Genomic DNA, 57,671 nt, shown 5'->3' with positions numbered 1-57,671 from the left:
GATGCTGACCGCGACGCCAAGCAGTAGTGACTTCAAGGTAAAGCGAAGCAGGAGCCGATCGTGGATGCTGAAGGAACGATACGAGCGGGGCACCCTCGCATGGGAGAAGACGAGACCGGCCGTGGTTATGGGAAGCGCCATCACCATCGCCGACTGCGCCACCGCGCCCATGCTCCCGTAACGCAAAAAGAACAGCGGAAGCAGCAGCACGGCCACAAAGGTGAGCGTCGACCAACGGATCAATGCCACGCGCCCGATACGCAATAGGGACTTCATTTCCTGTCCACTCCTTCGCGACGGAACCAGCTCAACAAAACATAGACAACCAGGAGCACCACAATCGGGACGACCACCACCACAGGGCCGACAGGCGATCGGCTCGCCGTTTCCGCCGGCGACATCACGGTGCCGTTCAGGTTCAGTCCGACGACCCGTAGGGCGTTCGCGACGTAGGGCGTCGCATAGTCGGACAGGTCGCCTGGCAGAAGAACCCATGCATAGCAAAGGATGGCCGAGACGATCCCGGCGACTTCGGGATTGACGGCAATCTCGATCATTGAGTAGATCAGGGAAATCGCAAGGCTCTGCAGCACGACGAAGCACAGGACAGCAGCCAGATTCGGATGCATCCCGGTACCCGTCAGAACCATGATGACGTCGAAGCACAATACGCTCAGCAAGTTCACAGCGGCCAGAATCAGAGCCCGGAATATGGTTCTGAGCGAGCATGGCTTCCATGCGGAATACACGTGGCGGGGCAGACCTCCATAGTGCGCCTTCGCAACCCTGGCATCGCACACGAAGAGCAGCGCAAGACAAATCACCGGCTGGGTGCCGGTGAAGAAGAAGCTGTATCCTCCGGTTATCGGGGTTCCGTTTGCCGCGCTTGAAATCCACGCACCCAGCAGGAGGGACGCCACGGCACCGAACGCCGCGGCGAGGAAATACCATACGTTCCAGTAATAGGCGACCAACGCGCGAACAGGAGAAACGGCGCTCACGACCCTACCTCCCCTGATATAGATCCGCGAGGTTCACCCCGGTCAGATCCGTGACCTGCACGGCCCGGCCATGTCGAATCACGATGCATTCGTCCGGGACTCCCTGGATCTCATGGAGCAGATGCGTGGAGATGACGACGCAGTTGCCCTTGTCCCGATAGGCGCGAAGCGTTTCGGACAGAGAGGCTATGCCATCGGGGTCCAGGCCGTTCTGCGGCTCGTCGAGGACAGGAACCTCGGATGCGGCACGAGGGCGAGACAGAGCTCCAGACGCTCTTTCATGCCCGTCGAGTAGTCCTTCGCCTTCCGCCCATGCGCCGCTTGATTGATACCCACACTGTTCAACGCCGTACCCGGGTCCACGTCCAGACCCCAGAACGCGGAGACCACCTCGACGTTCTCTCTACCACTCAGGTAAGGAAAGAAACTGGGGTGGTCGATCGCCGCGGACATCTCGTTGATATTCGTCCCGGTGTATGTGACCTCCCCGCTCACGGGCCTTATTCGTCCAAGCAGCGTCTTCATCAACGTGGTCTTGCCCGCGCCGTTCGCCCCGAGCAGACAGACGATCCTACCCGTATTCAACCGCAAGTTGATGTCACTGACAATCGGGGAATTCTTGTACCCGATCGAAAGATTGGTCGCTGATATAACTGACATGATCCTCTTTTCAAGAAATGTGTTTCTAGAGGTACAAGCCAAGAGTGCCTTGCCCCGGAACCACGTGTTTCATTTAATCCATTGCTGTTCGGAAGTGCAACATGCTGTCAAGCGATCGCATGACATCAATCTCAATCGCGGAATTCGCTCATGCGCCATACCTTCCTTTTGCGGCACGTCATAGTTGGATGGTGCCGTCGCAGGCGTTGGCGACGTGGTCGGAGTGGGTGGCGATGATGACGACGGCGCCGTTCTCGGCCATGCTGCGCAGGGTGTGGATGACCATGTCGGCGTTGTCGTGGTCGAGGGCGCCGGTGGGTTCGTCGGCGAGGATGACGCCGGGCCGTTTGACGATGAGTCGCGCCAACGCGACGCGTTGCTGTTCGCCGCCGGAGAGCCGGTAGACGGGGTCGTGCTCACGTCCCTTGAGCCCGACGCGGCCCAATGCCCGGCTGATTCGGTTTCGCCTGTCCTGCCGGCTGGCTGTGCCGTGCATTGCCACGTCGAGGTTCTGTTCGATGTCGGCGTTGTCGATCAGCGCGTAGTCCTGGAACAGGTAGCCCAAGGTGCGTTTGCGGAACAGTCTGGCATGACGCGGGTTCATGGCCGTCAGGTCGTCCGGCCCGCATTGCAGGGTTCCGGCGGTGGCGTGGTCGAGCAGGCCAATGATGTTCAGCAACGTCGATTTGCCCGATCCGGACGGTCCGGTCAATGCGATCATCTGTCCCGGTTCGATGCGGAACGTGAGATCGTGCCACAGGGTTCGTGTCCCGAAGGTCTTCCCGAGTCCGGTCGCGATGATGGGCGCGCCGGGCAGGCAGTGGTGGTCGTGCATGGTTTATTCCTCTCTGGAGTGGTTGGCGGCGAGGATACGCGCGTAGCGTGCGGTCGCCAGCAGGTAGACGAGCATGTTCACGACGGTGACGGCGGCGATGAACGCGGGCTGCCATCCGCCCAGCAGGTAGATGTCGGCGACGCTCCGGGCGCCCATAGGGGTTCCGGCGCGCAGTCCGCTTTGGATGACCAGGTATGCCGAGAAGAGGATCGGGGCGAGGGCCAGCATGGTTTCCGCGGTGATCGCGAGCCGGTGGGTGGCCGGGAAGCTCCAGCCGTGCACGTAGCGGGCGAAGATGCGTTGGGCGCCGCCGCGCACATGCGTCTGGGCGGCGGCGATGGCTGAGGCGATGAGGATGGCGATGGCGACGAGCACGTTCATCAGGTGGATGCGCAGGTTCGTTTGGAGTTTCGCGAAGTCCGCGGCCGCTTTTGCGCTGACGCTGCTCACGGCGTAGATGAACGGCTGCAGTCCGGCCTCGCGCAGCGAGACGAGCGCCTGGTCCGGGTCGGTGAGCATGGCATTGCCTCCGGAGGCGTAGGCCGTGTAGTCGTCGGGCGAGAATATTCCGGTGTCGGAATCCACGCCGACGAGCACCGCGTCGTGGAACAGGGTCTTCTGGTTCGGCATGTTCTGCTGCCCGTAGCCGAACAGGGACTGGCCGGACTTGCCCGTCAGCACGGTGATCCGGGGCGTCGCGACGCCATGCATCCGGCCCTGCGAGCCGATGAACGCCCGTACGACGTTCTCGATCCGCTCGCGTTGGTCCTGTTTCGATGCGGGTATCACCACCAGCACCCCCTGGCCCGGCACTTGTGTGATCCGCCGGCCCGAGGCGTCTTGCACCGTCTGCGCGTGCAGATAGTTCGAGTTCACCACCAGCACGTTCCCGGACAGGGCGGACGCGTCGTCCGCGGGCGAGCCCGTCTGGCTTGCAACGGCGGAAAGCTGTTCCAGCGTGTATCCCTCTTCGGCGAGGATCATCCTGCCTTGTCGTTCCTGCGAGATCAGCCATCGGCCCGTCGCGGCCGCATACCGGTCCTGCTCATCTTGGGAGAGCCGGGGGTTGAGTCTGATGGCGCTGGCTTGGCCCGCCGTGGCCCATGCCTGTTGGGCTTCGGCCTGGTCCAGGGCCTGGCTTGCGGCCATCCCCGCGTAAGTGACCGCCCAGACGGCCAGGATCACGGCGGGCACGCGCACGCAGTAGACCAGCCCGGACGCCAAACGCGCCGACAGTCGTCCCTTGAGCGATGCCAGCAGCGGCGAACGGGACGCCACCATAAACCCGATGAGATACGCCACGACGATCACCATGAGGAACACGGCGAACACGCCGGCCGCCAGCGCCAATGCCGCGCCCATATGCGACGCATGGTTGTACAGGGCCAGGAATCCCGTGAACCCCAGCAGCACAGCCAGGGTCGCAGCCAGAGTCTGGCGGATGTTGGCGCGGACGTCACGCGCGATGACGCTCCAGCTGGAGTTGCCCTGCAGACGCTGCACGGCATACCCTTTGACGTTCATCAACGCGAACATGCCCGCCAGCATCGCGCACAGCAGGACCGTCACCGCAAAGCTCACCCCCAGCGGCTGATTGCTCAGCCACTGCGCGTACGAAGCCGTGTAGTCGGTCTTGACATCCACCTCGTACCCGTCCGTGCGGAACCGCTCGGCGAACGCCCGGGTCGCGGCCGGATCACCGTACACGTAGTAGCTGCCGCGCGGGTCCTGACCCGAAAGCCGGGAGAACGACAATACCGTCGTGGTCATCGAACGCGTGAACCCCGGATACCCGTCGGCCAGCCAACCGGCCGGCTCCCCCGACCTGTCCCCGACGGCCACATACAGCGTGCGCGACCCGCCCGGGTCCCTGATATCCTCCACCAATTTGACGATGTCGGTGCCCGTGTCACTAGCCGTCCGTTCGACTCCCGCGATGGTCGACGCACTGGGCGCGGACGGCGTCGACCCAGACACCTGCACCGTGCCCCGCACACCCAACGGCGCCACGGCATCCAACCCGCTAAGCATCACAAACGAACCGACAGCGGCGACCAGCACCGCCACCAGTATCGCAAGCTGAATGGTCCTGCCCCGCATCATGGCCTCCCTGTCATGCCGCGTGGTGTAGTTCCAGCACCCGGTCGCATTGCGCGGCGATGCCGGTGTCATGGGTCACGACGATCAGCGTCTTGCCGTATTCGTGCTGCAGGGCGAGCATCTCGTCCGAGACCAACACCACCGTCAACACACAAACGGCGACCTTCAACAGCCTGTTCATGACGCTTCCCCCTTCCCGCCGCAACCTCGCGGCGAACGCTATGGTCTCATACTCCCTCGAATCGCTGGCATCAGCCATCGGGCGAGGGGATGAACGCGTGCATCATCCGAACGGACGATGCACGCGGTTCTCATCATGTGGTCATCCCGCCAGCTCGGTTTCCCCAAGGCGGAGCCACGATTTCCTCAGATCCGATCCATGCAATCGGCACGCCGGCCAACACCAGATACCACCAGTGCAACGTCGCCCGACGACCACCGGCAATACGCCACTTGACACCCTCGAACCAGACCGCAAGCCTGACCGATACCGTGTGACCATCCATGACGAATTCCCTTCGACAATCTGATACATCGATCCATAGCATCGCCATGCAGGACGGGACAACATGCTGTCAAGCAATCGCATGACAGCTGCATCGCATCATCAATCGTCAGAGTGTGTTTCCATACTTGTAATTTTTGCGGGCATAACTGCCGGCGAAGGTTCTTTATCCGTCTCCCGTTCCTCGTGCTTCGTATCCGCGGGCTTGTTCGATGACGGTGCGCAGCATGCGGCCGCTGACGGTGATGTAGCCCTGTGTGGTGGCGAGGCTTTCGTGGCCGAGCAGTTCCTTGATGGCCATGACGTTGCCGTTGGAGGTGATGTACGCGGCTGTGGCGAACCTGCGGCGCAGGGAGTGCGGCGGGTACCCGGTGGCGTCCTTGACGAGTCGGTATACGGTGTCGCCGCAGATGTGGTCGCAGCCCTTCTCGCCGGGGAACAGCCAGCCCGGTCCGCGGCGGCGGATCTCCCGGGCGAGTTCGTCACTTAGCGGCACGATGCGGTCCTTGCCTCCTTTGCCGTGGACGATCAGGCTCCAGCCGAGTTCGTCGTCGATCAGGTCGTCGCCGCGCACTTGGGCGATTTCGGCGCGGCGTAGGCCGGCGTCGGCGGCGAGCATGATGATCAGCCGGGTGCGCGGGTCGCTGCTGTCGCGGCCGATGAGGACGGCCTGTTCTGGTGCGGCTCGTTTCTTGCGCTGTTCGCGTTTGATGGTCGGCATGCCCTCCACGGGGTTGTCGAGACGCTTCCCGTTGCGCTGCGCCCAGCCGTAGAACATGGAGAACATGCATCGGTCGCCGCGTTTGGCCGCATTGCCCAGTCCCTTACGGCCGAGCCATTTGCGGATGTCGCTGGCCGTGACCTCGCCGGGATGCTTGCCGGTGTGCCGGGCGAACGCGCCGATCTGGTAGCGGCGCAGGTTGATGGTGTTCTCGCTCAGGCTGCGCAGCCGCATGTCCGCGGACCATTCGTCGACCCAGTCGTTCCACGGTTCGGGCATCATGTTCTTCTTGCTCATGGGGTTCTCTCGTCTTGCTTTCCGATACGCCGACGTGGTCAGGGAGAGACGTGCGGGTATCTGGTCGTCGCCGGCGGTGCGGCGCGTATGATGGTTCGTCCTTGAAGCGGGCCGGCCATCGCTGGCCATACTCGTCCCTTTCCGTCAAGCCCGAAGCACAAGACGGTAGCGTAGAACCGCGTTTATGACAACGTTAACAATCATTCCAGCCGCACACCTGCACGGGAAGTTCAGACTGCGTTTACCGTTCATTTACGGTATCGGTAAATCTAATCGTTTAACGAAACAACGGCCCCTCCAAAACCTTTTGGCAGTTTGGAGAGACCGTTTATGCTTACGTTGTCACTCTGTAGTCGGCGTCGTTTCGCCGCCGGTGGACACGACCTGCCCGACGTTCATGCCCTCGCCGTACTGCTTGACGGAGTTGACCACGGAACGCAGGTTGAGCGGGGTGACGGTCACGTAAGCCTGCGTGGTGGCGAGGCTTTCATGGCCGAGCAGCTCCTGCACGGCGCGGATGTCGCCGCCGGAGCTGATGTACGCGGCGGTCGCGAACCGGTGGCGCAGCGTGTGCGGCGAGCAACCGGTCGCGTGCTGTATCCTGCGATACACGGTGTCGCCGCACACCGGCCCCTTGCCACTGACGTGCGGGAACAGCCAGCCCTTGGGCGAGGCGAGGATCGCGTCGGCCAGCTCGTCGGTCAGCGGCACGATCCTGTCCTTCGCGCCCTTGCCGTGCACGATCAGGCTGCGGCCGGACAGATCCTCGGTCACGTCCTCGCGGCGCACGATCGCGATCTCCGCGCGGCGCAGGCCGGCCTCGGCGGCGAGCATGACCATGAGCCGGGTCTGCCGGTCGGCGTCATGCAGCCCCTGACCGACGGCCGTCTCCGGGGCCGGCACCTTGTGACGGGTCTCGCGCTTGATGGACGGCAGATCCTCGGCCGGATTGTCGGCGCGCAGGCCGGCCTTCTTGGCCCAGCCGAAAAAGTTGCGCACCGCGTTCATCGTCGAACGGCGGGCCGCGTTCGACGGCGGGCGCACGATGTACGACTTGAGATCCGCCTGGCCGATCTGCCACGGCGGCTTGTTCGTCAGTCTGGCCAGATCGGTGATCTTGTACCAGTAATATCCGATGCTCCGCTCGCTCAGATTGCGGAAGCGCATGTCCGCGACCCACTGGTCGAGCCACGGTATCCAACTGTCCGGCGGCTGCCGGCGATCCTTGAACTCCATGATCGCGTTCTCCCTTTTGCGACCCCGGCAAACCGCGCCGGACGCGGGGAACGGCACCATGCCGGACCGCCCGGAGAAGGCGCCGCGGCGACCCTCGTCCAATCCGCTTAAATAAAAGCTTAAAAGGACGGGCGTGTCGCCTACGGCCGTATGGGCTTTCGCGGGGCCGGTCAGTCCCGCTGAAACCCCAACGGTTCCAAGTGCTGTACACTGGTCTCACAACATAAGAAAGCCCCTATCGAATGACCGGAATCCGATTCGTTTAATTCGTGGGTTGTGGGTTCGAATCCCACGGGGGGCACCGGTAAACCCTTGGAAATAATGAGTTTTCAAGGGTTTTGCTTTTCCGGCTAATCCGCTTTCGTCCCTGATAGTCCCTGGTGTACTGTCTCGACCCGGTTCCTCTCCAACGCCGCCCACCGCACGCCTACCACTCACCGACACCATCCCCGCACGTGTCCGACATCACGGTCGCATCCCCGGGCGCGACTTGCCCGCCCCCGGCCGCGCTCCTAGAGTAGGGCGACATGTCTTGCACCACTCTGCTTGTAGGAAAGGCCGCCAGCATCGACGGTTCGACCATCATCGCCCGCGACGACGATTCCGGTTCCGGCCGCTACGATCCGAAGCGTCTCGTCACCGTCCATCCCGAGGACCAGCCGCGCCGTTACCGCTCGGTCCTCTCGCACGTCGAAGTCGACCTGGCGGACGCCGGCGACCCGTGCCGGTACACGATCGCGCCGAACGTGCTGCCGAATCGCGGCGTGCTCGCCGAGGCGGGCGCCAGCGAACGCAACGTGGCGATGAGCGCGACGGAGACCATCGCGGTGAACGAGCGAGTGCTCGCCGCGGACCCGCTCGTCGAACTCGTTCCGGCGGAAACCGACGCCGACGGCGTCGAAACCACGCCGGAACGGCCGGGCGGCATCGGCGAGGAGGACATCGTCACGCTCGTCCTGCCGTACGTACACACGGCGCGCGAGGGCGTGGAACGCCTCGGCGCGCTGCTGGAACGCTACGGCACGTACGAATCGAACGGCGTCATCATCTCCGACGTGGACGAGATCTGGTACGTGGAGACGATCGGTGGCCACCATTGGATCGCCCGCCGCGTGCCGGACGACTGCTACGCGACCATCCCGAACCAGCTGGGCATCGACGACTTCGACCTCAAGGACGCGTTCGGCAAGCAGCGCGAGTTCATGTGCAGCGCCGACCTGCGCGAGTTCATGGCGCGGCATCGTCTGGACCGGACGATGCCGGCGCATGCGAGCGCGTTCGGCGACGCACGCGCCGCGGTGGGCTTCGCCTCGGACGGTTCGGTGGAGCAGGCCGACCGGTTCAACCCGCGCGTCGCGTTCGGCACGGCCACGGCGAAGGACCATATCTACAACACGCCGCGCGCCTGGTACATGCAGCGTTGCCTGAACCCGAGCGAGGACTGGGATTCGCCGGCGGCGCGCTTCACGCCCACGTCGGACGACATCCCGTGGTGCCGCGTGCCGGAGAACAAGGTGACGATCGAGGACGTGGACGCGATCCTCTCCTCGCATTTCGAGGGCACGCCGTATGACCCGTACGGCACGCTCGGCACGGCGGAGTCGCGTCACCGCTACCGTCCGATCGGCATCAACCGCACCGGTCACATGGTGGCGGTGCAGTTGCGTCCGTACGTGCCGGAGGCGGCGCGCGCGGTGCTGTGGACGTCGTTCGGTTCCGGCCCGTTCACGAGCGTCGCGCCGTTCTATGCGAACGTGACGGATACGCCCACCTATCTGCGTGACACGACGCCGCAGGTCTCGACCGACAACCTGTATTGGACGAACCGTCTCATCGCGGTGATCGCGGACGCGCACTTCTACGAGACGAACCGTCTGGTGGAGGGGTATGCGGAGGGCGTGCGCGCGTTCGGGCATCGTCTGGTGGAGCGCACCGACGAGGCGGTCGCGGCGATGGCTGCGTCCGGCGTGTCCGATGCGTCCGATGGCGCGACGTCCGATGCGGCGGCGTCCGTTCCGTCCGGTTCCGACGACGTGACGGCGGCGCTCGAGGCGGCCAACGACGAGATGGCCGCCTACCTGCGCAAGCACACGACGACGCTGCTGAACGACGTGCTGTACACGTCGAGCAATCTCATGCACAACAGCTTCGCGATGTCCGACCGCTGGGCGTGACGACCGTGCCGCGTCACCGCGCGCCGCGGCGTGCGGTGACGCATCGTCCATCCGACGCCGTGGCTTACGCCGCGGCGCATCGCCCTGTGAGGCGTATCCCCACCCGTCGAAGGTGACGCGCATGTGACGCGCGTCACCTTCGGTCCATCCGCTTCGCCACGGGCGAGACCGGGGTGGCGCGCCATGGGCACTCACTACTACGCTGTACGGGTATGAGTGGGAATACCAATTGGACCAATCCGTTGCGCGATCCGCGCGACCTGCGCCTGCCGCGCATCGCCGGACCGTGCAGTCTGGTCATCTTCGGCGTCACCGGCGATCTGGCGCAGAAGAAGCTGCTGCCGGCCGTCTACGACCTTGCCAACCGCGGCCTGCTGCCGCCGAGCTTCGGTCTGACCGGCTTCGCGCGCCGCGACTGGACGCAGGAGCATTTCATCGAATTCGTGAAGACCGCCGTCAAGGCGCGCTGCCGCACCCCGTTCAAGGAGTCGACGTGGAAGAACCTCGCGGCCGGCATCCGGTTCGTGCAGGGCACGTTCGACGACCCGGAGGCGTTCGAGCGCCTGAGCGCCACCGTGCAGGAGCTCGACCGCGACCGCGGCACGCGCGGCAACCACGCGTTCTACATGTCGGTGCCGCCGCGCGCGTTCCCGATCGTCGCCAAGCAGCTGGCCGCGTCCGGACTCTCCCGTTCCAGCGAAGGCGCGTGGCGCCGCGTCATCATCGAGAAGCCGTTCGGCCATGACCTCGCCAGCGCGAAGGATCTCGACCGCGTCGTCTCCGAGGTGTTCGATCCGAGCTCAGTGTTCCGCATCGACCATTACCTCGGCAAGGAGACCGTGCAGAACCTGCTCGCGCTGCGCTTCGCCAACGCGATGTACGAGCCGATCTGGAACGCGAACTACGTGGACCACGTGCAGATCACGATGGCCGAGGACATCGGCATCGGCGGCCGCGCCGGCTACTACGACGGCATCGGCGCCGCACGCGACGTCATCCAGAACCACCTGCTGCAGCTCATGGCCCTGACCGCCATGGAGGAGCCGGTGAGCTTCACCGCCAAGGACCTCACGGCCGAAAAGACCAAGGTGCTGTCCGCCGTGCGCCTGCCGAAGGACCTGGCCGCCAACACGGCGCGAGGCCAGTACGCGAAGGGCTGGCAGGGCTCGCACGAGGTCGTCGGCTATCTGGAGGAGAAGGGCATCGACCCGAAGTCCACCACCGAGACGTACGCGGCGATCAAGCTCGACATCGACACCCGCCGTTGGGCCGGCGTGCCGTTCTACCTGCGCTGCGGCAAGCGCCTCGGCAAGCGCGTGACGGAGATCGCCGTCGTGTTCAAGCGCGCGCCGCACCTGCCGTTCGAGCAGACGGCCGTACGCGAGCTCGGCAAGAACGCGATCGTCATCCGCGTGCAGCCCGACGAGGGCGTCACCATGCGCTTCGGCGCGAAGGTGCCCGGCGGCACCACGATGGAGGTCCGCGACGTCAACATGGACTTCAGCTACGGCCGTTCCTTCACCGAGAACTCGCCGGAAGCGTACGAGAAGCTCATCCTCGACGTGCTGCTCGGCGACCCGCCGCTGTTCCCGACCACCGAAGAGGTGAACCTCAGCTGGGAGATCCTCGATCCGATTGAAGACTTCTGGTCCACGCTCGGCCAGCCGCAGCCCTACCGTGCGGGCACGTGGGGTCCGGCCGAGGCCGACGAGATGCTGGCGCGCGAAGGCCGCCACTGGAGGATGCCATGATCATCGATATGCCGGATACGCGCACGCGCGAAATCGCGCACAAAATCGACGAGCTCCACGAGGAGCGCGGCGAATCGGCCACCGGCCGCGTGCTCACGCTGCTCATCGCCACCCAGGACGACGACCTCGAACACGCGCTGGAAGTCGCCAACGCGGCGAGCCGCGAACACCCGTGCCGCGTCATCGCCATCGTGCCGGACACGTCGCGACGCGACGGGGACGCCGACGACGTGAAGGCTATGGAGAAGACCGACAATCCCGCCATCGACCTGACCGACGGCCCCGCGGAATCGAACCTCGACGCGCAGGTGCGCTTCGGTGCGGACGCCGGCGCAGGCGAGATCATCATCCTGCGCCCGCGCAACGGGCTCATCGACCATCCGGACACGCTCGTCATCCCACTGCTCGTGCCGGACGTGCCGGTCGTGGCATGGTGGCCCACCACCCCGCCGTCGAACCCGGCGAAGGACCTCATGGGCGCGATGGCCCGCAGCCGCATCACCGACGCGCTGCGTTCCAACAACCCGGAGGCGACCATCGAACGCCTGCGCCGCAGCTGGACGCCGGAGGACATCGACCTGTCGTGGACGCGCCTGACCGTGTGGCGCGCCATGCTCGCCTCGATGCTCGACCAGCCGCCGCACCTGCCGATCACGGCCGCGAAGGTCACCGGCCCGCGCGACTTCCTGCCGATGGACATGCTGTGCGCGTGGCTGCGGCTCAAGCTCGGCGTGACCGTCGACGTGGAGTACGTGGACGACGCGGAGGCCGTGACCGGCGTGTACCTCACGCGCGAGGACGGCGTCGTGTCGCTGGAACGCCCGCACGAGGACCAGGCGCTGATCTCCATGCCGGGGCAGACCCCGCAGGCGATCTCCGTGCCCGTGCGCACCATCGAGGACTGCCTCACCGAGGAGCTGCGCCGCATCGACCCGGACGAGGTGTACGGCGAAGTCATCAACGAAGGCTGGGACCTCATCCGTCACTGACCAGACATCGGCTGACCAGACATCGGCTGACCAGACATCGACCGACCAGACATCGACCGACCAGACATCGAAGGAGCGCCTCATGGCAAACCGTAGGCTCATCGTCTACCCGGACAAGGATCTGATGATCCAGGCCGGCGCACGCCGCCTCACACTGACACTGCTGGACCTGCTGTCCGAACGCGTGCCCGGCGGCGGCCGTCGTGCACGCGTCGACGTGGCGCTTTCCGGCGGTTCCGCCGCCCAGCCGCTGGGATTGGTGGCCGACGACCCGCTCGCCGCCGACATCGACTGGTCGCGCGTCCACTTCTGGTGGAGCGACGAGCGGTTCGTCCCCGCCGATTCCGCCGACCGCAACGCGCTCGAGGCGCGTCGCCTGCTGCTCGACCGTCTGGTCGCGGACGGCAGGCTGCCGGAGTCGAACATCCACGAAATCGCACCCGACGTGCGCCCGGCCGCGGAGATCGCGAAGGTTACGGCCGACGCGGACAGCGCCGACGAGTTCGTACGTTCGGCCGCCGACGCGGAGAACGGAGATTTGCTCGACAAGGCCGCCCGCGCGTACGAATCCGAGCTGGTTCGGGAGCTCGGACCGGAGCCGGTCATCGACCTGATGATCCTCGGTATGGGACCGGACGGGCACTACGCCTCGCTGTTCCCCGCCAGCTCCGGGCACCACGAGGTGCTGGTCAGCGACCGCTTGGCCGTGGGCGTGGCACACTCCCCCAAGATGCCGCCGCTGCGCGTCTCCCTGACCGCACCGCTCATCGCCCGTTCCCGTCATACATGGTTCTTCGCGGCTGGCGCAGGCAAGGCCGATTCGCTCGCCCACGTGTTCGCGGCGGGCGACAAGGGCGGCGACCCGGAGTACCCGTCGTCGTTCGCCGGCGGTGTGGACGAGTTCGTCTGGTTCTCCACCGACGAGACGGTGACGAAGCTGTAGTCTCGGAGCTTCAAGGCTTCTCTTCGAGCCTCCCCGTCTTTCCAAGCACAATGAATCCCGGAAATAGGCGGCTTCGTCCGGGAATCGTTGTGCTGACCCGAGGTCAGTGCAATGATTCCCGGAAACCACCGCTACACACCGGGAATCATTGCACTACGACGATGGCAGTACAACAAATCCCGGAGAACGACCAATCCCCCGGGAATCATTGCACTGAGACAGTGCCAATACAAGAAATCCCGGAGAACACCGCTGCTCTCCGGGATTTCTTGTGCTGAGATAAGGCCTCAGGCCTCGATTTCCGGCTTCGTTCTATCTTGGCCGGCTATCGCCGGCCCCGAAGAAGGCCGGGAAGCCCACAGGGCTTCCCTCTTCGATCAGCAATTATGGACTCGCCTGACGGCGAGACTCAATACTGGTGCGGCGGCACAGCCGCCGCACACCGAGCCGGTCGGAGAGCCCACAGGGCTCTCCTCAAGCCGGAAGATCAGCTTTGCTGCTCTTCCGGCTTGCCCGGCTCGGCCCACAACGTGTGGAACACACCCGGCTTGTCGACGCGGCCGTACGTGTGTGCGCCGAACAGGTCGCGCTGGCTCTGGGTCAGGGCGGTGGGCAGGCGCTTGGAGCGCAGGCCGTCGTAGTAGGCGAGAGAGCTGGAGAACACCGGGGTGGGGATGCCCGCCTCGATGGCCTTGACGATCACGCGGCGCCACGCGTCCTGCGATTCGCCGATGATCTTCTCGAAGTACGGGTCGAACAGCAGCGAGGCCGGCGGGTTGTCGCCCTTGAACGCCTCGGTGATGCGGTCGAGCAGGAACTGGGCGCGGATGATGCAGCCGCCGCGCCAGATGCGGGCAACCTCGGACAGGTTGATGTCCCAGCCGTACTCCTTCGCGCCGTCCTGGATCTCGTTGAGGCCCTGGGCGTAGGCGACGACCTTGGAGGCGAACAGCGCGCGACGCACGTCCTCGATGAACGCGGCCTTCTCCTCGCCGTCCAGATCGATGGTCTTGTTCGGGCCGGCGAGCTGCTCCTTCTGGGCGGCCTCGCGCAGTTCGCCGTGGCTGGAGAGCGCACGCGCGAACACGGCCTCGCCAATGGCCGGCACGGCCGAACCGAACTCGAGGCCGGTCTGCACGGTCCACGTGCCGGTGCCCTTCATGCCGGCGTGGTCGACGACCACGTCCACGAACGGCTTTCCGGTGGCGGCGTCCTTGTGGTGCAGCACTTCGGCGGTGATTTCGATGAGGTAGGAGTCGAGGTCGCCCTTGTTCCACTCGTCGAACACGTTCGCGATCTCCTCGGCGTCCATGCCCAGGCCACGGCGCAGGATGTCGTACGCCTCGCCGATGACCTGCATGTCCGCGTATTCGATGCCGTTGTGAACCATCTTGACGAAGTGGCCGGCGCCGTCGGTGCCGATGTGGGTCACGCACGGCTCGCCGTTGACCTTCGCAGCGATCGATTCGAGGATCGGGCCGAGGGTCTTCCAGGATTCCGCGGTGCCGCCGGGCATGAGGGACGGGCCGTTGAGCGCGCCCTCCTCGCCGCCGGACACGCCGCAGCCCACGAAGTGGAAGCCCTTCGCGCGCACGGCCTTCTCACGCTTGATGGTGTCCTTGAAGAACGAGTTGCCGCCGTCGACGATGATGTCGCCCGGCTCGAAGACCTCCTCGAGCTGTTCGATGACGGCGTCGGTCGGGGCGCCGGCCTTGACCATGATGATGGCGGTGCGCGGGCGCTTCAGGGACGCGGCGAACTCCTCGAGCGTCTTGGTGGGCACGAACGCGCCTTCGGAGCCGTGCTCCTCCATGAGCTTCTCGGTACGGGAGTAGTGGCGGTTGAACAGGGCCACCGTGTTGCCGTGGTGCGCGAGGTTGCGCGCCAGGTTGGAGCCCATGGCGGCCAGTCCGATGACACCGATGTTTGCCGTAGCTTCGGCCATTTGCTTGCCTTTCAGTCGACGTCGCCCACGTTGCGGCGCGGCCGCCGGTCCCGGCGTCCCGCGTCGCGCCGTGGGCATGTTTTCCCGAGCAGAAGTCTATCCCGGCATGCGCCGGCACGCGAGCATCGGCTCACGATTTCGGCGATGGGGGAATCGCCGTCGGCGGACGGTCCCGCGATGTGACGAAGACGACATTTTCGTGTTGCGACGGTTCCGGCCACGGCCGGACCGTCCGTGCGACCGGCGTGTCCGTTGCGATTGCAACGATTTGCCCGGCACTACATCTAGCGAAAATGCTGACGACACGCCACTACAGATAGCGTTTACTTCGGAACCACCGCCCGGTAATCTGGCGTCCGCACACATCCCCGGACCTCGATCGGAGACCACTATGACCGTCACCGTGTTCACCAAACCACGCTGCCCGCAGTGCGACGCCACCAAGCGTCAGCTCACCAAGCTGGGCGTCCCGTTCGAGACGGTCGATCTGACGGAGAACCCGTCCACGTTGGAACAGCTGCAGCAGGCCGGCTTCCGTCAGGCGCCGGTCGTCATCACACCGGACAACTCCTGGACCGGCTACCGCCCGGACCTGATCCGCGAGCTCGCGAAGAGCACACAGACCGCCGGGCAGACGGTCGCCGCATGAGCGTCACCCCCAAGGTCAGCACCGCCCCGGGAGGCACCGGCCTCGAGCATCTGACCGGCCACGCGCAGTCTGGAACCCGGGCCGGCCGGCACGCACGCACCGTCTCCGGAGCGGCCGACATCGGCGCGCTGACCGGCGCCGCACCCGTCTCACGCAAGCCGAAGGCCGAAACCGAATCCCCCGCCATCGCGGCCCGGCCGGCCTCGGCGTCCCGCACGACGGCCCCGGCCCATCGCAGCGCGCCCATCGCCCTCACCGGCATGGGCGAGGCGCCCGCGCAGGACGCCACGACGCCGAGCGCACCGGAAGCGGCCGCCGGACAAGGCAAGGCGATCGGCGCACTCGTGTACTTCTCGTCAGCCTCGGAGAACACGGCGCGCTTCGTCGCCGGACTGAAACTCGGCGAAGCGGGCATCAACGTGTACCGCATCCCGCTGAAACCGAACGGCCCCACGCTCAACGTGCGCGAACCCTACGTCCTCATGGTGCCCACCTACGGCGGCGGCGACGCACGCAAAGCCGTGCCGCCGCAGGTGAAACGCTTCCTCAACGACGCCGGCAACCGCGCATGGATCCGCGGCGTCATCGCCTCCGGCAACACGAACTTCGGCACCGCCTACGGCGCCGCCGGCGACATCATCGCCGCGAAATGCCGCGTCCCCTACCTGTACCGCTTCGAACTCATGGGCACGCGGGAGGACGCGCGCAAGGTGCGCGAGGGCCTCGTCAAGTTCTTCACGAAATAGCCGACACGGCAACCGATCGAAAGATGCATTCCATGACCACCACCTACGATCCCTCCACCGACTATCACGCGCTCAACGCGATGCTCAACCTGTACGACGAGCACGGCCTCATCCAATTCGACAAGGACAAGGAGGCCGAACGCGCCTACGTCGCGAACGAGATCGAGCCGAACACGAAGCGTTTCGCCACGGCCGGCGAGCGCCTGCGCTGGCTCATCGGCCACGACTACTACGACGGCGACGTGTTCGCCCGATACGACGACGATTTTCTCGAGCGCTTCTACGCGAAGGCCGCCGCGGCCGGCTTCGAGTTCGAGACGTTCCTCGGCGCGTTCAAGTTCTTCCGCTCCTACGCGCTGAAGTCGTTCGACGGCAAGACCTATCTCGAGGACTTCCCGCAGCGTTGCGCCGCGGTGGCGCTCGACCTGGCCGCCGGCGACGAACACGCCGCCACCGCGTACCTCGAGGAGATGCTCTCCGGCCGCTTCCAGCCGGCCACCCCGACGTTCCTCAACCTCGGCAAGGCGCAGCGCGGCGAGCCGGTGAGCTGCTTCCTCGTGCGCATCGAGGACAACATGGAATCGATCTCCCGCGGCATCAACGCGGCCCTGCAGCTCTCCAAGCGCGGCGGCGGCGTGGCGCTGCTGCTCTCGAACCTCAGGGAACTCGGCGCGCCGATCAAGCACATCGAGAACCAGTCGAGCGGCGTCGTGCCGGTCATGAAGCTGCTCGAGGACTCCTTCTCGTACGCGAACCAGCTGGGCGCGCGCCAAGGCGCCGGCGCCGTGTACCTCAACGCGCACCACCCGGACATCATGCGCTTCCTCGACACGAAACGCGAGAACGCGGACGAGAAGATCCGCATCAAATCGCTCGCCCTGGGCGTCGTCGTGCCGGACATCACGTTCGAACTCGCCAAGCGCAAGGAGCGGATGGCCCTCTTCAGCCCGTACGACGTGGAACGCGTGTACGGCAAGCCGTTCGCCGACATCTCCGTCACCAAGAAGTACGACGAGATGCTGGCCGACGACCGCATCAGGAAGACGTACATCGACGCGCGCAAGTTCTTCACCACGCTCGCCGAACTCCAGTTCGAATCCGGCTACCCGTACCTCGTGTTCGAAGACACCGTCAACCGCGCAAACCCGATCGACGGCCGCGTGACCATGTCGAACCTGTGCTCCGAAATCCTGCAGGTGCAGGAAGCGAGCGCATACAACGAAGACCTCACCTACGCGCACGTGGGCCGCGACGTCTCCTGCAACCTCGGCTCGCTCAACATCGCCAAGGCGATGGACGGCGGCCTCGCCGACACCATCGAAACCGCGATCCGCGCGCTGACGGCCGTCGCCGAGCACACGTCCATCGACGCGGTGCCGTCGATCCGCCGCGCCAACGAGGAAGGCCACGCCATCGGCCTCGGCCAGATGAACCTGCACGGCTTCCTCGCGCGCGAAGGCCTCACGTACGGCTCCGACGAAGCGCTCGACTTCACCGACATGTACTTCATGACCGTCGCCTACCACGCCTACCGCGCGTCGCACGACCTCGCGGTCGAGCGCGGGCGCGCGTTCGTCGGGTTCGAACGTTCCGACTACGCCAAGCCGGCCGGCCAGGGCAACTACTTCGACAAGTACACCGACGGCCGCCGCTCCATCGAACCACGCACGGAGCGCGTGCGCGAGCTGTTCGCACGCTACGGCGTCGCGGTGCCGAGCGTCGCCGATTGGGAGACGCTACGCGACGCGATCCTGCGCGACGGACTGTACAACCAGAACCTGCAGGCCGTGCCACCCACCGGATCGATCTCGTACATCAACCACTCCACGTCGTCGATCCACCCGATCGCCTCCAAAATCGAAATCCGCAAGGAAGGCAAGATCGGGCGCATGTACTACCCCGCGCCGTACATGACCAACGACAACCTCGAATACTTCAAGGACGCCTACGAAATCGGATGGCAGGCCATCGTCGACACGTACGCGGCCGCCACCCAGCACGTCGACCAAGGCCTCTCGCTCACGCTGTTCTTCCCGGACACCGCCACCACGCGCGACGTGAACAAAGCCCAGATCTACGCCTGGCGCAAAGGCATCAAGACGCTCTACTACATCCGCATCCGGCAGCAGGCGCTTGAAGGCACCGAAGTGCAGGGCTGCGTCTCCTGCATGCTGTGATGGAGCGTCGTCTGCGTTGCCCCTCGGTCGACGTACCTCCGTACGCCTTCGGTCTCGGACGGCGGTATCCGCACGCATCACACACAACCGACGATCATGAATGGAAGGGGAACATCATGTCGAAGACCGTATACCGGATGATCCTGCGCCTTACGGCACCGGAGGAATTCACCGAACAACGCAACGACAACGACGAAGACAACTGACAAGGAGAGACACCATGGCGCCGATTTCCGTGCCGCGCAAACCGCTGAAGCTCATCGACCGCGTCTCCGCGATCAACTGGAACCGTCTCGAGGACGAGAAGGACCTCGAGGTATGGGACCGTCTGACCGGCAACTTCTGGCTGCCGGAGAAGGTGCCGGTCTCGAACGACATCCCCTCCTGGCAGGCGATGAGCGAGGAGGAGCACACGCTCACGATGCGCGTGTTCACCGGCCTCACCCTGCTCGACACGATCCAGGGCACCGTCGGCGCGGTGTCGCTCATCCCGGACGCGCTCACCCCGCATGAGGAGGCCGTGTACACGAACATCGCGTTCATGGAGTCCGTGCACGCGAAGTCGTATTCGTCGATCTTCTCCACGCTGTGCTCGACCGAGCAGATCGACGCCGCGTTCGCGTGGAGCGAGGAGAACGAGTACCTGCAGAAGAAGGCGCAGATCGTGCTCGACTACTACGAGGGCGACAGCCCGTTGAAGCGCAAGGTCGCCTCGACGCTGCTCGAATCGTTCCTCTTCTACTCGGGCTTCTACCTGCCGATGTACTTCTCCAGCCATGCGAAGCTCACGAACACGGCCGACGTGATCCGCCTCATCATCCGCGACGAGGCCGTGCACGGCTACTACATCGGCTACAAGTACCAGCGCGGGTTGGAGCTGGTGGGCGAAGCGAAGCGCGAGGAGCTGCGCGAATACACGTACGACCTCCTGAACGAGTTGTACGACAACGAGGTGGAGTACACCGAGTCGTTGTACGGCGGCGTGGGGCTGACCGAGGACGTGGAGAAGTTCCTGCGCTACAACGGCAACAAGGCGCTGATGAACCTCGGCTACCCGGCCCTGTTCCCGGCGGAGATCTGCGACGTGAACCCGGCGATCATCGCGTCCCTCTCCCCCAACGCGGACGAGAACCACGACTTCTTCTCCGGTTCCGGCTCCTCCTACGTGATGGGCAAGGCCGAGGAGACCGACGACGACGATTGGGACTTCTGACGAAGTTGACCGATAGACCTCCGGTCCGCGATTCCCGCCCGGCGGAACCGTGGGCCGGCCCGACCCGCAAACGGTGGTTGAATAGGGGTATCTGACTTCCGGTCCGGACCAAGAACAAGGAGTGGTTCCATGATCAACGAGGAATACAAGGCGATGCTGGGCGGCAAGTCCGTCATCCGCGGGCTGAGCGAGTACGCCACCGCCCGCGGCAAGGAAATCGGCTACGAGAACGTGTTCGACTACTCGCTGGGCAATCCGAGCGTGCCCGCCCCGCCGGACTTCGCGAAGACGATGGTCGACCTGTACGAGCACGGCGATCCGGTCGCAATCCACGGCTACTCCCCGTCACTCGGCATCCCGTCCGTCAAGGAGGCGATCGCCGACTCGTTGAACCGTCGCTTCGGCACCAGCTACACCGGCAACCACATCTTTCCGACGACCGGCGCGGCCGGCGCACTCGCGCATGCGATGCGCGCCGTCACCAAGCCGGGCGACGAAATCATCACGTTCGCGCCGTACTTCCCCGAATACCAGCCGTACGTGAACGGCACGGGCGCGCACCTGACCGTCATCCCGGCGGACACCGCGAACTTCCAGATCAATTTCGACGCGTTCGAGGCGGCACTCAACCCGAACGTGCAAGCCGTGCTCATCAACACGCCGAACAACCCGTCCGGCGCCGTCTACTCGGCCGAGACGCTCAAGCGTCTCGCCGCAATCCTCACCGCCAAGCAGACCGAATACGGCCACGACATCTTCCTCATCAGCGACGAACCGTACCGCGAGATCGTGTTCGACGGCGGCACGCAGCCGTACCCGGCGAACTTCTACGCGAACACGCTCACCTGCTACTCGTGGTCGAAGTCGCTGTCCCTGCCGGGCGAGCGCATCGGCTACGTGGCGGTGAACCCGACCGCCACGGACGCCGACCTGCTCGTGCCGATGATGGGCCAGATCTCGCGCGGCACCGGCCACAACTGCCCACCGAGCTCGATCCAGCTGGGCGTCGCGAAGGTGCTCGACGAGACCTCCGACCTGAGCGTGTACGAGACGAACATGAACCTGCTGTACGACGCGCTCACCTCGATCGGCTTCGACGTGGTGCGTCCCGGCGGCACGTTCTACATCTTCCCGAAGGCGCTCGAGGAGGACGCGACCGCATTCTGCATGAAGGCCAAGGAGTACGACCTGATCCTCGTGCCCTCGGACAGCTTCGGCGTGCCCGGCCACTTCCGCATGGCCTACTGCATCGACACCGAGAAGGTCAAGCGCTCGATCCCCGCGCTCGAGAAGTTCGCCCACGAACAGTACGGTCTGTGATCGCCCCGATCGACCCAATCGACCCAATCGACCCAATCGACCCAATCGACCCAATCGACCCAATCACGCCGATTACACCAACCACGCCGATCACGCACGCCCGGCCTTGCTCGGGTCGATGGTCATCGTCTGGAACCGGTTCGCCATGTACTCGTCGCCGTAGTGCGTGGCGAACCATCGGGTGACGGGCGAATCCTGCGGCAGCCCGGCCATGCGCCCGTACCAGCAGTCGAGCGCCATCAATGTGAACACGATGTCGACGAGCATGAGCACCGCGCACACGGCCGTGAGCGAGTAGCGCACCTTCCACGGGATGCGGTTGATGAACCGCAGCAGCCACGGCAGGATCCACCGCACCCAGAACACGCCGATCAGACCCCAGAACACCATGTATTTGCCGGAGGTACGTCCGTCGATGGACAGCCACTGGCCGGTGTAGTCCCATGCGGTGATGCCGAACGCCACCTCCATGAACCAGCTGGTGGCGTATTCGAACGCGCCGCCGATCACCGCACTCGCGCAGAAGATGAGGAACGGGTTCGACTTCCACAAACGGTTCAACGCCACGGTGACGAGCACGGCGCCGCAGCCGTAGATCGGCGAGAACGGTCCCCACAGGAGCCCCGCGCGGTCCTGCCATTCGCCGTGGTACATGGCGAGGTGGTACACGGTCTCGATGGCGAGGCCGAACACGCAGGCCACGGTGAACAGCCAGAAGATGTTGAAGAAGTCGAGCGCGATGTAGCCTTTGCCGGAGGGGTCGCGTCCGAGCATGCCGGCACGTACCGCCGCATCGTAGGCGTCGCGGTCGTCCATGCGTTTGAGCGCGCGCTGCAGGCGTCGTTCCTCCGCAAGCCCCGGATCGCAGGCGATGGAGACGGCCACAAGCAGGACCATCTGGATGGCGGGCGCGATGAGGTTGGGACCGAGCCCTTCCAGCGCGAGCGAGAGCATGCCGTCGGCGAGGGTGACGGGCATGAGCACGTACGCCCAGCGTGCCGCGTATCGCCGCCGGTTGCGCAGCAGCAGGACGCCGAACACGATGAGCGCGGCCGCGGCGACGATGAGCACGACGGCGTACGCGGCGGTGAGCAGCGCGGTGAGGCTCATCGCGTCGAAGGCGAGTTCGCCGCGCATGACGGCGCGTACGGCGGCGATGGACGACAGCACGACGATGGGCAGGGTGGCAAGTCCGTCGAGCAGGACCAGTACGCCGTACACGCGGATGACGAGCGGGAGACGCCGCGCGTCGAGCGCGGTCTCCCCGTCGTCAAGTCGCGCCGCAACGAGTTGCGCCGCGACCGCCGATTCCTCGCCTTCGACGTCCGACCGTCCGACGTCCGATGCCGTGTCCGGCCGCGTCGCGTCCGGTTTCGCCGTCCGTCGCATATGCCACTCCCCTTCCTCGTCCGGAGCCGTTTGACGACAAGGCTACCAACGACGCCGCCCGGCTCCCGTTCTCAGCGGAACCTCACGCCCGCATGCGGTTTTTCCTATCATCGGGGTTTCTTATGACGTCGTCCAACCAAGCCCGATACTCCACGGCGCGTGTCGGGGGCACGGCGCTGGTTGGATATGGATGCACCGCCGGTCGGGGGACCGGCAACCATCCGTCGTATACCGCCAAGGCATGCGCCTGTCCAAGAGAGGGAATCCCATGTCATCGTCAACCAGCGCCACCACGGCCCAGGCCACGCAAGCCACGCAGGCCGCGCAGCCCACGCTGCATCGTTCGCTGAAACTGTCCGATCTGACCGTCTACGGTCTGATCTTCATGATTCCGGTCGCGCCCATCGCGTTCTACGGCTCGCAGGTCGGCGGCGCGCATGGCCTGGTCGCCACCGCGTACGTGATCGGTCTGGTGGCGATGCTGTTCACCGCGTTCAGCTACATCTCCCTGTCGAAGCTCTACCCGTATGCGGGCTCCGTCTACAACTTCGTGCGTCAGGGGACCGGCAACGGCGGTCTCGGCTTCATCGCCGGCTGGGGCATCATTCTCGACTATCTGCTGCTGCCCGCGGTGACCACGCTCGTGGGCGCCGGCTTCCTCGGCCAGCTGCTGCCCGCGGTGCCGGGATGGGTGTGGCCTGTGCTCATCGTCGCCATCATCGGCACGATCTCCAGCCTGGGCGTCAACATCCTGTCGAAGTTCTCGAAGGTGTTCCTCGCGCTGCAGCTGGTGCTCATCGTCTGGTTCGTGGCGGCCACGCTCGTCGCCGTCGGCAACGGCACGGTCCATTTCTCCGCGGCCGCCTTCTACAATCCGTCCGATTTCAGCTTCGCGAACGTGCTGAGCGCCACCGGTCTGGTCATCGTCTCGTTCCTCGGCTACGACGCGATCAGCACGCTGAGCGAGGAGGCGGAGCAGCCGCGCCGCAACGTGCCCCGCGCCATCATCACCTCGCTGCTCGTCATCGGCACGATCTTCGTGGTGCTCACGTTCCTCGCCGGCTCCATCCAGCCCGACTACACGAAGGTCGACCCGGATTCCGGGTTCCTCGACATCCTCGGCATCGTCGGCGGCCAGCCGCTGCAGGTGTTCGCCAGCATCGTGATCGTCCTGTCGTTCTCGCTCGCCTCCGGCGAGGAGTGCGTCACGTCCGTATCCCGCGTCCTGTACGCGGTGGGCCGCGACGGCCTGCTGCCGGGCGCGTTCGGCAAGCTGAACGAACGGTTCCGCACGCCGCTGTTCGCCACCGTCGTGGTCTCCGTGGTCACCTTGGTGCTGTCGCTCGCCACCACGACCGATGTGATCGGCAACGTCGTGAGCTTCGGCGCGCTGTTCAGCTTCATCCTGCTGAACCTCACCGTCGTATGGCACCTGTTCGTGAAGAGCGACGACAGGAGCCTGAAGTCGGCGCTCGCGCACGTCGTGTCCCCGCTGATCGGCGCCGCCGTAAGCCTGTGGATCTTCACCGGTCTGGGCGTCCTCTCGTGGAGCATCGGCGTGGTCTGGCTCGTGTTCGGCCTGCTGATCCTCGCCGTGCGCACCCACGGGTTCCGCGTGAACCTCGGCAAGGAGGGGAACCTCGCCGCCTACTTCGCCTGACGCGACCGACGCGTCCACGCGACCGGCACGACCATCCAACACAACACAACCGATTCATCCAACGAAACCCAACCAACACCCCGACATCATCCGAAAGGGCATCGCACATGACCATCCAGCAGCACACGGCCTCGGCCGTCTCCTCCATCACCACCGACATCGCCGGCGGCTCGTCGGCGGCCGCCCCCGCGCCGCACGCGCCGGAGCTCGTGCAGGGCACGTTCGTCGACCTGGCGGGCGTGACCCGCGCGAAGAACGTGCCCGCCCGCCGCCGCGAGGTGTTCGCGAAGAACGGCCTGGGCGCGCCGAAGGTGTGGGTCGTGTTCAACGCGGACAACAACTTCGCGGAGAACGACACGTTCAACGTGACCGGCGACCTTCGCCTGCGCCTCGACACCGCGGCCCTGCGCCACTTGGACGAGCACATCGTGTGGGGTCCGACGAACCTCGCGAACCAGGACGGCACGCCCAGCGAGTACGATCCGCGCACCACGCTCGCCAAGGTGGAGGAGCGCGCCGAACAGGCCGGCTATTCCGCGCAGTTCGGCTTCGAATTCGAGTTCCTGCTGCTGCCGGACGAGATCGCGGACGAGAAGCGCCCGGACATCTTCTCCCGCCCGTGGCTCGGATACGGCGCGCAGCCGTTCATCGAGCAGGACGCGTTCTTCGCGGACCTGACCGTCGCCGCGGATGCGGCCGGCATCGAGCTCGAGCAGCTGCACACGGAGTGGGGCACCCGCCAGTACGAGGTGTCCGTCGCCCCGGACACGCCGGTCGCGGCCGCGGACAAGGCCGTCCTGTTCAAGCTGCTCGTCAAGCGTACGGCGGCCCGTCACGGGCTCAAGGCCGTGTTCTCCCCGAAGCCGTTCCCGGATCAGGCCGGCAGCGGCGGCCACATCCACTTCTCCCTGACCCGTCTGGAGAACGGCGAGCACCTGTTCTCCGGCGGCCAGGGCGTGTACGGGCTGACCGCCGAGGGCGGGCATGCGATCGCCGGCGTGCAGGCGCATCTGGCCGAGCTCACCGCGATCCTGTCCGGCTCGCCGGTCTCCCTGCTGCGTCTGCAGCCGGACACCTGGTCTGGCGCAGCCATCGGCTGGGGTCTGGAGAACCGCGAGGTCGCGATCCGCTATGCGGCGGCCACGCTCGGCAACCCGCGCGGCGCGAACATCGAGATCAAGACCGGCGACGCTGCCGCCAACCCGTATCTGGCGTTGACCGGTCTGCTGTCCGCCGCGCTCGACGGCATCGAGCAGTCCCAGCCGCTGTTCAAGCCCACCGAAGGCATTCCCGCCTCGTTCTCCGACGAGGAGAAGCGGGAGCGCGGCCTCGTCCCGTTCCCGAACGACTTCGACGAGATCACCCGCCTGTTCGGCGAGTCGAAGGCCACGCGCCGTTGGTACGGCGACGGCATCGTCGATGCGGTCGTCGCGATCCGCGGCCTCGTCAAGGCCACGTACGGCGACACCCCCGACGACGAGCTCACCTACCTGTTCCGTCACGTGTGGTGACGTCCGTCGTGAATCACGTAGTGGATCCCCTCGTGGGTGACGGCATGTCCGGGCCCGCGGCCCGCCGTGATGGCGGCGCCGCGGGCCCGGCGCCGTCCGCCCATGCGATGCGCGTGCCGTTGGTGGACGCGCATGCGCACACCCTGTACCGCGGTCCCGTCGACGCCCGTCTGTTCACACAGGCGATGTTCCTCGCCGACCTGCCGGGTTCGGGCGGCGACGCCGCTCGGGACGAGCGTCGTCTCGAGCGATTGCTCGACGGCTGGCTCGGGTGCGCGCTCGTGCGTCTCGCCCGAGCGTACGGCGACGACGCCGATTCCGGCACCTCCTCTCCTGCCGACGCGCGCGCCTACTGGCGCACGCGCGGCGGACGCGGGTACGAGGACCGTCTGTTGCGCGCCTGCGGCGTGCGCACGTGGGTGCTCGATACCGGCGCCGCGGCCGATGTCATGGAGACGCCGCGCGGGTTCCTCGCGCGTGCGGCGGGTTCGCGCGCCGCACGCGTCGTGCGGTTGGAAACCGTCGCGGAACGCGTGCTGCAGGCCGGCGACGACGCGACGTTCCCCGGCCGGTTCCGCGACGCGCTCCGTACGGAGTCGGCGGCGGGCGACGACGGCGTGCCCGTCGTCGGGTTCAAAAGCGTCGCCGCCTACCGCACCGGATTCGCCATCGACTGGAGCCGTCCGGACGATGCGCACGTGGCCGAAGCCGTCGCACGTCTCGACGCGTCCGGACGCGCGCGGCTGGCGGACCCGACCGTCGAAGCGTTCACCGTGCATGAGGCGCTGCGGTACGGCCTGCCCGTCCAGTTCCATGTGGGGTTCGGCGACGCCGAGGCCCGCGTGCACGACGTCGATCCGACGCTGCTCGAACCGCTCGTGCGCACGGGCACGCCGATCCATCTCCTGCACTGCGCGCCCTACGAACGTCAGGCCGCGTGGATGTGCGCCACGCATCCGAACGTGGTTATGGATCTGAGTCTCGCCGTCATGCATGCTGGTGTACAGGGCGCCCGGGCGCTGCTGGAACGCGCGCTGCAATGGTGTCCGTTCGGCCAATTGCTGTACGCCTCCGATGGGTTCGGTGTGGCCGAGACGCATGCGCTCGGCGCGCTCATCTGGCGTCGCGCCGTCGGCGCGCTGGCCGACGACTGGACGGCGCAGGGCGTCTGGGACGCGGCGCAGGCCAGCAGGGTCATCGACGCCCTCGCCCACGGCAACGCCGAGCGGCTGTACCGGCTGGCATGTCCCCAGCCCCGCGGGTAAACCGCGCTCCCAAGAGACCTCCACACCCTGCCCAAACCCCCGTTCTCCGGGATTTGCAGCGTCAAACACCCGATTCGATGGTGCCCAAACGGGTATTCGGCTCTGCAAACCGCAGATAACGGGTATTCCAGCCCATATTCTTCGATCGGCCACGCCAGACGGAACCGCTTTCAGGAAACGTCCAAGAATCATGCAGGGCATGCTTCGCAAGGTCAAAGACGACCTGCACGTCCACGCAAGGGCGCTCCCCGGAACGGGCGGTGTACTGGGTATCAACAACGAAGACGCCCACCGCCGCAGGCGAGGGGGGCGAGGCCCGTCACCGCAAGCACGAGACGGGCGCGAGGAAAGGCACCATCATGAAGCATCTGCATCAGGCATCCGGCAAGCGGCGGATCCCGGCCCTCAAGGCCGCGGACGGCACCCACAACGCGAGGCGCGACGCGCGCGGCCGCGCCGTCGCCTCCTCCACCGGCGCGGTCGTCGGCTTCGCCGCGGCGGCCGCCCTGGTCGTCGGCTTCGGCGGCGGCGCAGCCGGCATGGCCGTCCTGCGCGCCACGAGCACGGGATCCGGCGCCAACGGCACCATCACCAACCAGATGGGCGGCATGGGCGGCGCGGACACCATGAGCTACGACTACACCGGCACGTACACGGCGGCGCTCACCGCCGACGGCAAGGAGGTCACGTCGGACGGCGAGACCACGTCCGCCACCTCATCGGACCAGAACGCGGCCCTCGCGCAGAACGGCGGCACGCTCGCCATCACGGACGGCACGCTCACCAAATCGGGCGATTCGGACAATGCGGACAACAACAACTTCTACGGCACGAACTCCATCTCGCTGACCGTGGGAGAAGGCTCGACCACCGCGATCTCCGGTTCGAAGCTCACCGCCGACTCATCCGGCTCGAACGCCGTGTTCGCCACGGACTCCGGCACCGCGCTCGTCAACGACACGACGATCGCCACGACCGGCGACAACTCGCGAGCGCTGGACGCCACCTACGGCGGCACGATCCTCGCCGGCGAGGTCACGGCGGACACGCAGGGCGACCATTCCGCCACCGTGGCCACGGACCGCGGCGGCGGCTCGATCTCCCTCAACGACGCCGACCTCACGACGGCCGGCTCCGGCTCCCCGCTGCTGTACTCCACCGGCGACATCCAGGTGACGAACGTGACCGGCACCTCCTCCGGCTCGCAGATCGCGGGCATGGAGGGCCGCAACACGATCCTCATCAAGGATTCGACGCTCACCAGCACAATCACCGGCAAGACGGCGAGCGACCCGGTGGCCAACGGCGTCATCATCTACCAGTCGACCTCCGGCGACGCGGAGTCCACGACCGGCGAGCACGCCACGTTCCAGACGGCCGATTCCACGCTGAAGTCGTCCATCCAGTCCGGCTCGATGTTCTACTTCACGAACACCACGGCCGACGTGGTCCTCTCGAACACGACGCTCGACTTCGACTCCTCGAAGGCGGCGCTCATCACGGCGGCCGGCAACGACGCCAACAACTGGGGTTCGGCCGGGTCGAACGGCGCGACGGTGACGTTCACCGGTCGCAACCAGACGCTTGAGGGCACGGTTTCGGCGGACACGATCTCGTCGGTCACGCTGAACCTGCTGGACGGCTCGACGTGGACCGGTTCCGCCTCGATCGCAGAGAACGCGAGCGCGACGGACGACGCGAAGACCGACGCCCCGATCACGGTGAACGTCGACGGCTCCTCCACGTGGGTGGTGACCGACGACACCACCGTCTCCGCGCTCAACGTGGCGTCCGGCGGCAAGGTCGTCGACACGTCCGGCAGGACGGTCACCATCACGGCCGGCGGCAAGACCGTCGTGCAGGGCGATTCCGACGTGACGGTCACGGTGAGCGGCGACTACTCGACGTCGCTGCCCGACGCGGCCACGTCCGACGACACCGAGCTCAGCAGCGACCTCATCGACCGTTCCGCGTACGACAACCGGTTCGGCACGTCGACCTCCTGGTCGATGTGAGATCGTCCCGCCGCGGCCGGTGACGGCCGCGGCTCCACCCCATCCGATTCCGACGATTCCCGTTTCATCACACTGCATCACCCACGAAAGGCATCATCATGAGCACCACCAACGATTCCGCCAACAACCCCGTCAACGAGACGACCGTCACCCTTCCGCCCGCGGAAGCGCCGGCGGACGGCCGGAGCGCGGCCGAGACCACGGTCATCGAACAGCGCCCCGCAGCGGACGCCGCGGCCACGACAGTCCAGGAGCCGGCCGCTCCTGCAACGGAAGCCACGGCCAACACCGAGCCGCGCACCGAACAGTACGGCGCGCAGAACGCGTTCGGCACCGCGTACGGCTCCGATCCGCGCGCCGGACAGGCCGCCCGCCCGGTCGCCGCCGGCTACGCCACGGCCGAGGCCGGGCAGGCCTACCGTCCGACGTACCAGTCCCCGGCCGAAGGCGGCTATGCCGGAGCCGGCTACGGCTCCGGAACGCCCACCGGCAACGGCGGCTACGGATACGCGCCGGCGGCACCGGGCGCTCCCGCGAACGGTTCCGGCGCGGCGACGGCCGTCAAGGACGGCAAGGACGGCGGGCGCAAGCTGGGCGGCAAGACCATCGCCATCATCGCCGGCGTGACGCTGGTGTGCGGCCTGCTGGGCGGCGTGGCCGGCGGCTACACGGTGAGCGCGCTGACCAAGTCCAGCTCCCCGGAGACCAGCCAGATGGGCCAGATGTCCGGCGGTTCGTCCGAGGGCTTCGCGCCCGGCGGCCAGAGCGGCCAAGGCGGCGGCATGGGCATGCCCGGCGGCGGCCCCGGCGGCCAGAGCTCCGGCTCCGACGGCTCCTCGGATTCCAACGGCTCCGGTTCCGGCAGCGGCTCGTCCAACGGCTCCGGTTCCTCCAGCGGCTCCAGCTCGTCGTATGACGGCTCGTCCTCCTCCGGCGACTCCATCGCCTCCTGAGGTTTCCCGCCGGCTCCCATCCGCCCCCACATCGCGCACCGCGATGCGGGGGCTTCGTCATGCGGATTACCGAATCCATTAATTAGACAGATTGACCACCAACACGGCAATCCCCACCATTCCTCCATTCCCCTCGGCTACAGTGGCGGATGGCGGCCTTCCGTCGGCCCAAAATTGACGGAACGTCAAGACATGATGCCGCAACGGACCGCACACGGCGGCGCAGGCATCGGACATCACGGAGCGCACGGGCCGGCGGCCCGCGGAGAAACAACCGAAGCAAGGAATGGGAAGACAGGCATGGGCAACGTTCTCGCGATCCTCAAGCGCGACCTCATCCGCATGCTCAGAGTGCCGGCCGCGTGGGTGATCGCCTTCGGCCTGGTATTCATACCACCGCTGTACGCGTGGTTCAACATCGTGGGATTCTGGAACCCGTACGGCAACACGCAGGGCATTCAGGTCGTCATCGCCAACAACGACAAGGGCACCACCAACGCGCTCATCGGCAAGGCCAACCTCGGCGACCAGATCGTCGCGCAGCTCAAGGCCAACCACCAGCTCGGCTGGACGTTCGCGGACGAGACCGAAGCCATGAACCGCGTGGAATCCGGACAGGCGTACGCGGCCATCGTCATCCCCAAGGACTTCAGCGACCGCCTGGCCGGCGTCGTCACCGGCGGCGACCGGCCCGAACTCAGGTACTACGTCAACGAGAAGGCCAGCGCCATCGCGCCGAAGATCACCGACGTGGGCGCGAGCACCGTGGACAACCAGGTCAACGGCACCTTCGTCTCCACCGTGAGCAAGACGCTCTCCGACGCGGTGAACAAGGCCACCGACCAGGCCGGCCTCACCGCGGGCTCCATCCAGACGAAAACCCTGAAATCGCTGGAGAACGCCGAACGCGACATCACCAAGACCCGCGCATCCATCGCCAAACTCAGCGCCAAGCTCGACGAGACCCCGGACAAGACGAAACAGGCGCGGACCGCACTCGACGACGTCAAACGCCTCGGCACAGACGCCAGCGACGGACTCACCAGCGTCTCCGACATCATCGGCGGCACGCAGACCACGCTCAACGGCTTCGTCACCAACACGTCCGGCGCGCTCGACACCGGCTCGACGCTCCTTTCACAGACCTCGCAGCAGACCACCGACAGCATCGGCAAGGTGACCGGCGGACTCGCCGCCGCCAACGGCGCGGCGGACGACGCGGTCACCACGCTCACCGCCGTGAACACGGCCAACAAGAAGGTCATCGACCAGCTCAACGGCATCATCGGACAGCTGCCCAGCACCAACGGCGTCGAAGCGCTCCAGAAGATCGTCGACCGGCTCGACAAACAGAACGCGAACACCGCGCAGACCCTCGCCGACGCGAAGACCCTCACCAAGGACACCGCGAACACCATCACCTCCGTGAACGGGCTCGCCACGAACTTCAACAACGCCACACAGACCACGCTCGGCGCCACCGGCGACGCGCGCACCGCCCTCACCACCGGCGCGCTGCCCAAACTCAACGCATCGCTGGGATCGCTCGCCGGCACCGCCGGCACGCTCGGCGGCGGACTCACCGCGCAATCCACGCTCATCGACCAGACCGGCACCGTGCTCGACCAGCTCGACAAGGCCGCCGCCGACACGAGGAAGGCCCTGGCCGACACCGACAAGGCGCTCGAACGCACCGCCGACAAGATCGCCACCGTCCGCACCGACATCGAGGCGCTCGACACCTCCAGCATGCTCTCCGGCCTGTTCGGCGAGGACGGCAAGCTCGACACCGAACGCATCGCCAAGTTCATGCTCTCCCCCACCGTGCTCGACACGCAGATCCTCTACCCGGTGAACTCGTACGGCTCCGGCATGGCGCCGCTGTTCACCAACATGGCGCTGTGGGTGGGCGCGTTCGCGCTGGCCGTGATCCTCAAGCTCGAGACCGACGATGAGGGCATCGAGAACATGACCATCACGCAGGGCTACATGGGACGCTTCCTCCTGTACGCCATCCTCGCGCTCGCGCAGGGATTCGTCACCACGGTGGGCAACCTCGTCATCGGCGTGCAGACCGTGAACGCGTTCATGTACATCCTCACCGGCATGATCACCTCGTTCGTGTACGCCTCGCTCGTCTACGCGCTCTCCACCACGTTCCTGCACGTGGGCAAGGGCATCTGCGTGGCGCTCATCATCCTGCAGATCCCGGGCGCGTCCGGCCTGTACCCCATCGAGATGATGCCGAACTTCTTCCGCAACCTGTACCCGTTCTTCCCGTTCACCTACTCCATCGACGCGTTCCGCGAGGCCATCGGCGGCTTCTACGACGGCCACTGGCTCAACAAGATCGGCCACCTGCTGCTGTTCGTCATCGCCTCGTTCGCGCTCGGTCTGCTCATCCGGCCGCTCATGGCGAACGTGAACCGGCTGTTCGCGCGCGAGATCGAGGAGAGCGACATCATCATCGGCGAACAGGTGCACATGCCCGGCACCGAATACCGCGTCTCCGCGGCGCTGCGCGTCCTGAGCGACCACGAGGACTACCGCGAGGGCCTCGAACGCCGCGCCGCCCAGTTCGCCGTGCACTACCCGCGCCTCAAGCGCGGCGCACTCGTGGCCGGACTCGTCGTGCCCGTCATCCTGGCGGTCACGTTCTCGCTCACGCCGAACACGAAGCTCGAGGCGATGCTCGCCTGGCTGATCTGGATCCTCATCATCATCGCGTTCCTCATCACCATCGAATACATGCACGACAGCCTGCGCCGCCAGCGCGAGCTCGGCAACCTGGACGACGACGCCATCCGCGCCTACATCCAGCGGCGCGAACGCGCCAAGGCGCGGGCCCGGGCACGCAAACGCGAGCGGGTGCGCGAGAAGCTCGCCAATCCGCTGGCCCCGGCGGCCGCGCCGTCGCACGCGGCGCACACGAAGGCCGGCACGACCGGCACGGACCAGGCCGTCACGCAGCGAATGGCCCCCATCACCCCCGGCGACATCGACTTCACCGACATCATCGACCCCACACACGACGCACACGACGCACACGAAGGAAGGCGCGCGCAATGAGGACCATCTGGCACCTGTTCACCGGCGACGTGCGCCGGCTGTTCAGCAACATCGTCTCCGTCATCATCGTCATCGGACTGACCGTCATCCCCGGCCTGTTCTCCTGGTTCAACATCACCGCCAGCTGGGACCCGTTCGCCAACCTCAAGAACCTCAAGTTCGCCGTGGCCAGCGTGGACAAGGGCTACCAGTCCGACCTCATCCCGGTGAAGATCACCATCGGCGACACCGTCGTCAACACGCTGCGCGCCAACTCGCAGCTCGACTGGACCATCACCACCAAGACCGACGCGATCGACGGCACCAAATCCGGCAAATACTACGCGGCCATCGTCATCCCCAAGGACTTCAGCCAAAAGATGATGACGTTCTTCTCCGCCGACGCCTCCAACGTGGACATCGCCTACTACGAGAACGAGAAGAAGAACGCGCTCGCCCCGAACCTCACCACCGAGGGCGCCAGCGAGGTCAGCACGCAGATCAACGAGATGTTCGCCGAGACGCTCACCGGCACGGCGCTGTCCATCGCCTCCCAGCTGGCCGACGACCTGTCCGACCCGAAGGCGTCCGCCGCGCTCGGCCGGTTCAGCGCCAACATCGGCGACTTCGCCACCAGCCTCACCGACGGCGCCTCCACCCTCAACGACTACGCCTCGCTCACCGACGCCGCCGGCACGCTGCTCACCAACTCCACGCAGCTGCTCGGCCAGGCCTCCAGCGCCGCCACGGACGCGGGCAAGCAGCTCAAGAGCGCCAAGACCAGCGCCACCGGGCTCACCGGAGCCATGGGCGACGCGGCCGAGGCCCTCTCCCAGGCGCTGTCCACCAGCGCCGACAGCTACGGCGCCGTGGCCGACTCCATCGACGGGCTCTACTCCACGGCCGGCACGCAGGCCGAGGACACCGCCAAGGCGTTGGACACGCAGTCGTCGCACGTGCAGGCGCAGATCGACGAATACCGGAAGATCCGCGACGACATCGCCTCGCTGCAGCAGCAGCTGCCCGGCAACCTGCAATCGCTGCTCGACCCGATGCTCACCCAGCTGGACGCCGCCATCGACCTGCAGGCCAACGTGAAGTCGCGGCTCGACGACGCGGCGGCGGCCGTACGCGCCAAGAACTCGAGCGCACAGGACCAGCACACGCAGGTCAAGGAGCTCGCCAAGCAGGCCAAGGCCAGCATCGCCGGCGTGAAGGCCGATTTCGATGCGAACGTGAAACCGCAGCTCACCAAGCTCAACGCCTCCGTGAACGACGCGACGCGCGTGCTCGACTCCGGCGCCGCGAAGCTCAAGACCACGCTCAAGGACCTCGACGGCACCGCGAAGGACGCGAACGCCAGCCTCAAGGACGTGCACGACACGCTCATCGGCGTGGCCGACAAGCTCACCAAGGCCGGCACCGAACTCGGCACGTTCAACGACAAACTCGCCAAGGCGCTCGACAGCGGCGACATGAGCATGGTCAAGGAGGTGCTCGGCAACAACCCCGAGACCCTCGCCGCCACGCTCGCCGCACCCGTGGCCCTCAAGCGCAAGGCCGTGTTCCCCGTGGACAACTTCGGCTCCTCGCTGGCGCCACTCTACCTCGTCATCCCGCTGTGGGTGGGCGCGCTGCTCATGGCCGTGACGCTCAAGACCACCGTCTCGCGCCGCGTGCGCCGCGAACTCGGCGACCCGAAGCCGCATCAGATGTATCTGGGGCATTACGGGGTGTTCGGGCTCGTCGCGCTGGCGCAGAGCACGTTCTCCTTCGGCGGCGCGCTGCTGTTCATCCACGTGCAGGCCGTGCATCCGCTGCTGTTCATGCTCACCGGCTGGGCGAGCTCGCTGCTGTTCTCGTTCTTCGCGTACACGATGGTGGTGAGCTTCGGCAACGTGGGCAAGGCGATCGGCGTGCTCATGCTCATCGTGCAGATCTCCGGCTCCAACGCCGCCTATCCGCTGCAGGTGCTGCCCGGATGGATCGGGGCGATCAGCCCGTTCCTGCCGGTCACGCATTCGGTGACGATGATCCGTGCGGCCATCGCCGGCGTCTACGACATGGACTATTGGCGCGCCCTCGGGCAGCTGTTCCTGTTCGTGCCGCCGCTGCTGCTCGTCGGGCTCGTGCTCAGGAAGCCGCTGGTCAGGTTCAACCAGTGGTATGTGGCCAAGGTGGAAAGCACCAAGGTGGTGGCGTAGCGGCGCATGCGGTTGCGGCCGTCCTGCTCGGCGGCCGCCTCACCCGGGTCACCCCGCTCAGCTGTGCTCGCGGATGAACCCGAAGATCTCGTCCAGCACCGCGCGGCTCCAGAAGTCCTGCTCGTGCTCGGCGCCGTCCACGAGGACCAGCCGCGCGTCGTAGCCGTGCTCGACCAGGCGGTCGCGCATCTTCACCGACTGCCGGTACGGCACCACGGTGTCGCCGGTGCCGTGCAGCAGCAGCATGGGCGGGTAGCCGCGCCCGTCCTCCACGTGCAGGTAGGGGCTCATCTCCACGGCCCGCGAGCGCACCGCGTCGTCGAGCCCGGTGGCGGGCGTGGCGCCCACCACGGCCGCGAACGGCCCGAAGTAGTAGAGACGGAACGGATCGTCCTCGTTCCCGAACGCGTCGATAGCCTCGGTCAGGTCCGTGGGCGGGAAGCAGGCGACCACGAAGTCGACGGCGTCGCCCGCCTGCGGCCAGGTGCCGTCCTCGTAGCGGGGGTCGTCGGCGGTCATGCCGACCAGCAGCGCGGTGTTGCCGCCGGAGGACGTGCCCCAGATGCCGAGCCGTTCCGGGTCCACGTGCCATTGCGCGGCGTTGGCGCGCAGGTAGCGGATGGCGGCCTTCACGTCCTCGAGGTAGGCGGGGAACACGTGCTGCGGGTTGCGTGAGGCGTCGCGATGGTTCACCGTGGCCACCACGTAGCCTGCGCGCGCGAGTTCGGCGAGCTGCGGCAGTTCGTAGTCGCGGTCCGGTGTGGTCCAGGCGCTGCCCTGCACGAACACGACGGTGGGATAGCGGCGGTCGTCCGCGTCGCCGGAGTTCTGCGGCGCGATGATGTCCATGACGAGGTCGTCGGCGCCGGTCTTGTACGCGACGTTCCGTGTGACGCGCGCGAGTCCGAGCCGTTGCGGGTTCGCCGGGATGTGGATGGTCGCGGTGTCCGATGCGTGCGATGTGCCCGTGTTCGTTGCACCCGTCGCGTTCGATGCGTACGATGCGATGCCCGTTTGGTTCGTCTGATGTTCCGGCATGATGGTCCCCTTCCGTGCCAGTGCGTTTCCCCGGATTGTACGACGCGGCGCACGCCGCGCGTGCGCCCGGCGTCCCATCGTGGAACGCACCACGCACACCGCCGCACTACACTGGGCGCCTGTGGGGCACTCGCTTTCGAACATCCGCACGGCGGCCGCGCTTGCGGCGCCGCGGATTCTCGCATTCCTGAACCGGTCCTTCCCTTCGACGATGGGCAGGGCGATGCGCGCGCGGTTCCTGCCGTACATGCTCGTGCTGCTGGCCGCGTGGACGCCGTGGCTCGTGCTCGTCTGGCCGGGCTCGATGCGCGACGACACGCTCGCCCAGTATCTGCAGTCGGCCGGCATCCACCGTTATTACACGCAGCATCCGCTGTTCGACACGCTCGTCTTCGGCCTGTTCTGGAGGACGGGCGCGGCGTTCGGCTCGCCGCTCGCCGGCGAGGCGCTGTATACGCTCGTGCAGGTTCTGGCGTTGGCCGCGGGTTCCGCGTTCCTGCTGTGCTATGTCCGCAAGATCGGCGTGCCGCGGTGGCTGCGGGCGCTCGGTCTCGTCTATCTGGCCACCAGTTATGTGGTGGTGGGGTCGATCGCGACGATGGGCAAGGATTCGCTGCACACGGTGTTCTTCCTGCCTGCGGCCGTCCTGTTCACGGAGGTGTGCCGCACGCGCGGGCGCGTGCTGCGCCGCATGCCGGTGGCGGTGGCGTTCACACTGCTGCTGTTCGCGGTGGTCGCCTCGAAGCGCACGGCCCTGGTCATCGTGCTGTGCGCGGGCGTCTGCATGCTGTTCGCGTGCCGCGGGGCGGGGCGGGCGAACCGGCATCGGCCGGCCGTCTGCCTCGTCGCGGCGATCGTGCTCGCGCAAGGCGTGTTCGCGCCGCTGGCCACGGCGGCGACGCACGCGAACGTCTCGCCGGGACGTGAGGTGTGGGGGCTCGTCACGCAGCCGGTGGCGCAGGTGGCGCACGACGACCCGTCGGCCATCACGCCGGACCAGCGCCGCACGCTGGAGAAGGTGATGGACCTCGACAGGGCGGCGGCGAACATCAATCAACATCGTACGAACGAAACGTTCGCCACGCTGCGGACGGGACACGGCAAAGCCGCCTCCTCCGGCGCATCCGGCGACGCGGCCCCGTCCGCGTCGGACAAGCTCGCGGCGCTGGGCGTGTGGGCGCGGCTGGGCCTCGCGCATCCGGACGAATACGCCAAGGCGTACGCCGGACCCATCCGCGGATGGTGGGATCCCACCGTGAACTTCGCCTATCCCACGGATTCCGACTATCTGCTGCGCCCCGGCTATCTCAGGCAGTGGGCGTCGTTCGTGGACCCATCCACGGCACGGACGCCGCAGGCGCGTCTCAAGGCCATCACACGCGACCTGACGCCGCTGATGGGCACGTCGGACAGGCCCGCGTGGAAGCGGGACGCGTTGCGCGCCGTCCGCGATTGGGTACGTCCGCAGGCCCGCGATCCGCAGGCCTCGAACCCCCTTACCGCGATGGCGTTGTACGTCACGTGGATGCCGTCGGCGATCGGCGTCGCGCTGGCCGTCCGATGGGTGCGCCGCCGGCGGGCGTCCGGAAGCGCCGCTTCCGTCGCCTGCGCGCATCTCGCCGCGTACGCCCTCCTGTTCTTCACCGTGCTCTCGCTGTACGCCTCCCCCGAAGCGTTGTTCTGGTACCCGATTCCGGTGTTCTTCAGCCTCCCGCTGTTCGCCACCCTGCCGTTCGCCGACGCCCCATGCCGCGCGTGACACACGCGTCACGCCGTACGACGCTTCGATGACCGGTCATCAATTCGCCTGATAGGCGCTTGAACGCCCCATAAGCAACGGGTATACGAACCCGACTGTGTCGGATTCCCCATCCTTGTAGGTTCGTGAAGCAACGACACGGGAACCTTCAAGGTTCCGCACGGGTCATTCGCATATCGACTGGGGGTCTTTCATGAACCGTTCACATGCACACATCGGCAGGGCCGCGGCGGTCTGCGCCTCGCTGGCGGCAATCCTGCTCGCCTCGGCGTGCGGCCAGGCGGCCGGCGGCAACGCGCAGAGCGCGGACGCCGGCACGCCGGTCAAGGGCGGCACGCTGCGCATCGCGCAGCCGACGGATACCGTGGGCTGCATCGACCCGTTCCAGACGGGCATCACTACCACGCGCACACTGCAGCGCAACATCGTCGAATCGCTGCTGGACCAGGATCCGAAGACCGGCGAGATCAAGCCGTGGCTGGCCAAGGACTACACGGCGAGCGCCGACGGCAAGACCTACACGCTCCACCTGAAGAGCGGCATCACGTTCTCCGACGGCGAGAAGTTCGACGCGGACGCGGTGGTCAAGAACTTCGAGGACCATCTCGACCCGAGCCATCCGGTGAGCACCGGCAACCAGTCACTCACCGGCCTGGAATCCGTCACCAAGACCGACGACTCCACCGTTGAATTCCACCTGTCCGCCCCGAACTCCTCGTTCCTGCAGACGCTGACGACCACGAACCTCGGCATCGTCTCCCCGAAGTATCTGGCGGACGTGCCCTTCCAGCAGCGTTGCGCCGCCGGCAAGGTGGTGGGCACCGGGCCGTTCACGCTGGAGAAGTTCGACACCCGCACCAAGACCGTGCTCGTGCGCCGCGACGGCTACAACAGCCCGTCCCCGTTCTCCACGCTCAAGGGCGACGCCTACCTCGACAAGATCGAGGTGAGCTACGTGCCGGAGAAGTCCGTGCAGATCGGCTCCCTCAACGGCGGGCAGATCGACGTGATCTGGCCGAGCAACGAGGATTCGTTCGATGAGAACGATTCCGCGCAGATCAAGCAGGCCGGCAACTCCATCCAGTCCCGTTCCGTGCCGGGCACCAGCTCCATCCTGTACCCGAACGTGCGCTATGACGGCCCGCTGTCCGATCCGAAGGTGCTGCAGGCGTTCTCGCTCGGCATCGACCGCAAGACGTACGCCGAAACCGTGCTGCGCTCCGGCTATCCGGTGGTGCAGGGCATCATCGACAAGACCACGCCCGGTTTCCAGGCCAACGCCGACGCCGTCAAGTACGACGCGAAGAAGGCCGCCACGCTGCTCGATCAGGCCGGCTGGAAGAAGGGCGACGACGGATACCGTCACAAGGACGGCAAGAAGCTGACCGTCCACTACATCACCACGAAGAGCTCCACCGGCGACGTGCTTCTGCAGGACCAGCTCAAGAAGGTCGGCATCGACTACCAGATCGACGTGCTCACCCAGTCCGAGGTGGCGTCGCGTACCGCGTCCGGCGACTACGACCTCGCGAAGGTCACCTTCACGCGCGCCGACCCGGCGGCGATGGCCGTCGTCGACAACCTGCCCAGCCAGTGGGCGCCCGACGCCAAGAACAACAAGACCGACGCCCAGGCCAAGGAGCTGAAGGCCCTGTTCGACAAGGCGGTCGCCACGAGCAGCGAATCGGAGAAGACCACCTCCTACCAGGAGATCCAGAAGTACATCGAGGACAACCGACTGGTGATCCCGATCTACGAGCGCACGCAGGACGCGGCCGTCGCCGCGAAGGTGCACGGCCTGCGCTTCACCGCCGACTCCTTCGGCGACTTCTCCGGCGTCTGGCTCGGCTGAACCTGACCGGACACGGCTGAACGCAGCCGGACGACGGCATCCAAGGGCCGCGCCGCACAGCGGCGCGGCCCTTCGCATCGCAGAACGACAACGCACAACGACATCGCACATCGATCGACATCGTGCCACGGCCACGACGGCCACGGCGCATCCGAACAGGGGGGGCGGATTCCAATGACCAACGACAACACGGCACAGGGGAAGACGACGCGGGCGGCCGCATCGTCGGCCGCACCATCGCACACGCAACCGGACGGAAGGCGCGTACTCAACGCGGCACGGGCGTTCACCGGCAAAGCCGGCCAATGGATCGCGGACGCCTCCGTGGCGATCGACGGCGCACGCATCGCATGGGTCGGTCCGACGGCCGCACTGCCGGAACCCTACCGGACATGGCCGCAGGAGCACCATCCCACATCGACGCTCCTGCCCGGATTCGTGGAGACGCACGCCCACCTGGGCACCGAATGGCGACGGAACCCCACGCAGCCGAACGTCATCGACCCGGCCGCCATCGCCGTGCCGTGGAACACGCTGCAATCACTGCACACCGCGCAGCGGCTGGCGGATCAGGGCGTCACCACCGTGCAGTCGCTGGGCGCGCTCGACTACACGGACGTCGCCCTGCGCGAAGCCGTGGAGCACGGGCTGGTGCGCGCGCCGCGCATCGTGGCCGCCGGGGCGATCATCACCCCCACCGGCGGACACGGCTGGCGCAACGGCTCGGAGGTCGACTCCATCCCGGACATCCGCCGCGCGGTCCGCGAACACCACAAGGCGGGCGTGGACACCATCAAATTCGCCGGAACCGGCGGATTCCTCTCCCCCGGATCGGCGCAATGGCGCCCTCAGTTCACGCTCGAGGAACTGCGCGCCGGCGTGGAGGAGGCGCATCGGCTCGGTAAGACCGTGGCCGTGCACGCGCACGGCACCGCCGGCATCGAACAGGCGGTCGAAGCGGGGGCCGACCTCATCGCGCACGCCTCGTTCGTCTCCGACGACGGCTTCACGCGGTTCGTCCCCGAACTCGCCGAACGCATCGCCGCGGCGGGCATCTACGTGGACGTCGCCGCGGTCTCCACCTATCCGCTGCCCGAAGGCGGCGAACCCTGGTTCGCACGTTCGGTGGACCTGTACCGGCATGGCGTGAAGGTCGTGGCCGGGCACGACCTCGGCATCGAACGGTTCCCGCCGGAGGCGTATCTGCCCGCGCTGGTGAAGATGCACGAGGCCGGACTGCCCGCCGAGGAGGTGCTGGTCGCCGCCACCGCGCGCGCCGCGAAGGCCGTGGGGCTCGCGGGCGTCACCGGCATGCTGGCCGCCGGATATGCCGCGGACGTCGTGGCGGTGGACGGCGATCCGCTCGCCGATTTCACGGCGGTGGAACGGGTGACGAAGGTGCTGATCCGCGGTGTGGAGCATCCGCTGCCTTCGGCCGCGGAACGGGAGGCGCGGCGGTTCTCGTTCTGGGAGCTGCGCGGGAACCCCACGCTGGATGCCTATCAGGAGCGGCGCGCGCGGCTGGCGGCGGCTACGTACGAGTAACGCCCCGTCAGCCCCGCGCCAAACCGCTACGCCCGCTATCGCCGCCACGCCGCCACGCGGCTACTCCTGGGCTACTCCTGCACGGAAGCCTGCTGACGGCACAGGTCGAGGGCCTTGTTGAAGGCGTCGGAGGTCCAGCTGGCACCGGCCACCTTGTCCACCTTGAGACCCTTCAACGGCTTGCCGTCCACCACGCCGTTGATGGCGTTGGCGAAGTCGGTCTGGTGCTGCTTGGAGATCTGCGTGAACGGATGCCCGATCACCTCGACGGTTTCGACGTTCTGGTCCTTGATGGTGAAGTGGACGTCGATGGAGTCCTCGCCCACCGGACCGTACTGGCCGTTGATCGAATACGTGCCGTCCTTGTAGTTGCCGGTGTCCTTGGACGAACCGTCCGAGGACGAACCGCTCGTGGACGACGAATCCCCCGAACCGGACGTGGACGAGGACCCGTCCGTGGACTGCGACTGCTCCTCCTGCGACTTCTCGGTCTCACCGGAGTTGCCCGCGTACTGGTCATCCATCGGGGTGGCCTTCGATTCGCCGCAGCCGGCCACACCGCCCACCAAGGCGAGCGCGGCGGCGGTGACGGCGATCGCCTTGGTCACGCCCGTCTTCGCCTTGTCGTCACTCATATCGCTCATATCCACCATCCTATTCGTCTACTCGTCCGCTCCGGAGGGAACGCACATGCATCAACGCTATGCATAAACGCCATGCATAGGCAGGCGTCTCACTCCTCGCCGCCGGTCTTCGCCGCCTTGGTAGGGTCGACGAAGCCAATGGGCAGGTCGCCTTCGCGCTGGGCGCCCTCCTCGGTGGAGCCGGTGAACGCCGGACGTCCGCCGGCCGCCTCGTACGCGGCCCGCGCCTTCTCGTCGTTCCATTTCTCGCCGACGAGCACGCCGTGGTTGAGCATGATCTCGCGTTCGGCGCAGCTCGCCACCAGGGCGTCGTGCGTGACGACGATGATCGTGGTGCCCTGGTCGTGCAGCTGGCGGAACAGGTCAAGCACGATCTTCTCGTTCTTCTCGTCGAGGTTGCCGGTGGGCTCGTCGGCGAGGATGAGCTTGGGGTCGTTGATGAGCGCGCGGGCGATGCACACGCGCTGCTGTTCGCCGCCGGAGAGCTGTCCGGGCAGGTGGTGGGCGCGGTCCTTCAATCCCACGCGGTCCAGCGCCTCCAACGCCTGCTTCTCGTCCACCACAGAGTGGTAGTACTGGGCGACCATCACGTTCTCCACGGCGGTCAGGTGCGGCACGAGGTAGAACTTCTGGAACACGAGGCCGATCATGTTCTTGCGCACGTCGGCGAGCTGCGCGGCGTTGAGGTCCTCGAGCTTGCGTCCCTCCAGCGAGACGGAGCCCTTGGACGGGGTGTCCATGCAGCCAATCATGTTCATCAGCGTGGTCTTGCCGGATCCGGACGAGCCGACGATGGCCAGCCATTCGCCCTGCGGCACAGTGAGGTTGAGGTCGTCCACGGCATGCAGGTCGCCGTAGATCTTCGAGATGTGGTCGAGTTCAAGCAACATGTTGGTTCCTTTGTTCTTCACGGCTGGTTCTTCGCAATCGTTCTTCACAGCTGGTTCTCGCGCCCGTTCTTCGCGGCTACTCTTCCCGCAGCACGATGGCGGGGTCGATGCGCGAGGCGCGTGAGACGGGCGGGATGGAGGCGAGCACGGCGACGAATGCGCTGAAGACCACCGATCCGATGGCGAGCGGCCAGTTGACGTCGAGCGATCGCTCGAACACCACGGAGGTGAGGAGACGCGCAAGCCCGTAGCCGATCGCCGTGCCGAAGAGTCCGCCGATGAGGCCGTAGAGCGCGCTTTCCACGTAGAACTCCATGCCGATGGATGCGCTGGAGGCACCCAGCGCCTTGCGCAGGCCGATTTCGTAGCTGCGTTGGGAGACGATCGAGCTGATGGTGGTGGAGACGCCGACGAGCGTGAGCACGAGCACGACGATGGAGACGATCCAGAACAGGGTCTGGAGCATCGTGATGATGCGCGTGTCCGACGAGGTGATCTTGGTGACCTGCTGCGCTTTGACGTGCATGGAGGTCATGTCGTTGATGGACTTGACGGTGGCGTCAAGGTCGCTGCCGGTGGCAGAGGCGGAGTATTCGATGACGTCGACGCCTCGCGTGACGCCGGTGAGCTTGTCGACGTCGGCCGCGGTGGCGTAGATGATGGAGTCCTCGCTGCCGCCGGTGTCGACGATGCCGGCCACGCGGAATTCGGTGCCTTTGGTGTCCATGATGTCGCTGGAGACGCGGCCGTCCTGCATCTGCTGGCTGTTGGCCTGCGATTGCGCGTTCTCGCCGTTGACGGTGTCGCCCGATTGCGCGTCGGATTGCGTGGACGACTGCGTGGAGGCGTCCGACGACGTTCCGTCCGTCGACGATTCCGTCGACGTCGCGCTTGCGCCCGACGTCGCCGCGTTGTCCGACGCGCGGTACCCGATGGTGATCGGGTTGCCGACGACGAGGCCCATCGCGTCGGCGACGTCGCGTCCGACGAGCACGCGGCCTTCGGACGGCCATTTGCCTTCGACGTTCCAGTGGTGGTTGAGGTTTTCGACCTGCTTCGGGTTGACGCCGGCCATCACGTACGGCGCCGCGTTGACGCGCACGTTCTCGTAGCGGTAGGTCGCGTACTTGGCGGCGCCTTTGGCGCGCACCATTTCGGTGGTGTGCTTGACCATCGCCGCGTCGATGCCGGTCTTCGACGCGGCCGCGCCGGATTCGTCCGACGATTCCGCCGTTCCGGTGGGGGTGACGATGAGGTTCGCGCCGTACGAGCGCATCTCGTCGTTCATCTGCTGCGGCACGGCGATGCAGATCGCCGCGAGGCAGAACAGCGTGGCCGCGCCGACGAGCGACGCGACGACGGCCATGATCGCACGCGACCGGCGGCGGAACACCGCGCCGAACAGCATGCGGAAGAACATGCCGGTATTGGTCATTTCAGTCTTCCCTCCCCGTGCGTATGCGTCTGCTGCGGATTGCGCGCCCCGCGCGCGTCATGCGGATCAGCGGCCATGGAGCACCTCCGCGGGCTTGAGGCTCAGGATCGAGCGGATCGACGACGACGCGGCGACGAGCACCGTCAGCGCGAGCAGCACGAACACGAGCACGAACACCATCGGACGCATCGTGATGCCCGAACCGAACACCACCTGCCCGACGATCTGCGCGACGCCGGAACCGGCCAGCGCACCCACCAGCGCACCCACCAGCGAGATCGCGGCGGTCTCGGCGAGCATAAGGCGCGAGACGGCGCCGTCGGTCGCGCCGATGGCCTTGAGCAGCGCGAGTTCGCTGGAACGTTCGGAGATCGACGCGGCCATGAGGTTCGCGACGGCCACGGCCGCCGCGACGAGGCTCAGCGCGGTCATGAGGATCATCACGGCCTGCGTCTTCTGCAGCACGTTGCCCTGCAGGGCGGCGACCTGACGCACCTGCTTGGCGACGGCGCCGGGGATGACCTCCTCGATCTGGTAGGCGATGGAGCTCGGGTATGCGGTGCAGTACCACGTCTCCCATTCGTCCTGGCTCAGCGCGGCCGGGTTCTTCGCGGCCTTGCGCGCGAGGTCGTTCTCCGGGGTGGTGAGGGCCTTGACCTCGATCTTGTCGACCGAATCGGGCAGGTCCGCGAGCACCTGCGTGGTGGACGAGGGCAGGTAGATCGAGCCGTTCTCGTCGTCGCCGGAATCATAGACGCCGGTGAGTTCGATCTTCTGCTGGTTGGTCTTCCCGGACGCGGTCTTCTTGGTCAGGGTGACGGTGTCGCCGGCCTTGACGCCGAGCTGTTCGGCGAGGGTCTTGCCGATGACGCCCTGCGCGGAGTCGTCCTTCGGCCAATGGCCGTCGAGCGTCCACCAGGAGCGCATGCCTTCGACGCCGACCACCGTGGTCTCGCCGGAGGGGAGCTTGAGCGTCTTGTTGAACCAGGTGCCGACGAGCGGCGCGTTCACGCCGTTCACGTCGGCGTGCACGTTGAGCTGCGGCGCGAAGTTGGTGATGTTGAACGCCCAGAAGATGGTCTTGATCTTCACGGCGTCCGATTCCTTGAGGAACGCGGTCGGGTCGGTCTGGTCGCCGGCCGCGGCGCCGGCCTCCGTGTTGTACAGGTCGGAGACGACGGCGTCGGCCTTCGGCTGCACGGTGATGTTCGAACCGTACGTGGACAGTTCGGCGTTGAGTTTGTCGCCCACGTCGAAGACGACGCCGAGCATCGCGACCGACACCGTGGCCGACAGGCACACGGTGAGCGCGATGAGCAGGCGCCGGCGCAGCTGGCGCGTGAATGACCGCGCGATCATTCGCAGAAAGAACATGGTTCCTACCTTCCGTCCTTTCGACTCACCGGACTCGCCGGTCTCACTGGAAGTGGGCGCTCAGGGCGTCCAGATCGGCGGTGTGGATGGTGATCTTGCCGTTGCCGGTCTTGTACGGGAACGGGATGGGGTTGCATCCGCCCTTGAAGCCGATGGTGGCGAGGTTGATGGCCACTTCGCACCTCTTGCAGATGATCTTGCCGTCCTTCTCGTAGTAGCCGGCGTCGCCGCAGTTCTCGCATGCGTCGAGTCCGATGCCGTACGCGCCGCCGTTCTTCTTGATGATGATGAAGCGCATGACGGTGCCGTCCTTCGCCTTGTATTCGAAGCGGTGGAGATGGCCGTCCTCGACCTGGCTGAACGGGATGGTGGCCGTGCCGTCCTTCAGCGAGTAGGCTTCCGGCGGCGACAGGGTGGGCGTCTGGTTGATGGCCGCCTCGCCCACGGTGAGGGTGAGGGTCACGCCGATCATCGCGACGAGACTCCATACGGCGGAGGCGACGGCGCGACGACGGAACGCCTTGTGGCGGCGCACGGTCGCCTCGTTCTCGCCGGCCTGCGGCTTGGTCTTCGTGCGGAAGCCGGCCACGATGGAGGCGATTGCGGGGATGAGGAAGACGAACGCCTGCGCCAGGATCATCTGGTTGTTGTGGTTGATGGACCAGACGAGCGGCTGGAACAGGATGTGCGGGAAGAACAGGGAATGCGCCTGGATGATCTGCAGCAGGCCGGTGGCGTGCTGCAGGAACAGGATGAACGTCATGAGCGCGGCGGCGGCGATGAACGAAGCGCGCACCGCCGTCTCGCGCATGGTGCGGAAGATGGCGGCCACCACCATGGAGGCGCCGATGCCCAGCAGGAAGCCGAGCGCGCGCAGCAGCATCGCGGAGGTGAACGCGGTTTCGCCGGGTTCCACCCAGATGGTGAGCTGGAGGATGACGTCCGGCAGGGCGTAGAAGAGGGTCAGGGCGATGGCGAGGGCGCCGACGCCGTTCGCCAGATGCATGAGCCACTTGTGGCGCTGCCAGTCCTTGAGGATCCACGGCGAGGCGATCATCGCGGCGATCGCGAGCAGGTCGACGACGACGGCGACCGTGAGGACCGGCTGGTTGACGAAGGTGCGCTGGTTGATGACGGCGGTGGCGCGCAGGGCTGCGAACACGATGGCCGCGACGGTGCCCAGCAGCACGCCGTACAGGCGCCACCGGTGGCTGACCGGCTTGTCACGCCCCTCACCCACCGTGAGCGTCACGCTCAGGCACATGACCAGCAATGCGGGGGCCAGCGTCCCCGGCATCACCGCAACGAATTGTTCCAGCATTCGCGCCCTTTCCCGCTAGTTCCAAAACCGGCGAAAGCCCCCTCGTGACGTGCGCGACGTGAGGGGGCTTTCTTTCATACAGTGATCACCACTGGCGAGGAGTGTACTCCCAGTTGTCGAAGGTGACCTCGAGCGGCTCGGTCCAGAAGCGGCCCTTGACGCCGGTCTCCGGGTCGACGTGCAGCATCCAGCCGTTCTTGGCCGGGGACTCGATGGAGAGCTTGAGCTGGTAGGTGCCGGCCTTGTCGAGCTTGACGTTGGCGCCGTAGTGCGGGCCGTCGGAGGCGTTCATCTGCATGAACACGCCGGAGGTGGCGGTGCCGCCCTCGACGGTCTTGCCGGTGGACTTGTCGATGATGTCGTAGTGGACGGTCAGGTCCGGGACGAAGTCGGCCTTGCCGTAGCCGAGCTCGGTGCCCTTCTTGTTGGCGTGGATGTCGGCCTCGAGGTGGAAGGAGGCGTCCGCGGCCTTGAGGCCCATGGAGGACGGCTCCATGTCGATCGGCTGGAAGTAGACGGCGCCGACGGTCAGCGGGCCGACCTCCTGATCCTGCTCCTCGGCGGTGCCGGACGGGCCCACCGGGACCTCTTCGAAGCCGGTGCCGGCGTCGGAGGCCTTATCGGAGGACTTGTCGGAGGACTGCGAGGAGGAGTCCGACTTGGTGGAGCCGGAGTTCGCGTCGGTGGAGCCGCAGGCGGCCAGGGAGAAGGCCATGGAGCCGGCGAGCAGCACGCCGAGCAGGGCGGCGATCTTCTTGTTCTTCATCATTTTCTCTTCTTTCTGTATCAGTGAATGAGATTCACGGATGGGGTTGTTGGTTGTTCGGGGGTAAGTCTGTCTGCTGGCCGCGGCTCCGCTCAGGCCTTGGCCGGGGCGTCCTGCGCGGTCGCCTTCGCCGCGTTGGCCTTGAGCCGGCGCTGCTTGGCGAAGCCGACGACGAACAGCGCGATCACGGCGACGGCGGCCAGCGCCTGCGCCACGATGCATTCGACGTACGGGTAGAAGCCGAGCCAGTCGTTGGTGGGCACGCCGTCCAGGTAGATGGCGGGCAGCAAGTCGCCTTCGATGAGCGCGTGCACGCCGCCGCCGGCGAAGACGACGACCAGCACGGACATGAGGATCGAGGTGATGAGGAAGAACGGGCCGATCGGAATCTTCACGGAGGTGAAGCGGATAATGAGGAAGATGATGACGAGCACGACTGCCGCGGCGATGCCGCCCGTCCACATGCCCTTCGAATCCTGGCTCATCGAGTAGATGGACTGGTAGAAAATGACAGTCTCGGCGCCTTCGCGGAACACGGCGAGGAAGCTCAGCATGGCGAGGGAGACGATCGTGCCGAACGCCACCTTCTCGCCGGATTCGACCTGTTCGGACACGGACTTGACGGCCGCCTCGGTCTTGGTGCGGATGTAGCGGTTCCACGCCTCCACGCTGGACTTGTTGAGCATCCAGTTGCTGGTCCACAGCAGCATGCCCATGGCGATGAGCGCGCACACGCCCTCCATGATCTCCTGCTGGGGGCCGGAGCCGCCGAACAGGAGCGTGAAGATCACGGCGATGATGCCGGAGCCGGCGAGGCCGGCGAGCACGCCCACGTAGATCCACTTGGTGAAGCGCTTGTTGCCGGACTTGACGAGGTAGGCGATCACGGCGGCGACGACGAGCAGCGCCTCGAGCCCCTCGCGGATGAGGATGAGGAACGCCTGGCCCACCGCGCTGGTGATGAACTTGGTGAAGCCGCCCTCCTTGTCGGCGGCGCCGCCGTCGAGGATGCCGGCGTCCTTGACGAGCATGGCCTTGAGGTCGTCGACGAGCTTCTTCGTGGCCTTGAGGCTCTTGCCCTTGTTCATGGCCGAGCGGGTCATCTTGAACTGGTATTCGACCTGGGAGACGCGACTGCCGCTGATCGCATTCATCACGTTCTTCTCGAAGCCGAGCTTCTCGTAGTACTGGTAGTAGACGTTGTTGACGAGGGTGGCGCCCTTCGCACCGTCGCCCTTCTCGTACGCCTTGTAGGCGTTGTCGAGGATCGGGGTCATCTCGTTGGCCACGTCGGTCCAGGAACGGTTGCCCTTGCCGGGGTTCTTCTTCTTTTTGGCGTCGAGCTCCTTGCGCTCCTTGGCGATCTGGTCCTGCAGGGCCTTCGCGTAGGCGCGCGGCTTGGCGAGCTGCGCGTTGGCGTCGAGCTGCTGCGCGGTGGCGTCGAGGTCGGCGGAAAGGGCCGCGACCTTCTCCTGGAGCGTCGCCTCGTTGCCCTGCGCATAGGAGAGCTGCCTGAGCTCGTTGAAGGCCTGCTGCTGCGCGATCTGCTTGTCGGAGCCGATGGTGGAGCTCACCACGGCGGTGAAGTTGGAGGCCACGTACAGCGAGTTGTAGGCGCCGTTGAAGTCGGAGGCGGCGCCGGAGGTGTCGCCGTCCTGATAGGCCTTGTACGCGTCGTCGAGCTGCTTGTCCATCGCCTTGGCGACGTCGGCCCACGTATCGTAGTCGGTGGCGGAATCGGCGGCGGAGGAGGACGAGGAGCCGGCGGCGTACGCGGTAGGCGTGAACGCGGCCACGGGGGCCACGGCCATCGCCACGATCATCAGCAACGCACCGGCGAGCGCGACGAGCTTCGCCGGGACGCGTTTGGGCAACGAATACGCGGACATCCTGGAATTTCCTCTCTGTTTCACAATCCATCAGAACGATAGAGAAAAAAATTCCGGAACAACAGTCTTGATTTTTCGACGATACTGAGGTACACGCCGTTTTCGTCACGACGTTTCGCACGATTCCGCCGAAAACCGTCCGATATGCCGAGTCGTCACGTCTCACGATGCGAACGCGACGGGCGTGCGCCCACGTCGCGTCCGCATCACGGAACGCCGCGGGACGTGCGGCACGCCGCGAATCGTCACCGCCGCAGCACGTCGAGCACCTTGCGTTCGTCGTAGAACGCGAACACGACGCCGCCGATCGCGCACAGCACGGCCGCGCACACGGCGGCGATGCGGTAGCCGGCACCGGAGGCCATGCCGATGGTGGAGACGCCAGTGAACAGGAGCATCGCGACGGACTGTCCCATCTTCATCGCGAACGTGCGCGCCGCGTAGAACATGCCCTGACGGTCCTGTCCGGTGGTCTTCGAACTGGCGTCGGCGATGTTGGCGACAATCGCCTGCGGCAGGATGCCGAACGCGGCCATCGGAACCGCGCCGGCGATGGACAGCGCCACACCCTGCGCCATCGGCGGGATGAACGCGACGGCGGCGGAGCCGAGCGCGCCGGCGAACGCGAACGCGCAGGTGAAGATGACGAACGCGACGAGCAGGAGACGTTTCTTGCCCACGCGGTTCGCGAGAATGTTGACGGGCATGTAGAACAGCACGGACACGCCGGTCATGAGCACGAAGTAGATGGTCGTGGTGGTCTCGGGGAGCTTGAGCAGCGAGGTCACGAAGAACGGCAGGCCGGTCTGGAACGTGGTGATCGCCACCCAGTAGACCACGTCGGAGCAGACGAACTTGCGGAACTCGCCGTCGCCGAACGTCTGTTTGAGGGATTCCATCGTGGATTCGCTGGTGGGCTGCGAGTTCACGTAGTCCTTCTCGCGGATGGCGAGCGGCGGGACGAGCATGCCCACGAACGCGACGGCCGCCATGATGGTGAACGTGAGGCGGATGGCGTTCACGCGGCCGAGCATCGGCACGAAACCGCCCCAGATGACGGGCGCCACGTAGGCGACGGCGGTGCCGAACACCCAGGTGAACGAGATGGCGGTGGAGATGGCGAGCTGCTGTTTGGAGTCGTGGCCGAGCTCGGCGATGAGCGCGTTGTACGGCGTGCAGTAGAACGTGAGGGCGATGTAGTAGCCGATGACGGTGACGAACAGGAACGCGGCGTTCACCCAGCTGGCCGTGCCGATCGGGCTCCAGAAGACGAGCACGGTGACGAGCGCGAGCGGCAGGGCCGCGTACTTGAGGAACGGCATGCGCCGGCCGGCCTTCGCATCGCAGCGGTCGGAGAGGGAGGCGACGGCCGGGTCGACGAACGCGTCGAAGAAGCGCGCGAACGCGGTGATGCCGCCGACGACGGTGACGACGCCGAGGACGGCGAGCCCCTGCGGCACGAACACGGTCTGGCCTTGCGCGATGGTCTCGTTGTCCGGCTGGTAGAAGTACACGAGCCAGTTCGAGATGATGCCGCTCAGGAGCGCCCAGCCGAACTGTCCGACCGCGAACGCCCAGATCTTGGGGCCGGGAAGGTCCTTCACCTTCGCCCCGCGTGCCGCCGCGCCCTGCATCGCCGTACCGTCCATCACCGCACCTCCGTGACGTCTGTTCCGGCCGACTACGGGCCGGGCGCCCCGGCCGGCGGCCGACAATCGGCCACGATAGTCGCGCGTCACGCCCTCACACCGTCGTGGGTGCGTTGACACTGCGTCAATGCTAACACGCTCCGCGGCGGCGGCCTCCGACTGCCGCGGTACGGCGCCGGTCCGGTGCAGTTCGGCACGGTCCGGTGCAGTTCGGCACGGTCCGGTGCAGTTCGGCACGGTCCGGTGCAGTTCGGCACGGTCCGGTGCAGTTCGGCACGGTCCGGTGCGGAACGGCGCAGGCCGACACGGTCCGGCACAGGCCGCGACACGCCGGCGGCGACGGAAACCGGAACATATGCGGCGGACCCTTGCACGCCCCTTTAGGGTGGTCCCATGACATCACTCACAGAACGCATGCCGCACACGATGGCCTTCCCGCACGCCGTGGGCACCGGCGTCATCGTGCAGTCCGCCGATGACATCGACGACGCGCGGGTCACCGCCGCGGACATCCGCCCCGGCGCGCTCGAACGATTCAGGGCCGCCGGTTTCGACGAGGACGACGCCCTCGAGATGCTGCTCGGCGACCCCAGCCCCGCCGACGTCACCGTCGACCCCGGCCCGTACGGACGTCTCGGCGTGTTCATCGACGAATACGAACGCGCGCTCTCCCGCTTCCGCCCTGATTCGACCGTGTCCGCGATGCGAGCCGCCGCGCACGGCGGCTCGTTCGATTTCCCCGATTGGACCGGGCCGCTGTTCGACCTCTACGACCTGCTGTCCGACGCCACCGAAGGCGCCGTCGATCCGTGCGTGGGCGAGGACCTCATCCGTCTGGGCTACGACGCGCGGTATTCGTTCCGTCTCTCCCCCGACGTGCTCACTTCCGCCACATCCCCCACGTCCGGCGACGACCCGTCAGGCTGGAACCTCGGCGCCGTCCACGGGCGTGCGACCTGGCGCGACGACGTGGAACGCCACGACACGACGCTCGTCACCCGCCGTCCGGTCGCGCTTGATTTCGGCGCATGCGGCAAGGGATATCTCGTCGACCTGCTCGCCGAACGGCTCACCGCATACGCCACCTCCGGCTACGTCATCGACGCGGGCGGCGACCTGCGCATCCAATCGCCCGACGAACCGTTGACCATCGCACTGGAGGATCCGGCGGACGCGACGAACGCGGTCGGCACCGCGACCGTCGACGCGGGCGCGTTCTGCGCGAGCGCGCCGAGCCGGCGGCATTGGGAGGCGGCCGGACGGCGGCTGCATCACCTGCTCAACGCCGTCGACGGACTGCCCGTGGACGACGTGGCCGCCACGTGGGTGTACGTGACGGCCGGTGCAGCAGGAGACGCCGCAGTCCACACCGTCGACGGCGGTGACGACGCCGATACCGGCCGAATGCATCGCATCGCCGACCGCTACCCCACGGCCGTGGCGGACGGCCTGGCGACGGCCCTGTTCACCACGCCGGCGAACACGCTCCATAATCGGCTCGAACGTCTCGGCGCACGCCTCCCGTTCGAGTGCGCCGTGCTCAACGCCGACCGCACCGCCGTACAGTCGTCCGGCTTCCCCGGCGGCTTTTTCGCAGCCTGACGCAACGCAGCGGACGCTCCATCAGCCGGCGAGCGCAGCGAACCGGATGATGCGTGTGGCCGCAAGGCGCGGAAGACGAAGGCGTACGACGGGTACGTCGAGTCTTCCGCAACGCCGCGGACGCTCCGTCACTGATGCGTGTGGCCGCAAGGCGCGGAAGGCGAAGGCGTACGACGGGTACGTCGAGTCTTCCGCAACGCCGCGGACGCTCCATCAGCCGGCGAGCGCGAACTGACTGTTGTAGAGGTCGGCATAGAACCCGCCGGCGGCGAGCAGCTGCTCGTGCGTGCCACGTTCGATGACGTCGCCGTGGTCCATCACGAGAATCATGTCGGCGTCGCGGATCGTGGAGAGGCGGTGGGCGATGACGAACGACGTACGGCCGACGGTAAGCGCGTCCATCGCCTTCTGGATGAGTTCCTCGGTGCGCGTGTCCACGGAGGAGGTGGCCTCGTCGAGGATGAGGATCGGCGCGTCCTGGACCATCGCGCGGGCGATGGTGAGCAGCTGCTTCTGGCCGGCGGACAGGGACGTGTTCTCGTCGAGCACGGTGTCGTAGCCCTGGGGCAGCGACATGATGTAGTGGTGCAGGCCCACGGCCTTGCACGCCTCCATGATCTGCGCGTCGGTGACGCCGGTCTTGGCGTAGGCGATGTTCTCGCGCACGGTGCCGTGGAACACCCACGTGTCCTGCAGCACCATCGAGAACTGTTCGTGGACGTTCCAGCGCGGCACGCTCGCCGTGTCGACGCCGTCGATGGCGATGCGCCCGCCGGCGATGTCGTAGAAGCGCATGAGCAGGTTCACCATCGTGGTCTTGCCGGCGCCGGTGGGGCCGACGATCGCGACCTTCTGGCCGGCTTTGACGGACGCGGAGAAGTCGCGGATGATTGGCTTGCCGGGCTCGTATTCGAAGCGCACGTGGTCGAATTCGACGTCGCCGCGCACTTCGCGCCCACCCGCGTACTTGGCGCCAAGCAGGGCCGGCTTGGCCGTCTCGTCCGCCATCTCCGGCTCCTCGAGGAAGCCGAACACGCGTTCGGACGCGGCGGCGCAGCGCTGGAGGTTCTGGAACGCCTGGGCGAACTGGCTGAGCGGCTGGGTGAACAGGCGGATGTACATCATGAACGCGACGATGACGCCGAATTCGATGTCGCCGTTCATGGCGAGCGCGGCGCCCACCACGCACACCACCACGTAGCCGAAGTTGCCAATGAACTGCATGAGCGGCATCATGAGGCCGGAGAGGAACTGACTCTTCCAGCCGGAGTCGTAGAGGTCCGTGTTGTACTGCTCGAAGCGTCTGATGGAGTCGGCCTCGCCGTTGTACGTCTTGACGATGAGGTGTCCGGAGTACATCTCCTCGACGTGCCCGTTGACGTCGCCGAGGGCGGCCTGCTGGCGCGCGAAGTAGCGCTGCGAGGCCTTCATGATGCCCATCATGAGCACGAGTCCGACAAGGCTGGCGCCGATGGCGCACAGCGTCATGATCACGTTGTTGTAGAACATCATGAAGAGCGCGCCGACGAACAGCGTGACGGACGTGATGAGCGAGCCGAGGCTCTGCCCGAGGGTCTGGCCGATCGCGTCGACGTCGTTGGTGATGCGGCTGAGCACGTCGCCGTAGCTCACCTTGTCGAAGTAGCTCAAGGGGAGCTTGTTGATCTTCTCGCTGATCGCCTCGCGCAGCTGCTGCGCGGTGCGCTGCGTGACGTTGGCCATGAGCCAGCTCTGCACGTAGCTGAGCACCGCGTAACCCACGTAGAGCGCGGCGAGCGTGAGGCCGATGCGCGTGACCGCGTCGAAGTCGACGGCGCCCATGACAGGCCTGCCGTGGACCATCGCGGGCAGGCCCTTGACGATCTCGTTGGTCATGTCCTTGAGTTGGTCCGGTCCGATGATTTGGAAGATGGTGCCGGCCGCGCCCAGGACGAGCGCGATGACGATGACGGGGATGTAGCGGCGGCAGAAGCGTACGAGCTTGCCCATGACCTCCCCGAAGTTCTGCGGTTTCTCGACGGCGCCGCGGTTCGGCCCGCCGTGTCCCATTGGTCCTGGCATAGGAATTCCTCCTGTTAAGCGTATTGGTGTCTTCAGCTCGCCTGTCGGCTCGTACGTCCGCCGTCAGGCGGTGAGTTCGGTCTGGCTGAGCTGCGATTCGGCGATCTGGCGGTAGACCTCGCACGTCTCGAGCAGCTCCTTGTGCGTGCCTTCGCCCACGACCTTGCCGTCGTCGAGCACGACGATGAGGTCGGCGCTCATGATGGTGCCGATGCGTTGGGCGACGATGAGCTTGGTCGCGTCCTTGGCGTGCGACGCGAGCGCGTCGCGCACTTCGCGGTCGGTCTTGAAGTCGAGTGCGCTGAATGAGTCGTCGAAGACGAGGATCTCCGGGTCGCGGTGGACGGCGCGGGCGATGGACAGGCGCTGCTTCTGTCCGCCGGACACGTTGGAGCCGCCTTGCGCGATGGGCGCGTCGAAGCCGCCGTCCATGCGGTCGACGAATTCGGTGGCGTGGGCGACGTCGGCCGCCTCGCGGATGCGCGCGGTCTCGCCGGCCGTCGCGTCACGTCCGTCCGGTTCGTCGCCGTAGGCGATATTGCTTGCGACGGTGCCTTTGAAGAGGATGGATTTCTGCGGCACGTAGCCGATGCGGTCGCGCAGGTCCTTGAGCGTGTAGTCGCGCACGTCGACACCGTCGACGAGCACCTGGCCTTCGGTCGCGTCGTAGAGGCGCGGCACGAGGTTGACGAGGGTCGATTTGCCGGAGCCGGTGGAGCCGATGAACGCGACGGTCTGGCCGCGGGTCGCCTTGAACGAGACGTGTTCGAGCATCGGTTCGCGCGAATCGGGGTAGGTGAAGCTCACGTCGCGGAATTCGACCTCGCCGCGCGGGGCGTCGGACGCGGCCGGCGCGCCGGGACCGTCCTTGACGAGCGGGTCGGTGTCGAGCACCTCCATGACGCGTTGGGCGGAGACGTCGGCGCGCGGCCAGAGCACGAACACCATGCTCATGAGCAGGAAGCTCATGATGACCTGCACGGAGTAGCTGGAGAAGACCACCATGTTGGAGAACACGTCGAGCTTGTCGGTGAGGTCGGCGGCGTCGATGAGGTAGGCGCCGATCCAGTAGACGGCGAGCATGAGGCCGTTCATCACGCTGTTCATGAGCGGCATCATGACAGCCATGGCGCGGTTGGTGAACAGCTGGGTCTCGGTAAGGTTCGTGTTGGCCTTGGTGAACTTGGCCTCCTGATAGTTCTCGGCGTTGTACGCGCGCACCACACGCAGGCCGGTGAGGTTCTCGCGGGCCACGAGGTTGATGTCGTCGGCGAGCCGCTGCATGGCCTTGAACTTCGGCATGACGAGCGCCATGAGCACGCCGATGGCGGCGAGCAGGACGACGGTGGCGATGGCGGTGGCGAGCGTCCATTCGAGGCCGTCGCCGGCGATCTTCATGATGGCCCACACGGCCATGATCGGCGATTTGACGATGAGCTGCAGGCCCACGGTGATGAACATCTGGATCTGCGTGATGTCGTTGGTGGAGCGGGTGATGAGGCTGGCGGTGGAGAAGCGGCCCATCTCGGCGGGGCCGAACGATTCGACCTTGCCGAATTCGAGCGAGCGCAGGCGCTGGCTGAAGCTGGCGCCCACACGGGCGGCGATGAAGCCGGTGACCACGGCGCAGGCGACGGAGCCGAGCGAGACGAGCAGCATCTTGCCGCCGGCGATCCAGATGTCTGCCATCTCGCTGCCGGGCGTTTCGACGAGCGTGGTGATGTCGGACATGTAGTCGGGCAGTTTGAGGTCGAGGAAGACCTGTCCGACGATGGAGACCAGGGCGATGAGCATCTGCCCGACCTCCCCCTTGGAGAGGTATTTCATGATGCGAAGCATTGATTCCCCTTAAGCGTTGGTTTGCGTTGCGTCGACCGGCGCAATCCGCGCCGTCGGCAATTGGATGTCCACGTGATTTATCTTGCAGTATTAAATTACTTACACCCAGAGATATTTGTCAATGCGACGGCGTTTCCCACACGGAACATACGGAACCCAGAGCAGGCAGCGACGAATCATCGCCAAGCGAAAACCCGCCCCCAACGGACGGGGCGACCGCGGTTCAGCGACGCCCGGACCCGGCGCCCGCGGCGTCGTCGGAACCCTCGGCGGCCGCATTCCCAGCGACCGGACAGGACCACCCATCCGACGAATCGACCTCCTCGAACGCCTTGCGCACCTCCTCGGCCGTAGGGCGAGGCTTGCCGGGACGGCAGATCGACATGTAGGTCATGAACTCACGGGTCAGATCGACGAACTCGCGGGTGCGTCGCTCCCCCATCTGCGAGAAGATCCAGCACACCGCGTCACGCATCGCGTCGACGTCGTGCCGCACGGCCTCACGCCCCGCATCCGTAAGCCGCACACGCACCACGCGACGATCGTCGGGGTCGTTCTCGCGCGTGACGTACCCCTTCTTCTCCAAGGCGGACAGCAGCGTGGAGACGCGGCCGGAGCTCACGCGCAGCGCCGAGGCCAGCTGGGAGGGCGTCATCTGCCCGAACTCCATGAGCTGGCGCAGGACGAACACCTCGCCGTG

Annotated in this window: 42 protein-coding genes (2 of these 42 cut by a window edge); 20 read left to right on the top strand and 22 right to left on the bottom strand. The window is 66.3% G+C overall.

The genetic code is table 11. The features are described from left to right. The 8 genes from JS531_RS05345 to JS531_RS05310 form a co-directional block, all read right to left on the bottom strand. A protein-coding gene (locus JS531_RS05345; RefSeq protein ID WP_140463599.1) for a cytochrome C oxidase subunit IV crosses the window boundary here: on the bottom strand, positions 1-276 show its 5' end (the start). 351 nt of this gene lie to the left of the window's left edge; only the first 276 of its 627 coding nucleotides appear in the window; it begins with the start codon at positions 274-276; the stop codon falls past the left edge of the window. Further along, positions 273-1,001 (bottom strand): hypothetical protein, encoded by a 729-nt coding sequence (locus tag JS531_RS05340; RefSeq protein ID WP_140463597.1) that lies wholly within the window; start codon positions 999-1,001, stop codon positions 273-275. The genes JS531_RS05345 and JS531_RS05340 overlap by 4 nt, the downstream gene beginning before the upstream one ends. A gap of 186 nt (positions 1,002-1,187) precedes the next feature. Further along, positions 1,188-1,661, bottom strand: a complete 474-nt coding sequence (locus JS531_RS05335) for an ATP-binding cassette domain-containing protein (protein WP_240542050.1) — start codon at positions 1,659-1,661, stop codon at positions 1,188-1,190. 178 nt (positions 1,662-1,839) lie between these two features. Beyond that, positions 1,840-2,496 carry an ATP-binding cassette domain-containing protein gene (locus JS531_RS05330; RefSeq protein ID WP_214313723.1) on the bottom strand — a complete coding sequence of 219 codons (657 nt, stop codon included), beginning with the start codon at positions 2,494-2,496 and terminating at the stop codon, positions 1,840-1,842. Positions 2,497-2,499: 3 nt separating this feature from the next. Further along, on the bottom strand, positions 2,500-4,380 hold the full coding sequence (locus JS531_RS05325; RefSeq protein ID WP_214313721.1) for a hypothetical protein: 1,881 nt from the start codon (positions 4,378-4,380) through the stop codon (positions 2,500-2,502). 229 nt (positions 4,381-4,609) lie between these two features. Then, the gene (locus tag JS531_RS05320) at positions 4,610-4,777 is read right to left on the bottom strand and encodes a hypothetical protein (protein WP_240542049.1); all 168 of its coding nucleotides are present in this window, start codon (positions 4,775-4,777) and stop codon (positions 4,610-4,612) included. Positions 4,778-5,267: 490 nt separating this feature from the next. Then, positions 5,268-6,119, bottom strand: coding sequence for a tyrosine-type recombinase/integrase (locus tag JS531_RS05315; RefSeq protein ID WP_100496529.1), 852 nt, complete (start codon positions 6,117-6,119; stop codon positions 5,268-5,270). 342 nt (positions 6,120-6,461) lie between these two features. Then, positions 6,462-7,355 (bottom strand): tyrosine-type recombinase/integrase, encoded by an 894-nt coding sequence (locus tag JS531_RS05310; protein WP_181161752.1) that lies wholly within the window; start codon positions 7,353-7,355, stop codon positions 6,462-6,464. Positions 7,356-7,882: 527 nt separating this feature from the next. Here JS531_RS05310 and JS531_RS05305 point away from each other — a divergent pair. From JS531_RS05305 to JS531_RS05290, 4 genes are all read left to right on the top strand, one after another. Beyond that, positions 7,883-9,529 carry a C69 family dipeptidase gene (locus JS531_RS05305; RefSeq protein ID WP_214313719.1) on the top strand — a complete coding sequence of 549 codons (1,647 nt, stop codon included), beginning with the start codon at positions 7,883-7,885 and terminating at the stop codon, positions 9,527-9,529. Between the two features lie 212 nt (positions 9,530-9,741). Further along, the gene (gene zwf, locus JS531_RS05300; protein WP_214313717.1) at positions 9,742-11,280 is read left to right on the top strand and encodes a glucose-6-phosphate dehydrogenase; all 1,539 of its coding nucleotides are present in this window, start codon (positions 9,742-9,744) and stop codon (positions 11,278-11,280) included. Beyond that, positions 11,277-12,269 carry a glucose-6-phosphate dehydrogenase assembly protein OpcA gene (locus tag JS531_RS05295; RefSeq protein ID WP_214313715.1) on the top strand — a complete coding sequence of 331 codons (993 nt, stop codon included), beginning with the start codon at positions 11,277-11,279 and terminating at the stop codon, positions 12,267-12,269. The genes zwf and JS531_RS05295 overlap by 4 nt, the downstream gene beginning before the upstream one ends. 82 nt (positions 12,270-12,351) lie before the next feature. Continuing rightward, the gene (locus tag JS531_RS05290; protein WP_214313713.1) at positions 12,352-13,212 is read left to right on the top strand and encodes a 6-phosphogluconolactonase; all 861 of its coding nucleotides are present in this window, start codon (positions 12,352-12,354) and stop codon (positions 13,210-13,212) included. Positions 13,213-13,699: 487 nt separating this feature from the next. On the opposite strand, the gene gndA is transcribed toward JS531_RS05290, so the two are convergent. After that, complete coding sequence (gndA, locus tag JS531_RS05285) at positions 13,700-15,157, bottom strand: NADP-dependent phosphogluconate dehydrogenase (RefSeq protein ID WP_214313711.1); 1,458 nt, start codon at positions 15,155-15,157, stop codon at positions 13,700-13,702. A gap of 391 nt (positions 15,158-15,548) precedes the next feature. Between gndA and JS531_RS05280 the strand changes: the two genes are divergently transcribed. From JS531_RS05280 to JS531_RS05260, 5 genes are all read left to right on the top strand, one after another. Beyond that, positions 15,549-15,806, top strand: coding sequence for a glutaredoxin family protein (locus JS531_RS05280; protein ID WP_214313709.1), 258 nt, complete (start codon positions 15,549-15,551; stop codon positions 15,804-15,806). Positions 15,807-16,066: 260 nt separating this feature from the next. Continuing rightward, positions 16,067-16,552: a class Ib ribonucleoside-diphosphate reductase assembly flavoprotein NrdI gene (gene nrdI, locus JS531_RS05275; protein ID WP_214313934.1), complete on the top strand. Its 486-nt coding sequence runs from the start codon at positions 16,067-16,069 to the stop codon at positions 16,550-16,552. Positions 16,553-16,584: 32 nt separating this feature from the next. Continuing rightward, positions 16,585-18,729 carry a class 1b ribonucleoside-diphosphate reductase subunit alpha gene (nrdE, locus tag JS531_RS05270; protein ID WP_240542048.1) on the top strand — a complete coding sequence of 715 codons (2,145 nt, stop codon included), beginning with the start codon at positions 16,585-16,587 and terminating at the stop codon, positions 18,727-18,729. A 220-nt stretch (positions 18,730-18,949) separates the two neighbouring features. Beyond that, positions 18,950-19,942, top strand: coding sequence for a class 1b ribonucleoside-diphosphate reductase subunit beta (gene nrdF, locus JS531_RS05265; protein WP_214313705.1), 993 nt, complete (start codon positions 18,950-18,952; stop codon positions 19,940-19,942). Positions 19,943-20,071: 129 nt separating this feature from the next. After that, on the top strand, positions 20,072-21,262 hold the full coding sequence (locus JS531_RS05260) for a pyridoxal phosphate-dependent aminotransferase (RefSeq protein ID WP_214313703.1): 1,191 nt from the start codon (positions 20,072-20,074) through the stop codon (positions 21,260-21,262). A 90-nt stretch (positions 21,263-21,352) separates the two neighbouring features. On the opposite strand, the gene JS531_RS05255 is transcribed toward JS531_RS05260, so the two are convergent. After that, positions 21,353-22,651: a putative ABC transporter permease gene (locus JS531_RS05255; RefSeq protein WP_214313701.1), complete on the bottom strand. Its 1,299-nt coding sequence runs from the start codon at positions 22,649-22,651 to the stop codon at positions 21,353-21,355. A 268-nt stretch (positions 22,652-22,919) separates the two neighbouring features. On the opposite strand from JS531_RS05255, the gene JS531_RS05250 reads away from it, so the two are divergent. From JS531_RS05250 to JS531_RS05220, 7 genes are all read left to right on the top strand, one after another. After that, positions 22,920-24,311 (top strand): APC family permease, encoded by a 1,392-nt coding sequence (locus JS531_RS05250; protein WP_214313700.1) that lies wholly within the window; start codon positions 22,920-22,922, stop codon positions 24,309-24,311. A 107-nt stretch (positions 24,312-24,418) separates the two neighbouring features. Further along, on the top strand, positions 24,419-25,822 hold the full coding sequence (locus tag JS531_RS05245; RefSeq protein ID WP_214313698.1) for a glutamine synthetase family protein: 1,404 nt from the start codon (positions 24,419-24,421) through the stop codon (positions 25,820-25,822). 32 nt (positions 25,823-25,854) lie between these two features. Further along, a complete protein-coding gene (locus JS531_RS05240; RefSeq protein WP_214313696.1) occupies positions 25,855-27,087 on the top strand; it encodes an amidohydrolase family protein in 1,233 nt (410 codons plus the stop codon). A gap of 359 nt (positions 27,088-27,446) precedes the next feature. Next, positions 27,447-29,102, top strand: a complete 1,656-nt coding sequence (locus JS531_RS05235; RefSeq protein WP_240542047.1) for an adhesin — start codon at positions 27,447-27,449, stop codon at positions 29,100-29,102. A gap of 98 nt (positions 29,103-29,200) precedes the next feature. Continuing rightward, the gene (locus tag JS531_RS05230; RefSeq protein WP_214313694.1) at positions 29,201-30,055 is read left to right on the top strand and encodes a hypothetical protein; all 855 of its coding nucleotides are present in this window, start codon (positions 29,201-29,203) and stop codon (positions 30,053-30,055) included. A 300-nt stretch (positions 30,056-30,355) separates the two neighbouring features. Beyond that, positions 30,356-33,124, top strand: a complete 2,769-nt coding sequence (locus tag JS531_RS05225) for a YhgE/Pip domain-containing protein (protein WP_214313692.1) — start codon at positions 30,356-30,358, stop codon at positions 33,122-33,124. Further along, positions 33,121-35,307 carry a YhgE/Pip domain-containing protein gene (locus JS531_RS05220; RefSeq protein WP_214313689.1) on the top strand — a complete coding sequence of 729 codons (2,187 nt, stop codon included), beginning with the start codon at positions 33,121-33,123 and terminating at the stop codon, positions 35,305-35,307. The genes JS531_RS05225 and JS531_RS05220 overlap by 4 nt, the downstream gene beginning before the upstream one ends. Positions 35,308-35,364: 57 nt before the next feature. On the opposite strand, the gene JS531_RS05215 is transcribed toward JS531_RS05220, so the two are convergent. Continuing rightward, on the bottom strand, positions 35,365-36,345 hold the full coding sequence (locus tag JS531_RS05215) for an alpha/beta hydrolase (protein WP_214313687.1): 981 nt from the start codon (positions 36,343-36,345) through the stop codon (positions 35,365-35,367). Positions 36,346-36,568: 223 nt separating this feature from the next. Here JS531_RS05215 and JS531_RS05210 point away from each other — a divergent pair, with 223 nt between their 5' ends. From JS531_RS05210 to JS531_RS05200, 3 genes are all read left to right on the top strand, one after another. Continuing rightward, positions 36,569-38,104 (top strand): DUF6020 family protein, encoded by a 1,536-nt coding sequence (locus JS531_RS05210; RefSeq protein ID WP_214313685.1) that lies wholly within the window; start codon positions 36,569-36,571, stop codon positions 38,102-38,104. Between the two features lie 193 nt (positions 38,105-38,297). Next, positions 38,298-39,956 carry an ABC transporter substrate-binding protein gene (locus tag JS531_RS05205; RefSeq protein WP_214313683.1) on the top strand — a complete coding sequence of 553 codons (1,659 nt, stop codon included), beginning with the start codon at positions 38,298-38,300 and terminating at the stop codon, positions 39,954-39,956. A 174-nt stretch (positions 39,957-40,130) separates the two neighbouring features. Continuing rightward, positions 40,131-41,501 carry an amidohydrolase family protein gene (locus JS531_RS05200; protein WP_214313681.1) on the top strand — a complete coding sequence of 457 codons (1,371 nt, stop codon included), beginning with the start codon at positions 40,131-40,133 and terminating at the stop codon, positions 41,499-41,501. Positions 41,502-41,572: 71 nt separating this feature from the next. Here JS531_RS05200 and JS531_RS05195 read toward each other — a convergent pair whose 3' ends face one another. The 8 genes from JS531_RS05195 to JS531_RS05160 form a co-directional block, all read right to left on the bottom strand. Continuing rightward, positions 41,573-42,136, bottom strand: a complete 564-nt coding sequence (locus JS531_RS05195) for an FMN-binding protein (RefSeq protein ID WP_214313932.1) — start codon at positions 42,134-42,136, stop codon at positions 41,573-41,575. A gap of 98 nt (positions 42,137-42,234) precedes the next feature. Beyond that, positions 42,235-43,035 (bottom strand): ABC transporter ATP-binding protein, encoded by an 801-nt coding sequence (locus JS531_RS05190; RefSeq protein ID WP_214313679.1) that lies wholly within the window; start codon positions 43,033-43,035, stop codon positions 42,235-42,237. A gap of 76 nt (positions 43,036-43,111) precedes the next feature. Continuing rightward, entirely contained in the window at positions 43,112-44,470 is a 1,359-nt protein-coding gene (locus JS531_RS05185) for an ABC transporter permease (protein WP_214313677.1), read from the bottom strand. A gap of 66 nt (positions 44,471-44,536) precedes the next feature. Continuing rightward, the gene (locus JS531_RS05180; RefSeq protein WP_214313675.1) at positions 44,537-45,844 is read right to left on the bottom strand and encodes an ABC transporter permease; all 1,308 of its coding nucleotides are present in this window, start codon (positions 45,842-45,844) and stop codon (positions 44,537-44,539) included. A 43-nt stretch (positions 45,845-45,887) separates the two neighbouring features. Continuing rightward, positions 45,888-47,165: a DUF2318 domain-containing protein gene (locus JS531_RS05175; RefSeq protein WP_214313673.1), complete on the bottom strand. Its 1,278-nt coding sequence runs from the start codon at positions 47,163-47,165 to the stop codon at positions 45,888-45,890. 85 nt (positions 47,166-47,250) lie between these two features. Next, a complete protein-coding gene (locus JS531_RS05170) occupies positions 47,251-47,934 on the bottom strand; it encodes an iron transporter (RefSeq protein WP_214313671.1) in 684 nt (227 codons plus the stop codon). Positions 47,935-48,023: 89 nt separating this feature from the next. Next, positions 48,024-49,820, bottom strand: a complete 1,797-nt coding sequence (locus tag JS531_RS05165; RefSeq protein WP_346427762.1) for an FTR1 family protein — start codon at positions 49,818-49,820, stop codon at positions 48,024-48,026. A gap of 245 nt (positions 49,821-50,065) precedes the next feature. Next, positions 50,066-51,454 (bottom strand): MFS transporter, encoded by a 1,389-nt coding sequence (locus JS531_RS05160; protein WP_214313928.1) that lies wholly within the window; start codon positions 51,452-51,454, stop codon positions 50,066-50,068. 588 nt (positions 51,455-52,042) lie between these two features. Between JS531_RS05160 and JS531_RS05155 the strand changes: the two genes are divergently transcribed. Further along, entirely contained in the window at positions 52,043-53,071 is a 1,029-nt protein-coding gene (locus tag JS531_RS05155) for an FAD:protein FMN transferase (RefSeq protein WP_240542066.1), read from the top strand. Positions 53,072-53,284: 213 nt separating this feature from the next. On the opposite strand, the gene JS531_RS05150 is transcribed toward JS531_RS05155, so the two are convergent. The 3 genes from JS531_RS05150 to JS531_RS05140 form a co-directional block, all read right to left on the bottom strand. Next, the gene (locus JS531_RS05150) at positions 53,285-55,132 is read right to left on the bottom strand and encodes an ABC transporter ATP-binding protein (RefSeq protein WP_214313669.1); all 1,848 of its coding nucleotides are present in this window, start codon (positions 55,130-55,132) and stop codon (positions 53,285-53,287) included. Positions 55,133-55,195: 63 nt separating this feature from the next. After that, the gene (locus JS531_RS05145) at positions 55,196-56,971 is read right to left on the bottom strand and encodes an ABC transporter ATP-binding protein (protein ID WP_214313655.1); all 1,776 of its coding nucleotides are present in this window, start codon (positions 56,969-56,971) and stop codon (positions 55,196-55,198) included. Positions 56,972-57,194: 223 nt separating this feature from the next. Continuing rightward, positions 57,195-57,671, bottom strand: the 3' portion of a protein-coding gene (locus tag JS531_RS05140; RefSeq protein WP_214313911.1) for a MarR family transcriptional regulator. The gene runs 90 nt beyond the window's last position; only the last 477 of its 567 coding nucleotides appear in the window; its start codon lies off the right edge, out of view; its stop codon occupies positions 57,195-57,197.

The sequence above is a fragment of the Bifidobacterium sp. CP2 genome (assembly GCF_018555635.1).
Lineage (GTDB): Bacteria > Actinomycetota > Actinomycetes > Actinomycetales > Bifidobacteriaceae > Bifidobacterium > Bifidobacterium saguinibicoloris.
This window is presented reverse-complemented; position numbering and strand designations above follow the sequence as displayed.

Coding starts and splice junctions, on each gene's coding strand:
- JS531_RS05335 (WP_240542050.1), bottom strand. CDS start 1,661: ATGTCAGTTATATCAGCGACCAATCTTTCGATCGGGTACAAGAATTCC.
- JS531_RS05330 (WP_214313723.1), bottom strand. CDS start 2,496: ATGCACGACCACCACTGCCTGCCCGGCGCGCCCATCATCGCGACCGGA.
- JS531_RS05320 (WP_240542049.1), bottom strand. CDS start 4,777: ATGAACAGGCTGTTGAAGGTCGCCGTTTGTGTGTTGACGGTGGTGTTG.
- JS531_RS05315 (WP_100496529.1), bottom strand. CDS start 6,119: ATGAGCAAGAAGAACATGATGCCCGAACCGTGGAACGACTGGGTCGAC.
- JS531_RS05310 (WP_181161752.1), bottom strand. CDS start 7,355: ATGGAGTTCAAGGATCGCCGGCAGCCGCCGGACAGTTGGATACCGTGG.
- JS531_RS05305 (WP_214313719.1), top strand. CDS start 7,883: ATGTCTTGCACCACTCTGCTTGTAGGAAAGGCCGCCAGCATCGACGGT.
- zwf (WP_214313717.1), top strand. CDS start 9,742: ATGAGTGGGAATACCAATTGGACCAATCCGTTGCGCGATCCGCGCGAC.
- JS531_RS05295 (WP_214313715.1), top strand. CDS start 11,277: ATGATCATCGATATGCCGGATACGCGCACGCGCGAAATCGCGCACAAA.
- JS531_RS05290 (WP_214313713.1), top strand. CDS start 12,352: ATGGCAAACCGTAGGCTCATCGTCTACCCGGACAAGGATCTGATGATC.
- gndA (WP_214313711.1), bottom strand. CDS start 15,157: ATGGCCGAAGCTACGGCAAACATCGGTGTCATCGGACTGGCCGCCATG.
- JS531_RS05280 (WP_214313709.1), top strand. CDS start 15,549: ATGACCGTCACCGTGTTCACCAAACCACGCTGCCCGCAGTGCGACGCC.
- nrdI (WP_214313934.1), top strand. CDS start 16,067: ATGGGCGAGGCGCCCGCGCAGGACGCCACGACGCCGAGCGCACCGGAA.
- nrdE (WP_240542048.1), top strand. CDS start 16,585: ATGACCACCACCTACGATCCCTCCACCGACTATCACGCGCTCAACGCG.
- nrdF (WP_214313705.1), top strand. CDS start 18,950: ATGGCGCCGATTTCCGTGCCGCGCAAACCGCTGAAGCTCATCGACCGC.
- JS531_RS05260 (WP_214313703.1), top strand. CDS start 20,072: ATGATCAACGAGGAATACAAGGCGATGCTGGGCGGCAAGTCCGTCATC.
- JS531_RS05255 (WP_214313701.1), bottom strand. CDS start 22,651: ATGCGACGGACGGCGAAACCGGACGCGACGCGGCCGGACACGGCATCG.
- JS531_RS05250 (WP_214313700.1), top strand. CDS start 22,920: ATGTCATCGTCAACCAGCGCCACCACGGCCCAGGCCACGCAAGCCACG.
- JS531_RS05245 (WP_214313698.1), top strand. CDS start 24,419: ATGACCATCCAGCAGCACACGGCCTCGGCCGTCTCCTCCATCACCACC.
- JS531_RS05235 (WP_240542047.1), top strand. CDS start 27,447: ATGAAGCATCTGCATCAGGCATCCGGCAAGCGGCGGATCCCGGCCCTC.
- JS531_RS05230 (WP_214313694.1), top strand. CDS start 29,201: ATGAGCACCACCAACGATTCCGCCAACAACCCCGTCAACGAGACGACC.
- JS531_RS05225 (WP_214313692.1), top strand. CDS start 30,356: ATGGGCAACGTTCTCGCGATCCTCAAGCGCGACCTCATCCGCATGCTC.
- JS531_RS05220 (WP_214313689.1), top strand. CDS start 33,121: ATGAGGACCATCTGGCACCTGTTCACCGGCGACGTGCGCCGGCTGTTC.
- JS531_RS05215 (WP_214313687.1), bottom strand. CDS start 36,345: ATGCCGGAACATCAGACGAACCAAACGGGCATCGCATCGTACGCATCG.
- JS531_RS05210 (WP_214313685.1), top strand. CDS start 36,569: ATGCGCGCGCGGTTCCTGCCGTACATGCTCGTGCTGCTGGCCGCGTGG.
- JS531_RS05205 (WP_214313683.1), top strand. CDS start 38,298: ATGAACCGTTCACATGCACACATCGGCAGGGCCGCGGCGGTCTGCGCC.
- JS531_RS05200 (WP_214313681.1), top strand. CDS start 40,131: ATGACCAACGACAACACGGCACAGGGGAAGACGACGCGGGCGGCCGCA.
- JS531_RS05195 (WP_214313932.1), bottom strand. CDS start 42,136: ATGAGTGACGACAAGGCGAAGACGGGCGTGACCAAGGCGATCGCCGTC.
- JS531_RS05190 (WP_214313679.1), bottom strand. CDS start 43,035: ATGTTGCTTGAACTCGACCACATCTCGAAGATCTACGGCGACCTGCAT.
- JS531_RS05185 (WP_214313677.1), bottom strand. CDS start 44,470: ATGACCAATACCGGCATGTTCTTCCGCATGCTGTTCGGCGCGGTGTTC.
- JS531_RS05180 (WP_214313675.1), bottom strand. CDS start 45,844: ATGTTCTTTCTGCGAATGATCGCGCGGTCATTCACGCGCCAGCTGCGC.
- JS531_RS05175 (WP_214313673.1), bottom strand. CDS start 47,165: ATGCTGGAACAATTCGTTGCGGTGATGCCGGGGACGCTGGCCCCCGCA.
- JS531_RS05170 (WP_214313671.1), bottom strand. CDS start 47,934: ATGATGAAGAACAAGAAGATCGCCGCCCTGCTCGGCGTGCTGCTCGCC.
- JS531_RS05165 (WP_346427762.1), bottom strand. CDS start 49,820: ATGTCCGCGTATTCGTTGCCCAAACGCGTCCCGGCGAAGCTCGTCGCG.
- JS531_RS05160 (WP_214313928.1), bottom strand. CDS start 51,454: ATGCAGGGCGCGGCGGCACGCGGGGCGAAGGTGAAGGACCTTCCCGGC.
- JS531_RS05155 (WP_240542066.1), top strand. CDS start 52,043: ATGCTGCTCGGCGACCCCAGCCCCGCCGACGTCACCGTCGACCCCGGC.
- JS531_RS05150 (WP_214313669.1), bottom strand. CDS start 55,132: ATGCCAGGACCAATGGGACACGGCGGGCCGAACCGCGGCGCCGTCGAG.
- JS531_RS05145 (WP_214313655.1), bottom strand. CDS start 56,971: ATGCTTCGCATCATGAAATACCTCTCCAAGGGGGAGGTCGGGCAGATG.